Source organism: Gemella haemolysans ATCC 10379, from assembly GCF_000173915.1.
Taxonomy (GTDB): Bacteria; Bacillota; Bacilli; order Staphylococcales; family Gemellaceae; genus Gemella; species Gemella haemolysans.
In genome coordinates this window covers 115,344-173,014 of the sequence record NZ_ACDZ02000006.1, presented here as the reverse complement: position 1 = coordinate 173,014, position 57,671 = coordinate 115,344, and the positions used below count along the sequence as shown (strand labels likewise).

Here is a 57,671-nt window from a genome sequence, read left to right as displayed (position 1 = left end):
TTGACAGCTTCAACAGGTTTCTCAACATTTTTCACCTCAGGTAAAGAAGGAGTTGGAATAACCGGAGCTGGTTTGACAGCTTCAACAGGTTTCTCAACATTTTTCACCTCAGGTAAAGAAGGAGTTGGAATAACCGGAGCTGGTTTGACAGCTTCAACAGGTTTCTCAACATTTTTCACCTCAGGTAAAGAAGGAGTTGGAATAACCGGAGCTGGTTTGACAGCTTCAACAGGTTTCTCAATATTTTTCACCTCAGGTAAAGTAGGGGTTGGAATAACTGGAGCTGGTTTAACAGTTTCAGCAGGTATCTCTACTTTATTCTTTGGAATATAGTGGAAATGATCTCCATGACGAACTGTATATCCATTTTCATCTTCAGCTACTATATCTTTTGGATCAAATTTATAATCATCTCCGTGTTCTGATGAGTGTTCATGATGGTCATGATAATTGTCATTTACTATATTAGTTTTTGGAGTGTTTACTACTGTTGTATTAGTGTTATTAGTTGTAGTTCCTTGATTATTTAATAAATATTCCCATTGCGTTCCTCTTAATTGAGAATATGGAATTATGTGTTGGTGATTACCGTGTTGAACTATAAAGCCAAAACTGTTTCTTCCTATAATATCACTTTCACCCTTGAAAATATAGCCATCACTCGTTGGTGTTGCTACTCCTGCAGCTGATGATGCTAATGAAGGATTAACTCCTACTTCTTTTGCTTGTGATAATTGTGTACTTGATAATTCACTTTTCTTAATATAGTGGAAGTGATCTCCATGGCGAACTACGTAACCATCTTGAGTTTCACTTACGATATCTTTTGGATTAAATGTGTAGTTATCTCCACTTCCTTTAGATTCGTTAGATTCTCCATGGTAATGATGGTGATGTGCGTGTGCTGAAATTTCTTTTCCAGTACTTTCGTCAACAACATTATTTTGAGTAATACCTTCTTTCGGATAGTAGTAATATTTACCATTAACTTTTATTACATATCCCTCTGCAAGTTCATACTGAATATCTTCATTTTTTAGTTTATAGTCTTTATTTTTATAAACTAATGAATCAAGAATTTTAGCATTATAAGGTACTAATCCTTTTTCATAATGGCTATGGTCACCATGAAGTGTAACATAACCATCTTCAGTAATTTCACTTACAACTACTGAGCTAACTTTATCAGAGTAATTAATTTTTTTTGCTTGTGCTGTATTTTGCACTAGTGGTGCAGCTTCATATTTATGATGCGTTCCATATTCATATCCAGAAAATACTGCTAGCCCAATTACTAATGAGCCACAAGCACCAGTAATAATCATATTTTTTTTATTCATACATATTCTCCTTAATGATATAATCCGTAATAATTTCGATTTATTATAACATGTTTAACTTTCCTTGTAAATAGGTATCTTTACGATTTACTGCGTTTTAAAATTAATATTTTTATATTTTTTCTTATTTTAAAATATAACTTTGATTTAATAAACTTTCATAATTACGGGTTTTTAGAAATTTTATTTATCATCAATGTACTAAAATCTCATTTATAATACTTAATATAGACTTATAAATTGAACCTAAAAACACAAAATGGATACCAACTGCATAATACAGTATGATATCCATATGTTTTTTATATTTATTTAGTTATATATGATTTTTCTTATTTCTTATTATACTAGCTACAATTATTAAAATAAATCCTGTAGAAATAAATGAATTTACTGATATACCCGTTTTAGGAAGTATTTTTAATTGTTTTTCATCTTTAATACTATTTGTTTCAGGTAATTCATTATTTTCTTTTTCCTTGTTTTCTATTTTTTCTGGAATTACAATTTTTGTTCTTTCTTCTAAATCCTTGCTACCTATTTTTATACGTTCTACTATAGTGAATTTACTGAAATGGTTAATATTAAATTTCAATTCACCAGTACTATAGCTACTATTTACTTTCTCAAGAGTATTTTCATCAGTTATGTGATAAACTTCTAATTCGGCATTATCTTTTTTCACAACAGCAACGGTAACTGTGCGTTCAACGTTACTGTCGACTCTTTTATCATTTTTTTCAAAATGAATCTCAAAAGTCTCTATAATATTATAATCACTACCTAGTTTATACTTAATAGTCTGGTTTAACTCATTATCATTTAATGATTCTACATATAACTTTTCTGCAGAGACACTATCTTTTTTAAAAGAAACCTTAATTTCACGTCCAGATAAATTCCCTACTAATACATCATTTTTAATTTCAACTTTAGAAATTGTTTCAGAAGTATTAGTAGTTGATTTTTCTATTGGATTACCAGGTGGTTGCTCTGTTGGCTTTTCTGTTGGTTTCACCGATAGTTTTTCTATTGGTTTTTCAGATGATTCTTTCAACGGCTTCTCCACAGGTTTTTCTGTTGGTTTTGGTGCTGGTTTCACCGATGGTTTTTCTATTGGTTTTTCAGATGATTCTTTCAACGGCTTCTCCACAGGTTTTTCTGTTGGTTTTGGTGCTGGTTTTACCAATGGTTTTTCTTTTGGTTTTGTCAATGGTTTCTCCTCTGATTTTATAGGTGGTTTTCTTATCGGCTCTTCTATTACATTCTCTGGCGGAATTGGTTCAACATCTGGAATAACTCCTTTTTCAGCTATTACGACCTTATTGTCAGACTCCATTTGCGCATTAATTATTCCAACTTTCATTGTGCCAATACCAATAATGATGCTTATTATTCCAGTTGATAATTTTTTTATAGAATATTTTTTATTCTTCACTGCTTTCTCCTTATCTCAAATGATCTATGGGAGTGACTCAAAAATCGTAATTACGAAGAAATCAATTTTCTCGAGTCACCCCTGTAAGTTTATTAGATATCTAAAAAGCTTTCATAAAGCGAACTTAGACATCAATAAACCACTGTGTCTTTAAGTTTTCATAAGAACTTTGTTAAATTTCAAGACTTTTGAGTCAATTTCTAATATTATAATACACATCAAAACATTCATCAAGCAATTTTAAAAAAAGGCTTGATTAAAACACTTAATCAAGCCAAATTTTCTTCTATCTAGACAAGAACGAGAAGAAGCCACTTATTATTGCTACATTAAAGAAATCTATAAATAGTGCCCCTACTATAGGCATTACAAAAAATGCTATATGCGAGTGTTTATATTTATCGCAAACACTTTGCATATTTGCAATACCATTCGGCGTTGCTCCAAGTCCAAAACCTACATGTCCTGCTGATAATACTGCTGCATCATAATTTCTACCCATAAATCTAAATGTTACAAAGTAAATAAATACCCATGCTAAAAGCGCTTGTGCAAGTAATAATACTGCTAGCTGACCTGCTACACTACTTAATTCCCATAATTTTAAACTAATCATTGCCATTCCAAGGAATAAGTTCAACGAAACATCTTCTAAAATATGTACTTCTTCATAGTGTAAATCAAATTTAGTCGTATGGTCTGATATATTTCTTAGTATTGCCGCTACTATCATAGGACCTATGTAATTAGGAAAGTTTAAAAATTGATTTAAAAATGTAGATACATAGCTTCCGATAAACATCGCTAAAAGTATCATAAAGAATGCCTTAGCAAAACTTTCACCATCTAGTTTTTTTACATCATTATTAAATAAAAACTCATCATTTCTAACTTGTTGATTATCAACTTCTTCAGCTACTACTTCTAGTTTTCTACCTTTTATCAATCTGTTCGCAAGCGGTCCACCTAAACTTGAACCAGCAATAAGTCCAAAAGTAGCAGCTGCAATAGCTACACTCTTCGCTCCTGTATGTCCTAACTCTTCTACTATAGGTGCCATTGCCGCCGCTGTTCCGTGTCCTCCTGTCATTGCCGTTGAACCTGTTAATAATGCAATCAGTGGATCAACTCCTGTTGCATATCCTATACCAACAGCTAAAATATTTTGCAGTACCACTAATATTATTGAAACTATTAAAAACATAATAACTTTTCTTCCACCAATTTTTAATAATCTCCAACTTGCATTAAACCCAATACTTGTGAAAAATAACGTCATAAAGAAACTCTGAAGTGTATTGTCAAATTCAAATATTATCAAATTCATTTGTCGTAGAAACAAATTAATAATCGCAAATAAAAACCCCCCTATAACCGGTGAAGGTATGCAATACGTTTCAAAAAATTTAACTTTCTTTCGTAAAAATCTACCTATTATCAAAATAACCACAGCAAGTCCTACTGTTTGTATCATATCCATTTTAATATTTAACATACTATCATCCTTTCTTTATCGATGTTATATTTTCTTACAACAACTTTTTTGATTTATAAATTTACAATCTAAAAGTTCTTTTTGTTTGAATTACATATCCATATATTACACTTTTTAGCGATACATTTCAATTATGCGTGAGATTTTATAACAATCAAATAAAGATGAACCTATAAAAGTTCATCTTTATTTATTAAAATATTGGTTTTAAAAATTCTGACCAAGTTTCATAATTTTCTTCCGCCTTGGCCTCTTCTCCTGTCATCCATTTGATAACAAGAGTATCATCTTCCTTAACTTCTACAAGTTGTTTATTAACTTTACACTCATAAACAACACCTACATGAACCTGTCCAACTTCTGTCTTATCATCATTTATAAGTCCAATAAAATGTAGATTATTTAAAGCATATTCTTCTGAAACTCCAACTTCCTCATTTAATTCACGTGCGGCATTGATTTTTAACATTTCAAAATTGTTTTTCCTTCAACTTCATTCATATGACCACCAATACCAACAGAGGCTTTCCCGTGTAATCTCGCTTCTCCTCCACCTACTAAACGTTTGTAAACTAGTACCTCACCTGTTACTTCGTCTTTTAGTAGCACATAACCAATCAATTGCTTATAGTTTGGATCTTCTTCCATATCACCACGACGTTTAACTTCGTATGATTCAAATGTAGCTATGATTTTCTTGGTTTTTTCATCATTTTTTTTCTATAAATCCATAGAAATGATTTTCTTCATTACTAAACAATTCTTTTCTATTAACTACTAATATTTGTTCATCCCACTTACTCATTATTATTCCTCACTTTTTTATTTTGCTTGATAAGTACCTTCTGTTAATTCCTTAGCTATCTTAGCAATTTTTCTGAATCTGTGATTTAAACCAGATTTAGATAATTTTCCATCTTCAATCATTTCCGCTATTTCTTTTAACGGATATTCTGGATACTTAAGTCTTGCTTCGGCAACAACTCTAAGTTTCTCATCAATATTATCAAGTCCGATTCTTTCCTCTATTATGTTAATATCCTCAACCTGTTTTGCTGAAGCATTAACAGTTTTATTCATATTAGCCATATCACAATTTTTGCATTCTATTAACTGAGTTATTAATATCCCTAACAATTCTTTCATCTTCAAATTGGAATAAAGCTTGAAAAGCTCCAACTAAGTTAATAAATTCTGCTATTTTTTCAGATTCTTTAATATAAACTATAAAACCTTTTTTTCTTTCAAGACTTCTAGCATTCAATTTATAACTATTTAGAAGCTCATTTAATTCCTTATTATGTTCTTCATAAGAAGAGAATATTTCCATATGATAACTAGAAGTACGAGGGTTATTAATAGATCCCCCTGCTAAAAATGCGCCACGTAGATAAGCTCTTTTCTTCTCATCAGTATCAATTAATTCTTTTGCTATGTCTATTCTCATTGTATAGTTGTCATTTAATATATATAAATCAGTTAATATTTCTTTAACATTTTGATCTAAACGACAAATATATACATTATTCTTTTTCAATTTCAATTTCTTTCTAACAGAAATATTTACATGAACATCATAGAAAAACTTTATTAATGAAAACATTCTTCGCGCTATAGAAGCATTCTCTGTTTGAAAACTCAAACTTAACCTACCGTTTGATATATTTAATACACCATTCATCTTTATTAAGGCTGATAACTCCGATAAGAATTCTCTATCTTTTGTTATTTCTATTAAAGTTAATTCTTTCTTCATATCTGAAGCGTATGACATAAGTTCCCTCCTTATCCTAATTATTTTTTGTAACTTATATATTTTATCATGATACCTTGAATTTAACAACTTATTTGAGTTAAAAGAAATGAGTTAATATACAATGTACATTAACTCATTAATTCTAATATTCTATTTTTATTTTCTTCATTAACTTCAATACGCTCTTTTATGCCTTCTTTGTCAAAATAAAGAACTTCATCTGAAATCTGACATAAAAATTCATAATCATGTGTAATAATAAATATCACAACATCATTCTTAGCAATTTCTTCAATCAAGCGACTTAGTTCAATCATATTAATATAATCTAAACCGCTAGTTGGTTCATCAAAGATTAGTACTTTTTTATTTGATAAAAGCGCAGAAGCAATAGCGACTCTTTGCTTTTCTCCACCAGATAAAGTATTCGGATGTCTATCTAAAAATTTTCTAATGTTTAATCTATCTACAACTTCATCAAATAACGATAAATTATCGCTACCTAACTTAATTTCTTTTTCAACCTGATTAGTAAATAATTGATAGTTAACATCTTGCATTACTTGGAAGGCATTTTTCACTAAATCCTTATTATTTAGATACTTTTCATCTAATTTAACTTTATGTTTTGATTTATGTAGACCACATAGAGCATTAGCAAAAGTTGTTTTTCCGCAACCATTATCTCCGATAATAGTATAGATTTTTGAAGCTGCGAAACTTTCACTTTGAAGTTCAACTTTCCTATCATGAACTTTATATTCAAGTCTTTCAATATTTAAAAACTCTTCTTTAAAGTTTCTATTTTCTTTAACACCTAGCTCTACTTTAGATAAATCAATCTGTCTTGTGTGACAAGATCTGCTGTCAAAATCTGATAGCTGTTCTTTAGTAACTTCATGAATTAATTTACCGTCTTTGATAATATACATTCTGTCGATTAAATCTTTTAGATAATATATTCTATGTTCAGCAACAACTATAGTTTTACCTTTTTTCTTCAATGTTTCTATTATTGATGAAATAAGCTGTATCGACTTCAAATCGAGGTTACTAGTTATCTCATCTAGAACATATATATCAGCATCTAACATCATACTAGCCATAAAAGCTAGTTTTTGTTTTTCTCCACCACTTAGCTCTAAGACGTTTCTTTCCAACAGATATTCTGCAGAAAATTCTGATATGACTTCGTCAATTCTACTTTGTATCTCTGATTTAGAATAACCATAATTTTCCATACTAAAGGCAAGTTCACTTGTAGAATCAAGATTGAAAAACTGATTTTTAGGGTTTTGAAAAACACTCCCTACTACTTTTGAAAAATCTTTTAATTTGTCTCCAATATTAAGGTGAGCTACTTTTAATTCACCACTATATCCACCATCAAAAAATTCTGGTGCTAATCCATTTAAAACACGTAGAATAGAAGTTTTTCCACAACCACTAGCACCTGTAAAGAGGATACATTCACCTTTTTTTATATTAAGCGATAAATCTTCAATATTTAATTTTTGTGATTCAATATATTTATAATTAAAATTTTTAAATGTTATCAATTTATCACCTCATATACATAATATAACAAAAAGCACTTGCTACAATAATCATAGTTAAATAATCAATTTTATTAAACTTTAATTCGATATAACTACTTGGTTTCTCTTCGTTATCTATTCCTCTACATAAACAAGATACTGATAGCTCATTTGCTATATTGGTACTTATAATTACATAAGGAACAAATACATATTCAAAAAATTTAATTGGATGAAGTAAGTAGTAACCTCTACTTACTCCAATTCCTTTCATTCGTAATGAATTTTTTATTAACTTATAATCTGTAAGTAAAACTGGGAAAAATCTATATAGTACTGCTAGTACTATAATCATTTTCTTTGGTAACTTTATGCTTCTCAAAAAGCAAATCAGTTCCGAAACTTTTGAACTACTTACTAAAGCCATACCTGCACATAATGGGAAATACAGTGTCTTAAACATTAATGCAGTTAATAACAAGAAACTATCAATAACCTGTAATGTAACTGTATGAGCAAAAAATACTTCGTATGCAGTAAAGAAAAGATATATACCAAAAAATCTACTCATTCTCTTAAAGTTTGAACTAATTCCTAAGTATATTGAAAAGCATAGTGCTACTATAAGGTGAACAGGTACTGTCATCATTTTAAACATTAGTATATTAGCAATTACTAATATAAAAATCTTAGTTCTAATATCTAACCTTAACATTCTATAGTCCTGCTTTATTGAAATTCTTAAAGTATAATTTTCTTCCTAGATATGTTCCAATTATTGAGAATATTATAGTAAAGATAACTATAAAAATAAATGTCTTCATATCTGTACTACTCATTACTAGATTTATCTTTTCATCTGAATAATTTCTATTTTGAAGATGTTTTACATATGAATCTTTCATAAAGAACATTGGTAGAATAATACCAATATTTCCTAGATTAAAGAATAAGTATGATAAATATTCATTTCCATATCTGAATGCAATCTCCGCTAAAACTGCTGCAAAGATTAATACTATTCCTCCCACTATAGAGTGACCAGAAACAGACATGAAAATTCCTATAATTGCAATCATAATGAATATAGCCATATTTTTATTAATTTTGTTAAAAATTAAGCTATATACACTACCACACACTAATGCAGCTGTTATTGAAGTGTATGTTGCAAAATAAACTTTACCTCCAAATATTACTGATGTCAATAGTGTAGAAATTCCAATACCTACCGCCATTACAAGAATTAATAATATTGTATAAAGACCTAATGTAATTAAATCTTTAATTTGTAAATTCTTATTATCTTCTTTATTTATATATTTTAATTCTGTCATCGATTACCCCACTATATTTTCTTAAGTTCATCTAGAGCATCTTTATAATTTGGCTCTTCACCAATTTCTTCTAGTACTTCTTTATAGCGGATAACACCTTCTTTATCAAGTACAAATACAGCACGAGCTAATAACCCTAATTCTTCAACTAAAAGACCGTTATTATTTTCGAAATCACGATACTTATAGTCAGAAACAGTAATTGCATTATTAATTTCTTTATCGGCACAGAATCTTCCTAGTGCAAAAGGTAAATCTTTTGAAACTGTTATCACTACAGTATCTACTAAGTCGCGTACTTCCCTATTAAAATTAATTGTTTGTAAAGCACATACCCCTGTATCAATAGATGGGAATGTATTGATAATTACATTTTTCCCTTTATAATCTGATAACTCAAATTCTGATAGAGTCTTAGTTACAGCTCTGAAGTTAGGAAAAACATCTCCAACATTTAATTTATCTTCAATTGTTACTGGTGTACCTTTAAAGCTTATTGTTTTCTTCATAATTTATACCTCTTTATTTTATAATTTTTTATGATAAAAGTATCTACAACTAATGATAACATATTTCAATTAGAGTTGAAAGTTTTTTTAATAATTTACTGGTATTTTAAGCATATTTTATATAAATATATTATAATTTTATGATATAATAGTTACTAATAGTGTGTGAAAGGATTTTTTTTATGTCAAAAGAACTAAAAGAAAAAGTAGTTGAAACAAATACTACAGATTCGACTGAAGAAAAAGATAATTCAACATCTTTTTTTGGTCGTTTAAAAAAACAAGTAAAAACTTTTAATTTTAAAAATAATGAATCTACTACTTCTATTAATAATCAAAATCACCTTGATGAATCAGCTCTAGAAAAGGAACTTCGCGAGAAAGAAAAAGAAGTAAAATTAAAAGAAAAAGAATTAAAACAACGTGCACTTGAACTAGAAAAAGCAAAGAAAAAATTTGAAGAACAACAGCGTAAAATAGAAGAAGAACGCAAAAAAAATGAGATTGCACGCGCCGAAAGAGAGCGTCTTGAAAAAGAGCGTATTGCTCGTGAAAAAGAATTAGAACGCCAGCGTATCGAAAGAGAAAAAGCTGAACAACGTGAAAGAGAGCGTCTTGAAAAAGAACGCATTGCTCGCGAAAAAGAGCTAGAACGTCAACGTATCGAAAAAGAAAAAGCTGAACAACGTGAGAAAGAACGTATTGAAAAAGAACGTATTGCTCGTGAAAAAGAACTTGAACGTCAACGTATCGAAAAAGAAAAAGCTGAACAACGTGAGAAAGAACGTCTTGAAAAAGAACGTATTGCTCGTGAAAAAGAACTCGAACGTCAACGCATAGAAAAAGAAAAGGCTGAACAACGTGAAAAAGAACGTATTGAAAAAGAACGTATTGCTCGCGAAAAAGAACTTGAACGTCAACGCATAGAAAAAGAAAAAGCTGAACAACGTGAAAAAGAACGTATTGAAAAAGAACGTATTGCTCGCGAAAAAGAACTTGAACGCCAACGTATCGAAAAAGAACAGGCTGAAAGAAGAAAAAGAGAATATAGAAGAAAAGAAAAAGAATTCCAAATATTAGAAGATAAAAAGAAAATAGAGTTATTACAAAAAGAAAATGAAATGAGAGAACATGAAAACACTTTACTTTCATTACAAACAACACTAATTTCTTTAGAAGATAAAATCGAAGAGAAAAAATTAACTATTGCAACTCTTAAAAATAGAAATGCTGATAAAGAAAAAATAACTTTAGAGGAGAAAAGATTAAATAGTTTAGTAGCTCAAAAACAAATTACTCAAAAAGATATAGCCTCTGAGAAAAAAATTATTGAAAAAATCCAAAAAAACTTAGAAATTGGATATAAACTTGATGGTCTGAAAAAAGAAATACATAGTATAAAAAAAGAAGTAGTAAATGAAGATGAAACTGCATTTAAGGTTAAATACATCGATAATAATGTAAGAAATATCTTCGTAGTAGCTTTGATATACATTAAAGCTTTTATTTCGAAAAAAGTTTTTAGACAAAAAGTTGAAAATTACGATCAAATTAAAAAGGTATCAAAAAATATTAAAGTTAGAATTGCTACATCAGTTATATTAGCAGTAATACTATCACTTTGTTTCTTAGTTACACTTAAGTTCATTTCTTCAGCTAAAGAACATTATGTAAGCTTTGGAGAAACTAATACTACTGCTGTAGATACAACGGAAGAAATGAAAAAACAAAAAGAAGCCGAAGAAAAGGCTAAAATTTTAGAAGCACAAGAAAAAGCCGAGGCTGCTCGTATTGATTCTGATGCTCAAGATGAAGAAATAACTGCTAAACTTGCTGGAACTTTCACATCATATGCATTTGATGTGGATCGTCAAGTTACAGTTAACAAAAAAATTCATGCTTTCAAATCTGCAAGTTGGTCAGACCAAGGTGAAGTTATTGAACCTGGTACTAAATTAACTGTAAACAAAATTGTATCCCCTGCTGGATATTTAATGTATCAAATTTCATCAGGAAATCTACAAGGTCAATTTATCACAGCTAATGAAAAATTCGTATCAGTAGATTCTAAAAACGATGAACTTGAAAACTTTATTTCTCGTCCAGTAGCGATTAAATTCTTAGCTACACAAAATGTTTATTCTGATGAAGCAGCAAGCAAAGTTAAAGTTACCTTTGGTAATGGTGCACAACTTAATATTAACGGTATTGGAATTAATAACAACAGATTAATTTATCATGTATCTGATGGGTCGTTCGTACCTGTTAATCCAGTTCGTGTAATTGAAGTTAATAGAGAAACGCCTAAGACTAAAAACATAGATAATAATGATAATAAAAACGCCTCTAACTCTCAAAGCAACCAAAGAACAACAAGATAATTAATTTAATCCACCTGAGGAAATCCCCAGGTGGATTATTTTGTACATATAAATTGTTTAAATTCCCTAAAAAAGAGAATATAGTTTTCACTAAATTCTCTTTTTTTTATTATCTAATTTCTGCTCCGTTAGGAATTTCAGCATTAATTTCAACTACTCGTAAGATACCATCTTTTTCTGCTGATAAAATCATTCCTTCACTTAATTCACCACATAGTTTAACTGGTTTTAAGTTAGCTACCACAGCTACTTTTTTACCTACTAATTCTGCTGGATCATAGTATTTAGCGATACCAGAAACTATTTGTCTTTGGTGATTTCCTAGATCAAGTTTAAATTTCAATAATTTCGAACTTTTCTTAACTTTTTCACATTCTAATACTTCTGCTACTCTTAATGAAGTCTCAAAGAATTTATCAATTGTGATTTCTTCAGCAAGCTCAACATAAGTATCTTCATTTTCTTCTTTAGATTCTGTTTCTAAGTTCTCAAGTGCCTTAGGTGACATTTGTTCTTTAATATACTCAACTTCAACCTCTTTATCAAATCTTGGGAAAATTGGAGTTGGTTTTTCTACAACTTTTACAGTTCCATCAAACACTCCAAAAGTTTTAGCAGATTCAAACACTAATAAGTCTTCTCTAATTCCTAATTGTTTAGCAATTTCTGTTGGTGCTTTTGTTAAAGCTGGTGCTATTAAAATTGTAGCAATACGAAGACTTTCCGCTAAGTAGTTCATAACCTTATCTAATTCAGGTTGATTCTCTTCATCTTTTGCTAAAATCCAAGGTGTAGTTTGATCAATATATTTGTTAGTCCTAGAAATGAATTTCCAAACTGATTCTAAAGCTTTAGAAAACTGCATATTTTCCATATACTCTTCATATTCTGCAATAACTTCTTTTGATAAAGCTATTAGTTCTCTATCAAATTCTGTTGTTGGTTCAACAAATTTTGGAATTACTCCACCACAGTACTTATTGATCATAGAAATAGTTCTATTTAATAGGTTTCCTAAATCATTTGATAAATCTGAGTTAATTCTGTCAATGAAACTTTCAGGTGTGAATATTCCATCTTGTCCAAATGGAACTTCACGCAGTAAGTAATAACGCGCTGAATCTAATCCATAACGCTCTATTAACATATAAGGATCAACTACATTACCTTTAGACTTACTCATTTTACCATCTTTCATTAATAACCAACCATGAGCAAAGATTTTTTTAGGTAATGGTAAATCTAATGCCATAAGTAGTATCGGCCAGTAAATAACGTGGAAACGCACAATTTCTTTACCTACTACTTGAACATCTGCTGGCCAATATTTATTAAATAGTTCTTCACTTCCGCCAGTTGCATAACCTAGTGCTGTAATGTAGTTAACTAATGCATCAATCCAAACATACACAACATGTTTTGGATTCGATTTTACTTTTACTCCCCAATCAAAAGTTGTACGAGTAACAGCCAAGTCCTCTAATCCTGGTTTAATAAAGTTATTAAGCATTTCATTTTTTCTGCTTTCAGGTAAAATGAATTCTGGGTGTTCATCATAGTACTTAACTAATCTATCAGCATATTTACTCATTTTGAAGAAGTAACATTCTTCACTAACTAATTTTACTTCGTTTCCACTTGGTGCTATACCACCAATCATATTTCCTTCTTCATCTCTGAAAACTTCTTGAAGTTGAGTTTCTGTGAAATATTCTTCATCACTAATTGAATACCAACCTTTATATTCTCCAAGGTAAATATCACCTTTTTCAACTAATTTATCAAAAATTTCAGCAACTGCTGTTTCATGATAATCGTCTGTTGTACGAATAAATTTGCTATAGTTAATATCCATAGCTTCCCATAATTTTTTAATATCCTTAATCATTTCATCAACATAAGCTTGTTCTGAAATACCTTTTTCTTGAGCTTTTTGTTGAATTTTTTGACCATGTTCATCTGTACCTGTTAAAAAGTATGTATCATATCCACTTAATTTTTTATATCTTGTTAAAGCGTCACACGCTACTGTTGTATAAGCATGCCCTATGTGTAAGTTACCACTTGGGTAATAAATAGGAGTTGTAACATAAAATGTTTTTTTAGTCATCTTACAACCATCCTCACTTTCATTTCAATTTTTTAGTTAATATACATTACTATTGTACCATATAATTGAGGCTAATGCATGATTTTTTATCATTTTTTTCAAATTTCAAAATACTTTTATAATTAAAAAGATATAACTCTTTTATAATTCAAAATAAATATTAAACACTATTTAAATAATCATTATTTAATATCTACCTCAATAACAATAACCGAACAAATATCCAGATTAATATTGCATTATAGAGCTATATCTTTATTATTTTCTTAAAATTATCGTGATTTTATTTTTTAGCTAATTTAGCTATTTCAACTATTGTATCTGCGGCTTTTTCCATATGTTCTAAACAACTAAATTCATATTGCCCATGGAAGTTCTCTCCTCCGACAAAGATATTCGGAGTTGGAATACCCATATACGAAATTTTAGAACCATCTGTTCCTCCTCGAATCGGAATAATAATAGGTGTTACTCCTACATTTTTAATAGCTTGCTCCGCTACATCAACACAGCGTTTATCTTTTTTAATTACATCTCCCATATTATAATATTGATCGAATAGCTCATATTCCACAACATTACCATATTTTTCATTAATTTTCGTAGCGACCTCTTCAGCAAATTTCTTACGTGCTTCAAATTTTTCTTTATCATGATCGCGAATTATATAAACCATCTCTGCTTCTTCAATTCTAGCTTGCATATTATGCAATAAATAGAAACCTTCATATCCTTCAGTATGCTCAGGAACCTCTTTTTCTGGGAACAATGAAGCTAATTCTGCAGCAATCGTATTGGCATTTTTCATTTTACCTTTTGCTGTACCAGGATGAACACTTACTCCAGTAATTTTATATGTTATTTGTGCAGCATTAAAGCTTTCATATTCTAGTTCACCAAGAACTCCACCATCCATAGTGAAAGCATAGTCTGTTGCGAATCCTTTAGCATCGAAATGATCTGCTCCACGCCCTATTTCTTCATCAGGACCAAATGCAATACGAATATCACCATGTTCAATTTCAGGATGTTCACTTAAATACTTAATTGCTTCTACTATTTCAGTAATTCCAGCTTTATCATCAGCACCTAGTAAAGTCGTCCCATCTGTAGTGATTAAAGTTAAACCTTTATAATTGCTTAAATTAGGGAACTCAGCTTTACTCATTACAACATTCAATTCTTTATTTAAAACGATGTCTTCACCGTCATAATTCTCAATTACTTGTGGATTAATACCTTCAACATTAAAATCTGCAGTATCCACATGTGAAATAAATCCAATTTTATCGTATGGTTTATCAGTATTAGCTGGTAATGTAGCAGTTAAAAACCAGTTTTCCTCATTTAATTCTATGTCACTAAGATTTAATTCTTCTAATTGTTCTTTTAACATGCGTAAAAAATCTTTTTGCTCTGGAGTAGATGGAATCGTCGTACTAGCAGCATCAGATCTAGTCTTAAAGTTAACATATCCTAAAAAACGTTCTAACATAGTTTCATATTTCATTATCCTTCACCTCATTTGTATTTTCTTTTATTATAATATAATTTTTATAAAAATGTAAAGATTATAAAAATTATATTAAAAAACATCATTCCAAAATAACTTTTTTCAAAATGATAAACGATGCTTAATATATTTATCTATTTGTGATACAATTACTTATGTATTCTAATTTTACATTAGATATTAGTAAAATAAATTTTAAGGAGAACTTTTTCATGCAAGAAGTTATGAATTATAAAGATACTAGAATTGAGAATTTCCATACTATTTATCCAAACCATATGAACAGACATGACACATTGTTCGGTGGACAAACCCTATACTGGCTTGATGATGTACAAGGTTTAGTAATACGTAGATATACACACCTACCCTTCTTTACTGCAAGTATTGACACATATCAATTTTTAGATGTTGTCCACAGACACGAGGCATTAATTATCGATAGTTATATATCAAGGGTTGGAACAAGAAGTGTTGAAATTTTTGCTGAACTAAGTGCATTTAACCATGAAACTAGACACACTCGTTTAGTTGGTATTTGTTTCTCAACATTTGCAATAAATAAAGAGACAGTTCTTGAAAAACCTTTACCTAAAGTTACATACACAGATGAAATTTCAAAATTCGTAAGCTCTTCTTATGCAGACAGACACAGTGGTAAACTTTCTGCTCGAGAATTCTGTAAAGAGTATCTAAAATATTATAAAAAATAAAAAAGAAGTGAGATTTTTCTCACTTCCTTTTTATTAATCGATTGAGTAAAGTAATTCTAATACTTTTTCCTCAAATTTAACTAATTTTTCTTTAGCAACTTCTTTATCTGCATCTTTAACGTAGATATAAAGTTTTACTTTAGGTTCTGTTCCGCTTGGACGTAATGTATACCAAGATTCGTCTGAATAACTGAATTTAACAGCATCAGTTTTTTCAATTTCAATAGCCTTTTCTTCACCTGTAGCTACTGTTTTCTCTTTTTGAACTAAGTAGTCAGTAATCGCTACTACTTCACTTCCTGCAATTTCACGAGCAAAGATTTCACGATATTTTTCCATCATACGTTTAATTCTTTGAGCACCTGCTGCACCTTCTAAAACGATTGAGATAGTTTTATCTAAATAGTACCCGTATTTTTCATAGAAACCATCAAGTACATCTACTAATGTTTTACCTTGTGTTTTGTAGAATGCTGCTGCTTCTACTAATAACATAGCGATAGTTACACCATCTTTATCACGTAGGAATGTACCAACGTTATATCCAATACTTTCTTCATATCCCATTACATAGTTTTTCTCACCTGTAATATCCCATTCATTCGGTAATGCACAGATGTTTTTGAATCCAGTAAGAACATCAATTACTTCTACTCCGTATTCTTTACATAATGGTTCTACCATTTTAGATGTTACGATAGATTTAACTAATACTGGGTTTTCTGGTAATTTGTTTTGTTTTGCAAGATTTTCAATAACATATTGAACTAATACTGCACCAGCTTGGTTACCGTTAAGAGAAACTACTTCTCCATTATGAATTACTTCTACAGCAAGACGGTCACAGTCAGGGTCAGTTGCAATGATTACATCAGCATTAACTTCTTTAGCTAATTTTTCACCGTATTCAAATGCTGCAGTATCCTCTGGGTTTGGATATTCAATTGTTGGGAATGTTCCATCAGGATCTTTTTGTTCTTCAACAACATGAACATTTTTGAATCCACGACGTGCAAGAACTGTTGTTACAGCCTTATATCCTGCACCGTTAAGCGGTGTATATACTACAGAAATATCTTTATCAATGTTTTCATCGTTAATAGCACAATTTAAAGATTCTTTATAGAATTCTTCATCAATTTCTTCTCCAATATATACCAATAATCCTTTTTCTTTGGCTTCTTCCTCTGTTAAAGTAACATAGTTATCGAAGATATCCATTGAGTTAATATACTCTAAAACTTTATCACTTATATCAGATTTAATTTGAGATCCTTCTTGCCAATAAACTTTATATCCATTGTATTCTTTAGGATTGTGACTTGCTGTAATGTTAATACCACTAGCTGTTCCTAAATAACGAACTGCAAATGATAATTCTGGAGTTGGACGTAAGTCCTCAAATAAATATGCCTTAACTCCATTACTAGCCATTACTAAAGCTGCTAACTTGGCAAATTCTTTTGAGAAAAGACGTGGATCGTGAGCAATAGCAATACCTTTTTCTTGTAATCCATTGTCGATAATAGTTTGTGCTAGTGCTTTTGTTGCACGAGCGATAATGAATCTATTCATTCTATTAGAACCCATTCCTACTTTACCACGTAATCCTGCAGTTCCAAATTCTAATTCTTTATAAAATCTATCTTCTTTTTCAACTTCATCATTAGCTACATTTTTTAATTGAAGTTTTTCTTCTTCTGTTAAAGCTGAGCTATTTAACCATTTTTCATATAATTCTTGATAGTTACTCATATTATAATACCTCTAAATTCCTAATTTTATACTAAACCTAAAGCAATTTCCATCATTTTCGTAAATGCCGTTTGTCTTTCTTCTGGAGTCGTTTCTTCACCAGTTACTAATGAATCACTAACTGTTAGAATTGTTAAAGCATTAACTCCAGCTGCTGTTGCATTTGCATAAAGTGCCGTACTTTCCATTTCTACAGCTAATACTCCCATTTTAATCCAGTTTTCCATAGCTTTTTCATCAGCATTATAGAAAATTTCACTACATAAAATATTTCCAACGTGTACTGCTTGACCCATTTCTTGAGCTCTGTTGTAAGCTTTTAATAATAAATCAAATGATGCAGTTAAACTGTAGTTTCCTGGAATATTATATTGGTGCATGTAGTTTGAGTTTGTTGAAGATCCCATTCCTAAAATTACATCATATAATTTTACTTCTGGTTGTAGTGCTCCACATGTTCCAATTCTAATTAAATTCTTAACCCCAAAAGTGTGGATTAATTCATAAGAATAAATACCGATACTAGCTGGTCCCATACCTGTTCCCATTACAGAAATCTTTTTACCTTTATATGTTCCAGTATATCCTAGCATACCACGCACTTCATTAAAACAAACTGCATCTTCTAAAAATGTTTCTGCAATAAATTTCGCTCTTAAAGGATCCCCTGGTAAAAGAATCGTTTCAGCGATTTCTACTCCATTTGGTTTAATATGTGGTGTTTGTTTATGTGACATCAGTTAGTCCCCCTGTAAATATATTAATAACTTTATTATACCTTTTTTTCTCACCTTAAACAAGAGATATTAAAAAAATAATTATCTATATTTTCTACTAAATATTCTGAAAATAATAAGTTTATTTTATAGTTACAAGTTGCATTTTAAGCAATATTATTTATCCACACTATATTTTAACATCTAAAATAATAGAATTATATTAATTATTTTTAGAAAATAATTAATACTTTATTTTATCGTTTTCATAACTTTTTATAATATTCCTTTATGTTATCCACCATTTTTTATTGAAAAATAATTATATAAAAGTTGAATATCAATAGTATTTTAAGCTATTTTGTTATATAATTAGTGTTATAAAAAAAATAAATTAGAAAGAGGTTTTTTTATGTTACAATTAGCTGTCTTTTTACCAGTAATTGCGATGTTTTTCGTACCTTTCTTTAGGAAAAACTTCAAAACCATCCATACTGGAAAATTCGTTATAGTTGTACCATTAATACTGTTTGGGTATTTTATTTCAAATCTTAAGTATATCTATTCAGGTGGAACAATCTATAAGAAACTAGCATTTGTTTCTAACGTAGGACTTGATATCAACCTAAATCTCGACGGTTTATCACTTCTATTCTCATTACTAATTACAGGAATCGGTACTCTAGTAATATTATATTCATGTTACTATATGAGCATTACAGATGAAAAATTACATAAATTTTACATATTTTTACTAATATTCATGTCTGCCATGTTAGGCGTGGTTTTATCTGATAACATGCTTAGTATGTATATGTTTTGGGAGATGACATCTGTTTCTTCTTTCCTATTAATTAGTTATTGGCACGAAAATGATGCATCTAGAAAAGGTGCTCTAAAATCATTGATTATTACTGTCTTTGGTGGAGTCCTAATGCTAGCAGGAATTTTCATTTTAAATAATATTACTGGAAGTTTTAATGTTAGTGAAATTATAGAATTCACTAAAAATCATGGATACAACGATAAATATGTAGTAGCAATGATTCTTATAATATTCGGTGCATTTACAAAATCAGCACAGTTTCCATTCCATATTTGGCTACCTGATGCAATGGCTGCACCTACACCAATCAGTAGTTACCTACACTCAGCTACAATGGTTAAAGCCGGAATCTATCTATTACTAAGAATTGGCATTGTATTCTCATTTACTTCTTCATTTGGTAATATTCTTATCATTTTTGGGACTATTACTATGCTAATAGGTTCTATTTCTGCAATATTCCTAAAAGATTTAAAAGGAATTCTTGCATATTCAACTATTAGTCAACTTGGTATGATGACTCTTATGATAGGTATAGCTAACCTTGGCCTATACAACGATAATCACTACGTTTATACATTCGCATTCTATGCTGTATGTTTCCATATTATTAACCATGCAGCATTTAAAGCAAGTTTATTTATGATTACTGGTATTATCGATCATTCATTCCATTCACGTGATATCGAAAAACTTCGTGGTATTAAAAGATATATGCCACTTAGCTTTATATTAAGTATTATCGCCGGGTTCTCTATGGCAGGAATCCCACCTTTAAGTGGATTTTACTCAAAAGAATACTTCTTAACGGTAGTTTATGGATTAACGCAATCAAGCATGCTATATATGATCATCGTAATAGCTGTAGTTATTGGAGCTTTAGGAACTGCTATTTATTCGTTAATAGTAGCATTCAAACCATTCCTAGGTAAATTCGATAATTCTATACTGGGCAATAAGAAATTACATCTTCCAAGTAATGGTATCTTTATATCACCAATAATACTTGTAGTCTTCGTAATTATTAACACATTCATAAAAGATTACATAGTTATTCCAGCTCAACAATCTGCGCTAGCTGTAAAAATAACTAATAACGAAGTAATCACTCATGTCCATCATGATAGTTTCTTCTCAATAGAACTTCTTACTTCTATTATTGTTATCATTGCAAGTTTTGTAATTTATAAATTATTTGCAAGTAGAAATGAAATCTATAGTATAAACCCTACTATTATTTCTATTCACGGAGCATATAATAACCTAGGTAACTTACTACACAAAGTAAGTGGTACACTCCATGATACATTTGTTACAAACCAACTTAGAAGAAATATGAGTTATATCTTTGTAGTATTATCTGCAACTATTATTGGTGGTTACTTTGCAATCGGTAGACCTATGTTAATTAATAACTTTTCTACAATTCATTACATGAATATTTTCATAGGACTATGTATAGTCGTATGCTGTGTTGCTCTAACTACAGTGTATAATAGGCTAGTACTTATTATTCTTTCTTCTGGAATTGGATTTATGATGACTGCGCTATATGTTACATTTAGAGCACCAGACTTAGCAATGACACAATTTGTAATTGAATCAATTTCTACTATTATTTTCTTAATAGCCTTCATTCTATTAACTGATAAAACAAAACAAGTAGAAAAACAAAGTTTTAAATTTACTAATGCAATAATCGCGACACTAACTGGTATTAGTTTTACAATCGTAGGACTTGTATCTTACGCGTATAAAAACCCATCAGAAATTAGTCAATTCTATTTTGATAATGTTGTCGCATCTGGTGGTGGAAACATAGTAAATGTTATTATCGTAGATTTTAGGGGATTTGATACCTTGTTCGAAATAACAGTTATGACTATGGTTGCATTAATCATCTATGCTATGTTTAAAATAATTAAACGAGGAGGACCAAAAGATGAAAACTAATGATGTAATTTTAAAATCATTATCTGCTATTATTTCAGGATGTATATTTTTACTTTCTCTTAGTTTGTACTTTGGTGGTCACTTCCTTCCTGGTGGTGGTTTCGTCGGAGGACTCCTTTGTACAATGGCATTGGCTCTAGCAATGTTTACATATGGAATAGATAGAGTCAATAAACTACTTCCTATTAACTATGTATATGTAACTGCTATTGGATTACTTTTTTCCATTGGTACGGCGTTTAGTGGTGTTATAGTCGGAAAGAATTTCTTCAAACATCATTTCACTCACATTCACGTTCCGATAATGGGAGAAATGGAATTACACACAGCTGCAATATTCGACTTAGGTGTATATTTTGTAGTTGTTGGAGTTCTTATGTCAGTAATTTTAGCTTTCGGAAAGGATGGTAAATAATGGAATTTTATATGATTATCTTATGTGGTATTCTTGTTGGTTTTGGTGTTTACCTAATGCTTTCTAAGAGTATGATGCGAATAATAATTGGAGTTGGTCTTTTTGGACACGCTGCTAACCTTATTATACTTATCGCAGGAGGTTTATATGATGGAGATATACCTATTATTTCAGAATTAGGAAAGAATTATATAGACCCTATTCCAGCAGCACTTATTCTTACTGCCATCGTTATCGGATTCGCAGTAACTTGTCTTTTAATTTCAATCTACATTGCTAACTACAAATTAAAAGGAAGCGATAATGTAATTGATCTTGAAGATGTAGAAAATATGAAGGAGGAAAGAAATAATGCATAGTAATTTACCTGTTATACCAATATTTATCCCCCTTCTATTCGCAGCAATAACTGTATTATTTAGAAAAAGAATAGCAATGCAACGTTTATTAACAACATTGGCTACACTACTAGTCTTAGCATTTTCTATATTTAATATCTATATGGTAAATAAACACCAAATACTAATATTAGAGATGGGGAATTGGGCTAGTCCATTTGGTATTACTTTAACATTAGACGGACTTAATAGTGTTCTAGTTACAACATCTTCGGTTGTATTTCTTGCAACATTGTTATATTCATTTAAAACAATTGATAAAGTTAGAGAACTTAGTTTCTTCTATCCTGGATTTTTATTAATCATGGTTGGGATAAACGGAGCTTTCACTACAGGTGATATATTTAACCTTTTTGTTTTCTATGAAATCTTACTTATGTCATCTTACTTACTACTGTTAGTAGGTATTAATAAAGAACAACTTAAATCTTCTATTAGTTATGTACTAATGAACGTATTTGCTGGTAGCTTATTTGTTATTAGTATTGGATATCTTTACACTATTGTTGGTAGCTTAAATATGGCATACATATCTCAAACAATCTCATCGATGTCTGACCGTCGTGGATTATACCTTGTTGGATCTGTAATGATATTTGTATTCTGTATGAAAGGTGCTCTATTCCCACTATTCACATGGATGAATAGATCGTACGCAGCACCACCAATTGCAATTTCTATTATCTTCGGAGCATTGCTAACAAAAGTTGGTCTTTACTCAATTATTAGAACATATGGATTATTCTATTACGAATCAAACTTCATCAAGTCTTATATATTAATACTTGGAGCAGTCTCAATTATAGCCGGTTGTATCGGAGCAATCTATCAAAAAGATTTAAAACAAATAGTAATTTTTAATATCGTAATTTCTCTTGGAGTTATGGTATGTGGAACTGCAACACTGAATACTTTCGGTGTTAAAGGTGCTTTATTATATGCAGTAAACGATATATTACTAAAAGCTGCATTATTCATAGTTGTTGGATTAATAATTTACGTTAGCGGAGTCAAATATCTCCAAAAATGTGGTTTAATCAATAAATACCCTCTTCTTGGTTGGACATATTTCATTATAGTTCTTTCATTAGCAGGGGTTCCACCATTCAGTGGATTCTATGGTAAAGCACTAATAATTAAAGGTTTAGTTACAAATAATAATACATTTATTGCTATATTAGTGGCATTATCTGGATTGGTTGTATTTTACTCTTTAATTAGAATATTCTTAAATGTATTCTACGATAATATCAATAAGAGTTTAACTTTAAAACCTCTTCCAAAAGGTGTTCAAATCCCTCTTATAGCTATCGTAGCAATAGCACTTATTATTGGAGTAAGCACTAATCTATTAGATGGTTTCTTCGATAAAGGGATACAAATGGTACTAAATCCTCAACACTATATTGACTTAGTACTTAAGAAAGGAGCATAATTATGGCACTACAATTTTTAATTAATATATTAGTTGGTGTAGTATGGATGTTCTTTTCAGGTAACTATAATTCTGAATATTTTGCAGTAGGATTTTTCTGGGGTATGGTACTACTATTCATCTTTAGAAAAACATTTGCAAAAAACATTCTAGGAGATCAACTTTATTACATTTATGTTTATAAATGGATAAAATTAATCTTAATGTTCTTGTTTGAATTATTAAAAGCAGATATAAATGTTTTAAAATTAATGTTCAAAAAAGATCTTGATGTTAACCCTGTTATTTTTGAATATCCTTTAGAAGTAACAAAAAATTGGCAAATTACATTACTTGCCAATATGATAACTTTAACACCAGGTACACTTACAGTCAATGTTGGCCATGATAATAAAACACTTCATATTCATTGCCTTGATACTGATGATATTCCTGGTGAGATTGAAGGTATAAAAAATAGTTTTGAAAAAGCAATACTGGAGGTTGATTTAAATGGATAAAGTATTAGACTATTCAATTTTACTAGGTATATTCGCTAGTATTGCCATGATATTTTTCTTATTAATTTATATCGTAAAAAAACCGAGCATATTTGATAAATTAATAGCTAGTGACCTACTTGCCATGCCACTAATGTGCTTAATAGTTTTAGTTAGTATGTACTATAAAACTTTTTCTTATATTTCACTTATACTTATCATAGCTATTATATGTTTAGTAGGTACAGTTGTTACTGCTAGATTCTTAGCTAAAAAGGAGGTCTTTAGTGATGATACTAAATAGTATTTTAGACATTATTATTATACTTCTAATTTTAATCGCAGTAATAGCAATGCTATCAACAGTAATAGGATTTATTAGATTACCTGATGAAATAACTAAAATACACGCAGCAGGAGTTACCGGATCTTTCTCTGTAGAATTAATCCTTATAGCAGGATTTGTATACTTCTATCGTTATCTAAATGTATTTGAATATAAATTCTTATTAGCAATAGCATTCTTATTCTTAGCAGCACCTGTTTCGGCGCACATGATTTCTATAAGTGCAATAATATACAATAAACGTGTATATTCTAAAAATAATAAAGATGAGGCTAAAAAAGTACTTGACGATATTGGAAAATTAAATAAATAAACTAGTCTGAGGAATGATTATCGAAAATCGTTCCTCTTTTTTTATACTAAAACTAATACATCATTGAATATTATCTATTAAAGATAAAATAAATGGACAATTAAGCAATATAATGCTTTCATATACTTCTAATATCTCCTAAACCTTGACTTATTTCGTTTTATATAGTAATATTCATATAGATTATAAAACAAGGAGTCATTTTTTTATGAGAAAATATTTTGGAACTGACGGTATTCGTGGTATCGCAGGAGAATCACTAACAGCCGATTTGAGTTTTAAAGTAGGTAAAGCTCTAGGTAAATTACTTACTGAAGAAAAAGAACATCCAAAAGTAGTAATTGGTAGAGATACTAGAATTTCATGTGACATGATTGAACACGCACTAACTGCAGGTCTTACTAGTACAGGTGTCAATGTAATGACAGTTGGGACTATACCTACTCCTGCAATTGCTTATTTAACAAAAACTATTGAAACAGATAGTGGAATTATGATTTCTGCTTCACACAATCCTTATCAAGATAATGGAATTAAAATTTTTGGCCCTGATGGATTCAAACTTACAGATGAGCAAGAATTAGAAATCGAGTCATTAATTGATAATTCTGAAAAAATTAAAAACGCTAGTTTTGAAAAAATTGGAAAAGTTTATGGTGGTAATGAATTAACTCAAAAATATATTCAACACATTAAACAATCTATCACTGGAGACTTATCTGATATTAAGATAGCATTAGATTGTGCCAATGGAGCAACAACTGGTGTTGCACCGTTCATTTTTGGAGATTTAGAAGCAGATATAGAAACTATTGGTTGCCAACCAAACGGTGTCAATATTAACGATAACGTGGGTTCTACAAAAATTGAGACAATTTCTGAATTCGTAAAAGAAAATAACGTTGATGTAGGATTTGCCTTTGATGGAGATGGCGACAGAGTTTTAGCAGTTGATGCTAACGGTAATATTGTAGATGGCGATAAAATCATGTTTATTCTTGCAAAACACCTTAAAGAACAAGGTGAACTAAAAGATAATATGGTTGTTTCTACAGTAATGAGTAATATCGGTTTCTATAAAGCTATAGAAGAAAATGGATTACAATCTGTTAAAACTGCAGTGGGAGATCGCTATGTAGTTGAAGAAATGAGAAAAAATGATTACTCACTTGGAGGTGAGCAATCAGGACATATAGTTCTTATGAACTACGCTACAACTGGTGATGGAATTCTTACAGCTGTTAAACTTGCTAACATTATTAAAACATCTGGAAAATCTTTAGAAGAATTAGCTTCAGAAGTTAGTATCTATCCACAAAAATTAGTAAATATTAAAGTGATTGATAAGAAAACTGCTATGGAAGACTCAGAAATTTTATCTGAATGTGAAAAAGTAGAAAAAGAATTAGAGGGTAATGGGCGTATTTTGTTACGTGCATCTGGAACAGAAAACCTAATTCGAGTAATGGTGGAAGCAAGTAGCGATGAGCTAACTGATAAATACTGCGAACAAGTAGCTAAAATTGTTCGTGAAAAATTTGAAGTAAAATAAAAATGTAAAGAAGTTAGAATTTAAAAACTAACTTCTTTTTATTTTCTGTATTCTTAAGGTATACAATTGTATAAATAATTACATCATAAAGATAAATTTATAGCCAAGTATTGATGTTTTTATATTAAACTTATTTTATAAACATTTTTTCATATTTCTGTTTACTTTTTCTATAATTATATACTTAATATTACATTAATTTTTTTTTTTGAGTAATTAGCATCTTTAAAATATATACATCTACACAAGATATTTACATCTTTACAGTAAATGGAAATTTGATTATTTTTTACTGTAATAATAGTATTATTTGTAGTTAAACTACAAACTCATTAGTACATTATTATCAAATTTTTAATCTTTTTATATAAATCGAGTTTCATTAATATTTTACCAAAAATTTTTTTCAATATTTCAAAAAAAATTTTATTTTCCTCTTGTTTTTTGTATATACTTCTGTTATACTTATAAGTGAAGTAATTAATATATTACTTCATATGTTCTTTTATTATAAGTCTCCCTAGCTTATAATAAAGACTTTTCATATTTACTCCCTTATTTCTACCTTACAATATTTTTTGTAAGGTAGGTTTTTTTATTTTCTGAAAAACTTTCACTTTTAAACTAAATAATTATTATTTTTCTGTATATATTTAGCTGTATACATGTTTTTTTTCTGAATACAACAAAATTTACTTGACTTATTTTCTTTCCTAAGGTAAACTTTAATGTATACAATAAAATATGAAGAGAAGGGACAAGTATGATAAAGATAGAAAATTTAACTGTAACTTATAACCAAGCACCTGCCCTTTCTAATATTAATTTAGAAATTACAGGACCTGGTATTACAGGTATCATAGGGCCTAACGGTGCTGGTAAATCTACCTTAATAAAAGCCGTTCTACATATAATACCTTCAATAGGTAAGACAACAATTGATGATAAAGTTTCGAAAGAAAATCTTGACAATGTCGCTTATGTTGAACAAAAAATCAATATAGATTATAACTTTCCAATAAAAGTTAGAGAATGCGTTTCTCTTGGCTTATATTCTAAGATTGGAATACTAAAAAAATTAAAAAAATCTGATTGGCAAAAAGTTGACGAGGCTTTAAAAATTGTCGGCTTAGAACAATTTTCTAATCGACAAATTAGTGAACTCTCTGGTGGACAATTTCAACGTGTACTAATTGCTCGTTGTCTTGTTCAAGAAGCAAAATATATCTTTCTAGACGAACCATTTGTGGGTATCGATTCAGTTAGTGAAGAAATAATAATGAATACATTAAGAGACCTTCGAGAAAAAGGTCATACAATATTAATTGTTCATCACGACTTAAGAAAAGTTCATTCTTATTTTGATAATGTATTGTTACTAAATAAAGAAGTCATTGCATACGGTGAAACTGAAAAAACTTTCACTAGAGAAAATTTAACAAAAGCATATGGTACTGACTTATTCTTTATGGGAGGTGGTACAAATGATTAAAGATTTTATCGACGGATTATATAGTTTTCATTTTTTACAAAATGCTTTAATCACTGCTATTGTTATTGGAATCGTAGCTGGAGCTGTTGGATGTTTTATTGTTCTAAGAGGAATGTCATTAATGGGAGACGCAATCTCTCATGCAGTTCTTCCTGGTGTGGCACTATCTTTTATATTGGGTATAGATTTCTTTATTGGTGCAATTGTATTTGGTCTATTAGCATCAATAATCATAACATTCATTAAAGGTAATTCTATAATTAAAAGTGACACAGCTATAGGAATAACATTTAGTTCATTCTTAGCTCTAGGGGTTATCTTAATTAGTGTAGCGAAAAGTTCTACTGACCTTTTCCATATCTTGTTTGGTAATATTCTAGCAGTACAAGATATAGATATGTATATTACTATAGGAGTTGGAGTTTTTGTTCTTTTAGTTATTAAACTATTTTTCAAGGAATTACTCTTGACTTCATTTGATGAACTATTAGCAAAAGCAATGGGGATGAAAGTTAATTTCTATCATTACTTACTAATGATACTATTAACTCTAGTGTCTGTTACTGCAATGCAAAGTGTTGGTACTATTTTAATTGTAGCAATGTTGATTACCCCAGCAGCAACTGCATATCTCTATGCAAACAGCCTAAAAACTATGATATTTTTATCATCTACAATCGGAGCAAGTTGTTCTGTATTAGGATTGTTTATAGGTTATTCATTCAATATAGCTGCAGGATCTAGTATAGTTTTAACACTAGCCGTAGTTTTCGCAATAAGTTTCTTTATTGCTCCAAAACAACGCTTTGTTAAACATAAAAAATAATTAACTTAGATAATAATATTCACGAATAAAATAGAATACCATATATTAAATATAATAATCCCTTTAAATAAACTTATTAATATATAAGATACTTCCAAAACAAGTTTATTTAGAGGTGTTATTATGAAAGTTTTAATTGATAATGATTATTATTAGTTATGTAAATCTATTTTATTTTTGAATAAAATTATAAAATAAATAAAGGAGGCCTATAATATGAAAAAATTAGGTTTTAAAAAATTAAGTTTTCTAGCGCTTATTTTCACACTAGCTGTTGGACTATTTGCTTGTTCTAGCGCTAAGCAAGGTTCTAGTTCTAACGAAGCTACTAAACTAAAAGTAGTAGCAACTAACTCTATTATCGCCGATATTACAAAAAATATCGCCGGTGATAAAATTGATTTACACAGTATCGTTCCAGTTGGTCAAGATCCACACGAATATGAACCGCTTCCTGATGATGTTAAGAAAACATCTGAGGCAAACCTTATCTTATACAACGGTATAAACCTGGAAACTGGTGGTAATGCTTGGTTTACAAAATTAGTTCAAAACGCTAAAAAAGAAGAAAATAAAGATTACTATGCTGTTAGTGAAGGTGTTGATGTAATTTACCTTGAAGGTCAACATGAAAAAGGTAAAGAAGATCCACATGCTTGGTTAAACCTTGAAAATGGTATGATATACGCTAAAAATATTGCTAAACAATTAGAAGCTAAAGATCCTAAAAATAAAGATTTCTATGAAGCAAATCTAAAAACATATTTAGAAAAACTATCTAAATTAGATAAAGAATCTAAAGATAAATTTAACAATATTCCAGCAGAGAAAAAAATGATAGTAACTAGTGAAGGAGCTTTTAAATATTTCTCTAAAGCATATAACGTACCTTCAGCTTACATTTGGGAAATCAATACTGAAGAAGAAGGAACTCCAGATCAAATCAAAACTCTAGTTGAAAAATTACGTAAAACTAAAGTACCTTCACTATTCGTAGAAAGTAGTGTTGATGAACGTCCAATGCAAACTGTATCAAAAGATACTAATATTCCAATTTATGAAAAAATCTTCACTGATTCAATCGCTGAACCAGGACAAAATGGAGATAGCTACTACAGCATGATGAAATGGAACTTAGATAAAATTTCTGAAGGTTTAGCTAAATAATTACTCCTAAAACAACTCCCTGTATAAATATACAAGGAGTTGTTATTTTTATTCCATCATAATTTTTTTAACATTTAAACCTTTTATCTTATTACTATAGTATAAAATAAAGATTTCATATATTAATACAAATACTATAAAACTACCAATTACTGAAATTAAATCAAAGTTATATGTTGTTTCGCTATCTAATTTTTTAGATAAAACTTTTAGTAATACTCTTATTAAAAAATACTGATAAACTGTTCCTACAGCAAAACCTATATATGCTACCACTCTATAACCTGATAATACTATTTTTGAACATTCACTTTTTGAAAAGCCCATAATATTTAAAATAGATATATTTTTTATATTACTACTAGCAATCACTTCTAATGAAATTAATAATATTGATAGCGATAATATCACACCTATTATCATCATCATAATTCTTATTGTTCCATCAACAAAATCTCTCATACCAAATGCCATTTGAATCATTGAAGAAAATGATAATGCAGCAAAAATAACAAAGAATAATAGGGTTTTATTACTAAATAATACTGTTGCTCTTAATTCTTTAAAAAAGTTTTTATATTGTCTAAATCTTCTTTTTCTAATTTTTTTATTTGTTGAATTTATTTGTTTAAGCAAGTTAATCGTTGGTACATTTAAATTAAACAGTACATACACGATTGATATTACTAAAAACAATAGTGATGGTAATATAACCATTATTAATAAAAGTTTAGGATGAAAATTCATTGTAAGTTCAGATAATATATTATCTGTATTTCTACTCTCATAAAATTTCGGCATAAATAAATGTGAACTACTATACCCTAATAATGAACCTAAAAATACCAAAAATCCAAAAATAGAAAACTTAGATGCTATAAAGTTATTACTGTAACCTTGAGCTTTTAATATTCCAATTTTATGTTTAGAATCATCAATAAATTGTTTTATATAAAATATTAACATTACGGCTGCACTTATTGATAAGACAGTTCCTGTTATAATTATTACAAATTTGGAAACAATAAGCTGAGCATCATAGAACTTTTTCTGCATTATATTAAATCCCGTAATATCTAGGCCTTTCAAATCTAAATATAAGTTAGAAAAAAGTGTAGTTATAAATATCGCACAAAAACTTACTATCACTACTGCAATTGCTTTTCTTAAATCTTTTAACTGTACTAGCATATTATTACCACCCTATTTCTTTTACAGATTTAGGTGTACGGTTTTCTTCAATAGAAGTTACTCTACCACTACCTACATGAATTATCTTATTTGAAAGTTCAGCAATATTCTCATTATGAGTTACCATTATCATTGTAAAGTTTGATTTATCTTTTAGTTTTAATAAGTACTCTAATATTTTTCTTCCAGTCACCTCATCTAAAGCTCCTGTTGGTTCATCTAAAAATAGTACAGTTGGCTTCTTAGCTAATGCTCTCGCAATTGAAACACGCTGTTGCTCTCCTCCAGATAACTCATTTGGATATTTACTTAATTTATCTTCTAAACCTAATTCCTTTATAATATCAACATATTCTTTATTATTTGCTAAATTAGCTCCTACTTTAACATTTTGTTCTACTGTTAAATTATTTAATAAATAATATTGTTGGAAAACAAATCCTATTTTATCTTTACGAAACTTTGTTAATTGTTTTTCTGAGTAATCACTTATAGACTCATTATCATATACAACTTCTCCTGAATCTGACTTTTCTAAACCAGATAAAATATTTAATAATGTAGATTTCCCTGAACCTGAAGCCCCAAGTATAACAACAAATTCATTTTTATCAATTTTTAAATCTATTCCCCTTAAAACTTCTTGATCATTATATTTTTTCTTAATATTTTTTGCTGTAATCATTTAATCAATCTCCTTTAAATATTGTACTATTAAACTTTTAGCTATTTCTGCCATGTACTCAATAATTTCAGTCGATGTAAAATTATATATTCCCGTAACTGTTAATGTTGCAATACCGTGACTATATATAAATAAGTGCTCATAAAATTTTTTTGCATTTTCTATTGAAATTTTATACTCTTCATCTATAGACTCAATTACTGATCTATATTCATAGTCTCTCATTGGAAGAAAATCTTTAAAACTTCCTACTTCTATACCTTTTTTCATAAATAACCACTGAAATAATTTAGGTTCATTTTTTGAAAATAATATATACTCTACTCCTAATCGTTTAAACGGACTATCATCTTTTAAAGCTAAATTGACTTTTTCTGAAAAAATATTTTCTGCAACAAACTTTGCTTCATCTTCTAAATTTTTCATATTAGAGAACAAACTAAATATTACTTTAGTAGATGACTCCAATTTTTTAGCTAACTCTCTTGCAGTTAATGCTTCTATTCCATTTTCTCTTATAAAATCTATAGTTACAGTCAAGACCTCTTCTTTAGTAAATTTAAATTTTGGTGCCATATTCAAACCTCCATTAATAGGTAACACTTGTTTCTTATTGTAAATTATTTTGTATGAAATGTCAACAGAAAAATTATTGAATTATTACAAGAAATCTTATACAATAAAAGTAGAATAAAAATTAGGAGTTATTTATGAATATAATTAAAAATTTACCTACACCAATTGCAGGTTTAGCATTAGGTTCTGCTGCATTAGGAAATTTATTACAACCATATTCATCTTCCCTACAGTTATTATTTAATCTATTATCTTTGATAATAATTGTACTTTTAACTATTAAGTTTGTGTTGGGATTTGACAAATTAAAAAAAGAAATGGAAAATCCGGTTGTAGCGACAGTAATGGCAACATACCCTATGAGTATTATGCTACTTGCTTCATTTTCAAAAAAATATATTGGACTATTGAGTATGCCAGTATGGATAATTGGAATCTTTCTAGATTTTTGTGTTGTTTGCTATGCAATTTATAATTTTATAATAAAAGAAAGACATATAAGTAAAATCTATCCAACTTGGTTTATTACCTTTGTTGGGCCAGCTGTTGTGACAGTAACAGCAATAAATTACAACTTAGAAATGCTAGGATTAATTTACTTCTACTTTTCTTATATTAACTATTTATTATTATTACCTTTTGTTCTTTATAGAGTCTATAAATATAAACATTATAAAGATGGAGATTACCCTACTATTACTGTATTCTCAGCACCTGGTGGACTCTTACTAGCTAGTTATATGATTGGAGTAACTCAAAAAAGTAACATAATACTAGCAATACTAATACCACTTACAATATTATTGTTTATATTTGTCTTATTTCAATTACCATATCTGCTAAAAAGAAAATTCTACCCTAGCTTTTCTGCTTTTACATTCCCATTAGTGATTTGCGCGATATCATTTCAGAAAACTGGGGTTTATTATCAACTAGCTGAATTTTCTATTCTAAATATTTTAATTCATCTAAGTGAATTGCTGGCAATAATTATTGTAATTTATGTTTGGTATGGATTTATTAAGAATTTATCTTATTCAAATTAAGTTAAAAAAGACACAGTTAAGATCAAACTTAACCGTGTCTTTTAACTTATTATAAAATTTTACCTACTACTCTACTACCTCTTCAAAGTTCTCGATAACATCTTTTAACTCTAATTCTAAGATATAACTAATACCTTTTTCTTGCATTGTTACTCCGTATAAAGTATCCATAGCTTCCATAGTTCCTCGTCTATGCGTAATAACTAAGAACTGATTATTCTCTGAATAAACTTTTAAGAATTTAGCAAATCTATTAACATTTTCTTCATCTAGTGCCGCTTCTACCTCATCTAGCACTACAAATGGTGGATTTTTAACTTGCAATATTGCAAACAATAAACTTATCGCAGTTAAAGATTTCTCTCCACCTGATAATAATGAAAGATTTTGAAGTTTTTTACCAGGAGGTGAAGCTTCTATTACTATTCCAGTATTTAATATATCGTTTGGTGATTCTAATGTCATATCCGCATAACCACCTTTGAAAAGTTCTTTAAATATTTTATTAAAATTCTCTGCTACTTGAACAAATGTCGTTAAGAAGCGTTCTTTTACTTCTTTATCAATCTCTGCAATAGTCTCTTCTAGTTTTTCTTTCGCTTCTACAAGATCGGTAATTTGCTCATTATAGAAGTCATAACGTTCTTTGATTTCTTCGAACTCAGCAATAGCATTCAAGTTGATATTACCTAAGTCCACTATCTCTTTACGAAGTCTTACTACATCATCCTTATACGAAGGTACTTCTTCAATATTTTCAGCAGTTAATCTGTTTGATACACTCTCATATGTTACATTATAGTTAGTAACAAGGTTCTCTAGATATTCATCAATCTTAACTTCTATCTTCGTCTGTTCTACAGTTAATTTTTCAAATTCTGAAGTTTTTTGACGTAGACTTTCGTTATTTCTTTGTTGAGCTACGGTAATTTCTTTTTCGCGTTTGAATAACCCTGTTTTTTCCATATCAAGATCTGATAATAACGTCTTAAGCGTTGTTAATCGTTCGCCGCATTCAGCAATTACTTTAGAGTTATTTTCTAATATCTTTTGCTCATCTTCTTCACTTAATGATTCAGCATCTTTAGACATTTCTAATCTTGTTAATTGCTCATTTATATCTGTTATATCAGCTAATAGTGATTCTATTAACTCTAAACCATATTTAGTTGTCTCTTCTAATTTTGATTTTTCAATCTTAAGTTCAGCAATTTTCTCTAAGAATAATTCCTCTGCACTTTGAGCATTTTGTTTTTTACTGCTTTCTTCTTTGATTTTCTCATCAAGTTTTTGAAGTTCTTTTCTAATTTTCTCAAGGCTTTGAGTTAATTCGACAATATTACTTGAATTGTCTTCGTTATCTTTGAATTCCAGTAGTTTCTTCTCATTTAATTCTATATTCACTTTAATATCAGAAATTTCAGAGTTTTTATGATTTATACTTAATTCTAATTGCTTAAGTTTTAAAATCGCCTCTTCTTTTACCGATTTATAATTTAAAATTTCGTCCATCACTTCTTGTTGTTGACGCTCTAATAGACTCTTCTCATTTACTAATTTCTCGATCTTATCATTTATTTTAACAAGGTTTTGTGAAAGTTCATCTAATTCTGCCTTATGTTTAATAGATGAATTATTATTTTTATTAATAGCACCACCAGTGATAGATCCACCACTATTAATGATTTGCCCATCTAATGTAATAATTCTATTTCTAAAATTAATCTTACGTGCTATTCTATTGGCATTATCCATATTATCAACGATAAGAACAAGTCCTAATAGGTGAGATATTATATTTTTATACTTACTATCAACAGATATTAGATTCTCAGCAATATTTATAAATCCTTCTTCATTTACAACTGTTCTATAAACATCACTCGCTATAGCTTTTGCTTTAATATTATTTAATGGTAAAAATGTAACTCTACCTTTATTAGTTTTCTTTAAGTGATTAATACACTCTTTCGCTACATTCTCATTTTCTACGATAATATTTTGTTGTGCTTGTCCTAAAGCTATATCAATTGCAACAGCATATTCGTTATCAAATTCTACAATATTCGCTACACTATTGTGAACACCAGCTAGAGCATTCTTATTAGCAAGAATTTCTTTTACTCCAATATTGTAAAAACTTAAATTATTAATCTGATCTTCTAAGAACTTCTTACGATTTTCCAGGTTACTTTTGAAGTTATATCCTGTACGAATTTGTTCTTCGATATTTTTCCCGTTTGAATTAATTAAAATATTTTTTTCAACTAATATATCAAGTTCTTTTTGAAGGTTAGCTAGCTGTTCATTTAATACTTTTTGTTCTTCAGTAGCAGCTACAAGCTCTTCTGTTTTTATACCTAAAACTTGTTTTTGTCTTTCTATATTATCTAGAATTTCTTTACTGTTTTCATCAGCACTCTCTAGATTTTTCTTAGCAAACTCTATACTATTTTCTAGTTTAGTTTCTTCGTTTATTAAGCTATAGTAGTTATCTTTTAATTCTTCTATTTTTCTTTCGATTAATTCTAATTTACTCTCTTCACCTGATTCTAACGAAGAGATTTCTTTATTAATCTTTTGAATTTTACTTTTAATTTCAGCGTTTAGATTTTCTCTTTCTGCTAACTTATTCTCAAGGTTTTGTTTTCTTTCCGAAAGATATTTAATATCATCATTAATTTTTTCACTTCTCAGAGTTCTATTATTTTTTCTTTCCTGAATTACACTTAATTGTGATTGAAGAGATTCCTTTTTCTGAACTAGCTCTAACTCTTCATCATGATATTTCATATAAGTTCTATCTAGAGAAACTAAACTATTTTTAATAGCCTCTAGATCTTTAATAAGTTCTTCTTGTCTACTCTCAAGCCCAAGTTTTTCAGATTCTTTCTCATGTTTAACTTGTAGTAAATCTGCAAGTCTTTTTTGATATTCAGCAATATTATAAACATTTAATAAAATATCTTTTTCTTCTAGTTCTTTAGAATAATCAAGATACTTTTGTGTTTTATTCTTTTGATCTTCTAAGATTTCATAACGACCTGAGATTTCTAAGAAAATATCATTTAACCTCATTAAATTGTCATTTGTTTTTTCTAATTTTAGATTAGTTTCTTTTTTCTTATTTTTATACTTTAATACACCTGATGCCTCTTCTATAATTGCTCGGCGATCGACAGGCTTAGATGAAATAATATCTTCTACCTTACCTTGAGTAATAATACTATAACTCTCTTTATTAATACCAAGGTCTAGATACATATCAGTAATATCTTTTAATTTTGCACGTTTATTATCAATGTAATACTCACTATCACCATTTCTATACAAACGTCTTTTAATTTCACAACTATCTTCTCCGTTAGAAAATGTTACCGCTACTTCAGCAAAGTTTTTTCTTTTCGCATCTTCAGTCCCCGAAAAGATAACATCTTTCATGCTACTACCACGTAAATTTTTAGCTGATTGCTCCCCTAAAACCCAACGAATAGCATCAATTATATTACTTTTTCCCGAACCATTCGGTCCAACAACACCGATTAAATTATTTTTAAATTCAAATGTTGTCTTCTTCTGAAAAGATTTAAAACCTGTAACTTCAACCTTTGCTAATTTCATATCTTTTTCCTTTCATTAATTTTAAATATCTTTATATTCAAGTTTTTCTAATGCTTGTTTTGCTGAAAGCTGTTCAGACTCTTTTTTTGTAGTAGCTGTTCCACTTCCATATTGTTTCCTACCAATTAAAACAGCACTTGTAAAAGTTTTAGAATGTGATGGTCCACTTGAATCTAGTACTACATACTCAATTTCACCCAATTTAATTTTTGAAATATACTCTTGCAAGATAGTTTTATAGTCTACAAAACTGTGATATTCGAGATCTTGAACTTCTGTAAATAATGTATTATTTAAGAAAGTTTTTACAACTTCAAGATTTGACTCTAAATACATCGCACCTGTGAAAGATTCAAAAATATCAGCAAGTAAAGCTGCTCGACTTCTTCCGCCCATCTTTTCTTCACCTTTCCCTAGGTAGATACATTTATCTAAGCTGAGTTGCAATGCATATTTAACCAATGTTTTTTCACAAACAATAGATGCACGTAGCTTAGTAAGTTCCCCTTCAGGAAGCTCAGAAAATTTCTTAAATAAAAATTCACTTGTTGTAAGTTCAACAACAGCATCCCCTAAAAATTCCAAACGCTCATAATTCAGATGCTTCGCAATTCTCTTCTCATTAGTATAAGAAGAATGAGAAAATGAATTTTTAAAATTTTCACTGAATTTTAAATTAAAACCATACTCTTCATTTAAATTGTTAAGTAATCTTTCTATATGTGTTCGCTCCATAATAGTTCTCCTTTCTTTTATTATAGGAGAAACTCAATAATTTCACATAAATTGATCAAGTTCCTCCCTTTAAAATCATCATCTTATCTCAAAAACTATATTAATCTAACAGAAACTCAGAGAACACATCATTCCCATAGAATAATCCTTTTCTAGTTAAACGAAGTTTATTACCTTCGATCTCTAAGTACCCTTCTCTTAAGTTTTTATCAATTACACCTTTGAAGATTTCTTCTGCTCTTTTACCATACTTTTCTTCAAAAATATCTAAATCTACACCTTCTAAAAGACGTAGTCCTAAGAACATTTCCTCTTCAATTCTTTCCTTAGGTGTTACAGTATTTTCTTCACGTCTTGCATGTCCTTTTTCTAACATACTGTCGATATAGAATTTTAAAGCTCCTTGATTAGCATAACGCACTCCATCAATATAACCATGCGCCCCCGCTCCAAGTCCATAGTACTCTATATTCTTCCAATAACTACTATTATGAACACTCTCATGCCCAGGTCTAGCAAAATTACTGATTTCATACTGTTCATAACCATTTTCTGTTAAGAAGTTTATAACCTCATTGTACATTTTCTCTTCTGTCTCATTCGAAGGCAATGTAACTTTCTTATCTCTCACCTGATTATAAAGTTTTGTTTTTTGCTCTAATATCAATGAATAACATGAAATATGACTAATATTGTATTCTGCAACCTTCTTCATACTGTCATATAAGTCATCCATAGTTTGCTTCGGTAATGAAAACATTAAATCTACATTAATGTCCTCAATCCCATGTTTTTTACAATTAGCAATCGCCATATCTACATCATCCGCAACATGACCTCGTCCAAGAATTTTTAACAACTCGTTATTAAAAGTCTGAACCCCCATGCTAATTCTATCAACTCCGTAGCCCTTTACCAAAGCAACCCGAGAATCAACAAGATCCTCAGGGTTAGCTTCAAAAGTAAATTCACGCAGTTGTTGTGGAATTTTATTTCTTAATGCAGTTAGTAAACGATGAAGTTGTTCGTCACTTAATGCACTTGGTGTTCCACCACCAATATAAATAGTTTCAACATTTTGAATATTTTCCATACTCTCAATTTCTTTGATTAAGCAATCTATATACTTGTCGACAGGTTGTCTTTGTATATAAAACTTATTGAAATCACAGTATGAACAAATATACTTACAAAATGGAATATGAATATATACTCCGCGTGGATAACTTTTCATTATTCTTCATCCATTTTCAGAACAGCCATGAAGGCATCTTGAGGAACCTCTACGCTACCTACAGCTTTCATTCTCTCTTTACCTTTTTTCTGTTTCTCTAATAGCTTACGTTTCCTACTGATATCCCCTCCGTAACATTTAGCAAGAACGTTTTTACGCATCGCTTTAATAGTTTCACGAGAGATAATTTTATTTCCAATTGCAGCTTGGATAGGAATCTCGAATTGTTGTTTTGGAATAAGTTTTTTAAGTTTTTCTACAATAACTTTACCACGTTGGTAAGCAAATTCTCTGTGAACGATGAAGCTTAAAGCATCGACTTGTTCACCATTTAATAGAATATCCATCTTAACAAGGTTACTATCTTTATATCCTGTTAATTCATAGTCGAATGATGCATATCCTTTTGTATTAGATTTAAGTTGATCGAAGAAATCAAAAACGATTTCTGATAAAGGAATATCATAAGTAATATTAACCCTTGTATCATCGATATATTCCATATTTAAGAAGATACCACGTTTCTTCTGACAAAGATCCATAACAGCACCTACATAGTCATTTGGTACCATAATACTCGCCTTAACAAATGGCTCAGTAATCTTATTGATTTTCTGTGGATCTGGCATTTCTGATGGGTTGGAAACATCTACCATAGTTCCGTCAGTTTTTTCAACTTTGTAAATAACCGATGGTGCAGTAGCGATGATATCAATGTTAAATTCACGCTCAATACGCTCTTGAATGATTTCCATGTGTAACATTCCTAAGAATCCACATCTAAATCCAAATCCAAGTGCTTGAGAAGTTTCCGCTTCATATTGTAACGCAGAGTCATTAAGTTCTAATTTTTCTAATGCTTCACGTAAGTCATTATATTTTGATGAATCGATTGGATATAATCCACAGAATACCATTGGATTTAATTTTCTATATCCCGGTAATGCTTCTTTAGCTGGATTATTCGCTAATGTGATTGTATCCCCTACACGAGTTTCACTTACATTTTTAATAGATGCACAGATGAATCCTACATCACCTGCAGTAAGTTCATCAACGATTTTTTCTTTAGGTGTATGAATACCAACCTCAGTTACCTCAAACACACCACCAGTAGCCATCATCTTAATCTTATCTCCAGCTTTTACAGTACCGTTCTTAATACGTACTGAAACGATAACTCCTCTATACGCATCGTATAAAGAGTCAAAGATCAATGCTTGCAGCGGCTCACCAGCATCTCCAGACGGCGCTGGAATATATTCTACGATTTGTTCTAAGATTTCATCAATACCAATACCCGCCTTAGCAGAAGCTAGTACGATATCGTCTGTTGGTAATCCAATTACATCTTCAATCTCAGTCTTAACCTTCTCAGGATCTGCAGCAGGTAAGTCGATTTTGTTAATAATTGGAATAATTTCTAAATTATTATCTAGTGCTAAGTATACGTTAGCTAAAGTTTGTGCTTCAATACCTTGAGCAGCATCGACTACTAAAATAGCCCCTTCACACGCTGCTAGAGAACGTGATACTTCATATGTAAAGTCTACGTGTCCCGGTGTATCGATTAAGTGGAAAATGTACTCTTCTCCATTTTTAGCAGTATATTGTAATTGAACTGCATTAAGTTTAATTGTAATACCTCTTTCACGCTCAATATCCATTGAGTCAAGAAGTTGTGCTTTCATTTCACGTTGTTCTAACGCTTTTGTTTTCTCTAGAATCCTGTCCGCAAGAGTTGATTTCCCGTGGTCAATATGTGCAATTATAGAAAAATTCCTTATTTTCTTTTGCCTTTCGTTTCTTTTATCCATTTTATTCTTCCTTTACAAATCTTGTTTTTCTACGTAGTCTTTAGCTGTATAGTACGAAAAACCATCCCTTATTAGCTTTTCAATCAGCTTTTGTTTAAGTGCATATCCTTCATATCTACGACTATAACTTTGATAAGCTCTTCTAAAATGCTCATCCAATATTTCATCTTCATTTTCATCCTCATAGTCTTCGAAAAATATGTCAAACACCTTTCTTATTATATCAGATGTAAAGCCATTTGTATAAAGTTTTTGTGTTATTTTTTGAACTTTTTTATTTTTCGTTTCTCTTCGTACCTTATATTCACGTTCAATAATTTTATAAAGCATTTCTATCATTGCTTCTTCAGTACAAATCTTCGTAATATTTTCTTCAATAACGTCTTTATCTAAGCCTTTTTCTAATAGTTTTCTTTGTATCCAGTAAGGACCTTTTAAATTAAGATTAAAATAATCTGTTACAGCAGCTTCTACATAGTGATTATCATTCAAATAACCAATTTCTATTAACTTCTCAATTACTTCATCAATAACATTATTAGCAATCTCTTTCTTCTGAAGATATTCTCTTATATCCTGCTTAGTTCTAAGACCAAATTGTAAATAATGTACTGCTTTGCTATAGGCACTTTCTACACTTTCATGAGCTATGATTTCTTTTAGTTGCTCTTTTGATAAATCTATTTTTTTTATAAGTCCATACTTAATTATCGTATCTTCAGAAACATAAAAATGTTTACCATTTTCCAAATCTATTTTATACTTAACTTTTAGCTTTGTTATATTTGTAATTTGCAAATTTACACCTACTTTCTACATTTCTTGCTAAAAAACTCTTACTCTTAATTTTATCAAAAATCACATAAAAAAGGAAATGTTAGAAAGAAAAAATTCCCAAGCATTAAAGCTTGAGAATTTTTATTTTCAACTAAGATACTACGTTATTTTTTAATTAACCCTTCTTTTTGTAGGTATTCTTTTGCTACATCATAAGCAGGTTTACCTTCAATATCTACTTTGTAGTTCATTTCAGTCATCTCTTTTTCTGTTATTTTTCCAGCAAGTTTGTTTAAGATTTTTTCAAGTTCAGGATGTTTTTTCAATGTCTCTTCTCTTAATAACGGCGCCCCTTGATATGGTGGGAATAAACGTCTATCATCATTTAATAATTTAAGCTTATTAGTTATTATTTTACTATCCGTTGAGAATACATCGATAATATTTACATCACCATTCGAAATAGCTTGATATTTTAACGCTATTTCCATAGTTTTAACATTAAGATTCAAGTGATAAAGATTTTTAAGTCCTATACCACCATCTTCTCTATCATTGAATTCTAATGAGAATCCAACTTTTGAAGAATTTTCTACTAATTTTATATCTGAAATATTATTTAATTTATTTTTATTTGCAAAATCTTCTGTTACAGCTAAAGCATAAGTATCCTGGAATTTTGTAGGTTTTAGGTACACAAGATTATCTTGTTCAAAAATTTTATTTTTAGCAACTTCATAAACCTCGTCAGGATCATTAGAAGCAACAGTCTGAGGTGTTTTTAATAATGTTGTAGTAACTGTACCTGTAAATTCTGGATAAATATCAATACTTTTACCTTTTAACGCCTCATATAAGAAGCTTGTTTTACCAAAATTAGGTTTAACCTCAACATCAATATTTGTCTCATCTTCTATTAAAAGTTTATACATATTTATTAATATCTCAGGTTCTGCTCCTATTTTACCAGCTATTATTAGTTTATCATTAGACATTTTTCCAATTGGGAAGAAGCTGATTGTTAAAGCTACTACAGCCGCAAGTAATGATACCAAAATAGTTTTTGGTTTTTTATCTTGTAAGAACTTAATTAATAATCCAAAAATGATAGCTAAGACTGCTGAGGAAATTGCCCCGATTAGAATTAATGCTGAATTATTTCTATCTATTCCTAGTAAAATAAATGAACCTAATCCTCCTGCTCCTATTAAAGCAGCAAGCGTTGCTGTACCAATTATCATAATACTCGCCGTTCTCACACCACTCATAAGTATTGGCATAGCGAGTGCAAGTTTAAATTTTTTCAACTTCTCTAGTTTTGTCATACCAAAGGCTGTTGCTGCTTCTTCTAACGATGGATCAATCTCCGATAATCCAGTAATCGTACTTTGTAATATTGGGAATATTGCATAAATCACCAATGCTACGACTGCTGGCAATGTACCAATCCCCATAAATGGAATGAATAACCCAAGTAATGCAAGAGAAGGAATAGTTTGGAAAATACCCGTAATTTGTAAAAACCATTCACTTGTCTTCCTATTACCTGAGATAATTATTCCTAATGGAACTGCTATAAAAACTGCAATAATAAGTGATAATAATGAAATTTGAAGATGTTCATATAAACCAGTTATCCAATCACTTTTTCTTTCTAAAAATGTACTTACTAAATTCATTATTTATTCCCCCTTGCAAAAAATTCGCGAACAAAGTCATCCGCAGGGTTTTCTTTTAATACTTCTGGTGTAGCAATTTGAACTATTTTACCTTCTTTTAAAACACAAATTCTATCAGCAAGTTTCATCGCTTCATCCATATCGTGAGTTACAAAAACTGTTGTCATTTTATATTCATTGTGCAAAGTTTTAATTAAATCCTGTAATTGAACTTTACTAAGCGGATCTAGTGCTGAAAATGGTTCATCCATCAGTAAAATTTTAGGATTAGCGATAATTGCACGTAGTATTCCTACACGCTGTTTCTCTCCTCCAGAAAGTTCTTTAGGAAGACGATTCATATAATGCTTAGGATCTAATCCTACTTTTGTTAATAAATCCTCTGTTTTTTCTTTGATTTCTTTTTTATCAAAGTTTTTCATTTCTGGAATTAATGCTATATTTTCTGCAACTGTAAGATTCGGAAATAGTGCGATTTGTTGAAGTACATATCCAGTTTTTAATCTTAATTCCCTTATATCATAGTCTTTTAGTCTCTTGTCTTCAAAATAAATATCACCGTCTGTTTGTTCTATCAACCTATTTATTAATTTTAAAGTTGTTGTCTTTCCACTTCCACTTGGTCCTACAAGAACAAAAAATTCTCCTTCTTGTATTTCAAAATTTAATCCGTCAAGTATTAAACCATTTGTGGAACAACATAATGAAACATTGTTATATTTAATCATTTTTAAAATTCTCCTTTCGAAACAAGTTTTTCAATATTCAACTTCATATTATCGTTAAATATCGTATAATATTCGATAAATAATTCTTATTGTTCACTTGAAAGTTTACCTAGTGCTTTTTCTTCAGCCTCTCTAAGAGGATCCAAAATTTTTGATGCATAAAAGTAACCTTCTTCTGTTAATTTAACTATTTTTTCTCGCCTATCTTTTTCTTTCTCCTCAAAATAAATATATCCTTTTTTCTTAAAAGTCTTTATAGCTGCGCTAACTACTTGTTTAGTAGAATATGTTTTCTCACGAATAATATTTTGAGTTATCCCATCCCTTGTATAATAAAGACAGGTTAGTATTAATAATGATTTGCCTTGCAAACCATTTTTTCTAGCATAGTACTCATATAATGAGTTGTTTTCATCTTTTTTTCTAGAAAACATACTTGAGTTTTTCAATAGACTATTCACTTATAATCACTCCCTATCTTATAGCCATAATTAGTATCCATATAATTATAAACAGACTCTAAATCACAAGATTTAATTGTTTTTTTCGTTTACATTTATTTCATTTCCTCTAATATAGTTTTATACTTCATTTATTTTTATTCATATAAACAAAGAAGTTAATCTAAATCAGTAAAATCTTTTGACTATTATCTTATTAAAAAACTTATTAGTAATTTTTAAAATTCTAATATGGTAATTTTACTCTTACAGTCTACGATTGTCAATAATTTAGTTTTCACAAAAATAGACAATCAGTAAATATTTTACCAATTGTCTTAAATTTTTATTAAATTTCCATCTAAAATCACAGAGGACTATTTATTCACTATTCTTTATTTTATCTTATTTTAGCGACGAATAACATTAATACGTTCCAATAAATATGGTAATAATATAATAACAATAATAATAGAATTTATTACTTTATTTATTGTTTCTCCAAAGAAACCTATCAATAATCCTTTATTTACTATAGAAATAATCAGATAAATACAACACACAATTAGCGCTCCTAGATCTTACATCCAGAATATTCTCGAGTTGCTATTCTTAATACCAATCTGCTCTATCTCTTCATCTGATAACTTTACTAAAAGTACGTTCTCTCTCTTTATCATTTCTCTAGATATTCCAAATACCATCAAGTAAAAAATACAGAATATTAACGGAAATACTTCTAATAAAATTTCTGAATTCATAATATTCACCTCCACTCAGTTTTACTATACTATATTACCTGAACAAAAAATTACCCATATATAACTCGTATAAATAAATTTTATGAATTAATCTTTCTCATAAACTATATCAACCAGTATATAAGTATCCAAAAAATGGAGAAAGGGACTGATAAAATAATCAGTCCCATATATTATGAAAAAAAATATTATTAAGTTTTGTTATGTTTATATTATATCCGATATACCTTATATGAACTTTAGACTATAAATAAAATTAAACTTAAATTGAAAAAATGAACACAATAAGTAATTATATTGTTCTTTGTTCTGGAAAATTGATTAATAACCAATTAAAATCCAAGGTATAAAAATTTTCATACCTTGGACTTTCTTTAGACTATCGCTTTGAAATATTCTCAAAACTATTTTTCGTCAATTTATCTAAAAATTATTCTTTATCTTCTCTACGTTTTTTGGCAACCGCTAGCAGACTTCCTAACATAGCTAATCCTAATCCTGCTAAACCTGTATTTGTTTCAGATTCACCAGTATTTGCTAATCGTTTTGTAGATTTATTAACTGTTGGATTTTCTTTGTTGTCTGATAATTTTTGTGATTGTAGTTCACCTTTTTCAGATGCTCTAATCTTCGCTGGGGTTGTTACCACTGGTACCTCTACTGTTGGTTTGCCTGGTTCTGTTATTCTAGCTACTCCTGGTACTTTTACATCTGGTAAGTCACTATTTGGTACTGTTCCTTTACCATCTTCTCCAATTGTTACAGTGATTGTGTTTCCATTCTTACCTGGAATTTCTACCTTAGTTCCCGGTGGATATGTTGATCCATCTGGTTTCTTAGGTGTTACTGTTACATCTCCAGTCTTAGGATCTTGTTCTAACTCAACTGTTGGAGTAAGTTTCGCTGGTGTTGTTACCACTGGTACCTCTACTGTTGGTTTACCTGGTTCTGTTATCTTAGCTACCCCTGGTACTTTCCCATCTGGTAAGTCATTGTTTGGTACTGTTCCTTTTCCATCCTCTCCAATTGTTACAGTGATCGTGTTTCCATCCTTACCTTACCTGGAATTTCTACCTTAGTTCCCGGTGGATATGTTGATCCATCTGGTTTCTTAGGTGTTACTGTTACATCTCCAGTCTTAGGTATCTTGTTCTAACTCAACTGTTGGAGTAAGTTTCGCTGGGGTTGTTACCACTGGTACTTCTACTGTTGGTTTACCTGGTTCTGTTATTCTAGCTACTCCTGGTACTTTTACATCTGGTAAGTCATTATTTGGTACTGTTCCTTTACCGTCTTCTCCAATTGTTACAGTGATTATATTTCCATTCTTACCTGGAATTTCTACCTTAGTTCCTGGTGGATACGTTGATCCATCTGGTTTCTTAGGTGTTACTGTTACGTCTCCTGTATTTGGATTTTGTTCCAACTCTACTGTTGGTGTAAGTTTCGCTGGCGTTGTTACCACTGGTACCTCTACTGTTGGTTTTCCTGGTTCTGTTATCTTAGCTACTCCTGGTACTTTTCCTTCTGGTAAGTCATTATTTGGTACTGTTCCTTTACCATCCTCTCCAATTGTTACAGTGATCGTGTTTCCATCCTTACCTGGAATTTCTACCTTAGTTCCTGGTGGATACGTTGACCCATCTGGTTTCTTAGGTGTTACTGTTACATCTCCAGTCTTAGGATCTTGTTCTAACTCAACTGTTGGAGTAAGTTTCGCTGGTGTTGTTACCACTGGTACTTCTACTGTTGGTTTACCTGGTTCTGTTATTCTAGCTACTCCTGGTACTTTCCTATCTGGTAAGTCACTATTTGGTACTGTTCCTTTACCATCCTCTCCAATTGTTACAGTGATCGTGTTTCCATTCTTACCTGGAATTTCTACCTTAGTTCCCGGTGGATACGTTGATCCATCTGGTTTCTTAGGTGTTACTGTTACGTCTCCTGTATTTGGATTTTGTTCCAACTCTACTGTTGGAGTAAGTTTCGCTGGCGTTGTTACTGTTACATTTACTGTGAACATCTTCTTTAGATCCATCTGGATATGTCACTGTTACTTTTCCTGTAACTTTATCACCTGGTTTTGCTCCTTCTGGAATTGTTACTGTTACTTTTCCATCTTTATCTACTGTGATTATTCCTGGTTTATCACTTTCAAATGTTGTTCCTATCGGGAATTTTCTTACCATTTCCTTCTGTTAATGGAATTTCCACTTTAGATCCTGGTTTTCCTTTTCCTTCATCATACTTCGGTATGTAGATATCTTTGTCTTGTTCTCCTACTGTAACTGTTACTGGGACTTCTTCTTTAGATCCGTCTGGATATGTTACTGTAATCTTACCTGTAATCTTATCTCCTGGTTTCTTATCCCCTGGGATTGTTACTGTTACTTTTCCTTTGTTATCTACTGTGATTACTCCTGGTTGGTCACTTTCATACGTTGTACCTGTTGGAATCTCTTTTCCATTTTCTTCTTTCAATGGAATTTCTACCTTAGTTCCTGGTTTTCCTTTACCATCTTCATATTTTGGTGTGTAGATATCTTTATCTTTGTCTGTAACTGTTACTGTTACTGGTACTTCTTCTTCTGATCCATCTGGGTATCTTACTAGAACTTTTCCTGTTACTTTATCACCTGGGTTCTTATCTGCTGGAATTGTTACTGTTACTTTTCCTTTGTCATCTACTGTGACTACTCCTGGTGTTAAGCTTGTGTATGTTGTTCCTGCTGGAATCTCTTTTCCATTTTCTTCTTTCAATGGAATTTCTACCTTAGTTCCTGGTTTTCCATTACCATCTTCATATTTTGGTGTGTAGATATCTTTATCTTTGTCTGTAACTGTTACAGTTACTGGTACTTCTTCTTCTGATCCATCTGGGTATCTTACTAGAACTTTTCCTGTTACTTTATCACCTGGGTTCTTATCTGCTGGAATTGTTACTGTTACTTTTCCTTTGCCATCTACTGTGACTACTCCTGGTGTTAAGCTTGTGTATGTTGTTCCTGCTGGAATTGTTTTTCCGTTTGCTTCACTTACTGGGATGCCTACTGATTCTCCTGGTTTTCCACTTCCATCATTGTACTTCGGTGTGTAATCATCTTTATTTGGACGTCCAACTACTACTGGAACATCTACTGTTTCTGTTGAGCCATCTGGATAAGTTACGATTACTACTGCGTTTCCTACATTACCTGATGTATTTGTTGACGGTTTACTTTGTACCGTTAATGTTCCTGGACCAAAGTTTTGTACTTTTACCTTCACTTCATCATCCGTAATTTTATGGTTATAAGGAACTGTTAATGTTTCTCCTGTTGGATTGTATTTAACTTTTTGTTCTTGTACAACAATTTCAATTACTTTTGTTGTTGGCGTATTGTTTTTATCATAAGCAGTGATAGTTACTCGTTTTGTTCCTGCTGTTCCAGTCGGTGTTCCTGTAATTTTACCATTTGTGAACGTTAATCCTGCTGGTAAATCTGTTACTACTATCGGATTATTGTCACGCATTCCTACTCCACCAGTATTATCCACGGCTGTTACTGGAATTTCCGGGATTGGTTCTCTGTTTGTTACCGTTGCTCCGCTTGCTTTGATTGTTGGTCCTGTTACGTCTGTTACTGTAACTGGTACATTTACATTGTCAAATGTTCCATCTGGGTATGTTACTTTCACTACCGCATTTCCGGCACTTCCTGCTCTAGTTGTTGACGGCTTACTTACAATCGATAATGTTCCAGGTGCAAAGTTACTTACTTTTGCTTTTAATTCTGCATCTGTAATTGTATGGTTTTGGTTTACAGTTAATCCTGATCCTGTTGGATTATGAACGTCTGCTTGGCTTCGTACTGTAATTGTGATTGTTTTTGTTGTTGGCGTATTGTTTCTATCATATGCCTTAATCGTTACTGTACTATTTCCTGCTGGTCCTGTTGGTGTTCCCGTAATTCGTCCGTTTGAATATGTTAATCCTGCTGGTAATCCTGTTACTTCAATCGGATTATTTTGACGCATTCCAACCCCGCCTGTATTATCTACAGCTGTTACTGGAATTGGAGTGATTTGTTCACGGCTTGTTACTGTAGCATTATTTGCTGTAATTGTTGGTCCTATTACGTCTGTTACTGTAACTGGTACATTTACATTGTCAAACGTTCCATCTGGGTATGTTACTTTTACTACCGCATTTCCGGCATTTCCAGCTGTTGCTGTTGATGGTTTACTTACAATTGATAATGTTCCTGGTGCAAAGTTACTTACTTTTGCTTTTAATTCTGCATCTGTAATTGTATGGTTTTGGTTTACAGTTAATCCTGTTCCTGTTGGATTATGAGCGTCTGCTTGGCTTCGTACTGTAATCGTGATTGTTTTTGTAGCAGTATTTCCATTTTTGTCATGAGCTTTAATCGTTACTGTACTATTTCCAGGCGCTCCGGTTGGTGTTCCTGTAATTCGATTATTCGCATATGTTAATCCTGCTGGCAATCCTGTTACTTCAATCGGATTATTATCTCGTAATCCTACTCCTCCTGGGTTATCCACCGCTGTTACTGAAATTGGAGTGATTTGTTCACGGCTCGTTACTGTAGCATCACCTGCTGTGATTGTTGGTGGTATATTGTCACGTTTAGTTACAGTAAAAGTAAAGCTCACTGGTGTCGCTCTGTGATTAGCATTATCCGTAGCATTAAAAGTAATTGTATTAGTCTTACCAACGTCTTCTGCCGTTGTTGTAATCGTAATTCGTCTTATTTTTTCAGTATCAGTGTCTGTTGGTGAAGTTACAGATGCTTTCCCTGAAAAGACCCTAGTACCATATTTTGTTAGAAAATCATTAGCATCAAGATTAACAATTTTATTATCTCTCGCTGTTACTATAAAGGTTACAGTTTGTCCTTCAACTACTGTTTGATTAGCTGGTGTAATTGCTAATGTTGGAGCTTGTGTATCTGGTGCTTCTAATACTGTAACTGGTACATTTACATTTTCAGACGAACCATCTGGGTATGTTACTTTCACTACCGCATTCCCAACGTTTCCTGGATTAGCTGTTGATGGTTTGCTTACAACTGTTAATGTTCCAGGTGCATAGTTACTTACTTTTGCTTTTACAGCATCATCTGAAATAACTTGACCTTGATTTACAGTTAATCCTGCTCCTGTTGGATTGTGAGTGTCTGCTTGGCTTCGTACTGTAATTGTGATTGTTTTTGTAGCCATATTTCCATTTTTGTCATAGGCTTTAATCGTTACTGTACTATTTCCTGGAGCTCCTGTCGGCGTTCCAGTAATTCGATTATTCGCATATGTTAATCCTGATGGCAATCCCGACACTTCAATTGGATTATTATCACGCATTCCAACTCCGCCTCTATTATCTTCAGCTGTTACTGAAATAGGCGTGATTTGCTCACGGCTTGTTACTGTAGCATTATTTGCCGTAATCGTAGGTGGTGTTGTATCTCTTGGAGTTAAACTTGTCCCTAACGTCCCCATAATATATGACTGATTAGTACCTGATGCTTTTGTTACTGATGCTGCATATGCACGTCCATAAGCATTCGCCTCAGCTTCAGTAATATCATTTTTCAGCTTGATTTTCGCATGCATATGTACTGCATAATCAGTACTTTCTCTTCTCACATCTAGCCCTAAATGGTAAGACGCTCTTGGATAATTACCATTTTTATCTTTAGGAAGTTGGTTTAGAGTAGGATCATATTGGTTATTTTTAAATACATCCCATCTTTGATTATCACGATTCACCCCTGAGTTTGGATCATAAAACGTATCCCTATCTGCATTAAAAATTCTATATTGCTGACTCCATGGGTTTGTGATTGTCGCAGTATTTCCATATTGTTCAAATCCTTGGAATCCATCTGAAAGCCTTCTACCTCCGGTATTACGGTAACGTGTAAATGTTAAATCTTTTACTGTATTGGATGGATCCATGATGTTAAACGGAGCTTGGAAATAATAGTGTTGTTGATAACTACTACCTGTCATCTTTCTTCCGTCATTATTGAAGAACACATCATAAACAATCCATTTACCTTCACTATCTTGCACATAATAGGCTTTAATATCTGTTTTATTTTTTGTAAACTCTGGCTCATTATTTCGAGTTCTTCGACCACCGTTGTCATTAGGATCAACAGAAGCAAAATATTTAATATTTGCTAAGGCTCCTGAACTAACTTGACCATCTGCTCTAAAGTGTGTACCTTCACCTATACTTTGACGATTTCGTGAATCACGAGATCCAGTATTAGCAATTGTATTTTCTCCTTCTTTTACTACCTTTTCAGGAGTATTAGCCTTCGGCATTGAAGATAATACAAAGATTTTCTCACTAAGTTTTTTAGCTAGTGCATCAATTTCGGCTTGTGTTAGCTCAGCACTAGTACTGTTAAGTATATTTTTAGCATTCTCTAAATCTATTTTAATAGCTGCTAGAGTAGAAGCAGAGGCTTTTTCTTTATTTATTTTTTCTAGCAACTCCTCTACTTTTTCAATATTAGTTTTTAATGTATTTTTATCTAATGCCTTTTTCTCTACTTTTTTATCTGCATTAGCATCTGTTTTTTCTGCTGGAGTAGCATCAGTTGATACTTCCTCTTTTTTAATAGGTTTTTTGACTTCTTTTTCTGTTGAGATTTTATTATTTAGAACATCTGTTTTTTCATCATTTGAACTGTTTGCTTTCTCACCAGCTATATTTTTTTCTGTTTTCTCCCCAGATACTTCTCCAGCATTAGCTATCCCAGCAGCACCAAAGAAGATACTGGCACCTATAACGACAGAAGCTGCTCCAACTTTGAATTTTTTAATTGAATAACTTTCTATTTTTACCCCTTCTTTTTTATTCTTTAATTTTTGGTTGTTTTTTCCTATCACGTAATTTTCTCCTCCTTAATTTTTCGTGAAAATAGAACTTTTCTAATATAGTTTAACACACTAATAAAAAGTAAACAAATAATATTTTCTAATAAAATATATATTTTCCTGTATGAAATTAAATAAATATTATTACATCAACTTTCCGAAAACTTACATATACATAAATTAAATAAATATAATTTTATATTAGAATATTTTAAATGGAAATGTTTTAGATTTTAATTGAAATATATTTTAATATTTATAATAAATAACTTGTTATTTTCTATTTCCACATAATTTCTATCAAAGAACATCTTAACGGTAACTTCTTTTAAAATATTTATAATTAAATACTTAGATAATAAATTAATCAAAAATTAGATATACATCTTTTAAGAAATACACAAAAATAAATTTATTATTAAAGATTTAAACTAGTATAATATTTAATAAAATAATATAAGTTATAAAAACTTTTAAAGTAAAAGCATAATACCTAATGGAGATATTATTTATCCTTAATGAAGTATATAATTGTGTCTTTCAGATTATAATTTTATATTTTCTTTCTTATAAAATATTTACACAACTACGGCTATTAATAATCTAAAATAAAAATCCGGCTATCTATTCTCAAATAAAATTTTTTCTTAAAAAACATCCTTTTTAATTATAAAAAATAACTTTCTTCGAATTTTAATTATAAATTCCAAGAAAGTTATTTTTACATAAACTAAACTTTATATATTTAAATTTTCCCTAACTTCTCTGCTCTTTCTAAAGATGCATCGATATTTTCACATAGATTTTCTTTACCAATTTTCTCGATAAACCCAGCTTTTTCCATAACATGATAAGGCTGCTCATTTACGTGCGATAATATTAGTGTTAATCCACGTTTTTTACAAGTTTCCAATATTTCCTCTAATACCTCTAATCCCGAAATGTCCATAACAGGAACATTACGCATTCTTATTATCAGAACATTCTTTCCTTCTCCGTGTTCAAAGTTAGTAAATACATTGGCTGCTCCGAAGAATAATGCTCCAAAAATTTCATAGACAATTGTATTTTTAGGAACATATTTTAGATCAACTTCTTCTGACAGTTTATCTTCATCAGATAAACCTTTGTAAGTCCATTGCCTAACTTCTGCAATATCAGACATACGTTTTAAGAATAAGAACGCAGCTAGTACCATACCGAATTCTATCGCAATTACTAAATCGAAGAATAATGTTAATAAGAAAGTGATAATTAAAACGGCTATATCACTTTTCGGTGCAGTTTTCATCATACGTACGCAAGTGCGCCATCCACTCATATTATATCCTACGATTATTAATATAGCAGCCAAGCAACTCATCGGTATATATGATGCATATGGCATTAAAAATAACAGTATTAATAACAGAGTAAATGCATGTACCATTCCAGCTACTGGTGTTCTACCACCATTTTTTACGTTAGCTGCCGTTCTCGCAATTGCACCTGTTGCAGGTATTCCTCCAAAAAGTGCCGACATAAAGTTCCCTACACCTTGGGCTACTAACTCTGCATTTGATTTATGCTTACTTCCTGTCATACCATCAGATACTACAGCAGATAATAGTGATTCTATAGCGGCCAATATCGCGATTGTAAATGCTGGTAAAATCATTTCTCTAATTAATGAAAATGAAATTGTAGGCATTGTAAAGCTAGGAAGCCCTGCTTTAATCGTATATAGATCACCAATAGTTTTAACCGGCAATTTGAAAATAGCTACTAAAAATGTTGTAACCAGTATTGCGATTAAAGAACCCGGTATTTTCTTAGATACCTTTGGCCAAAATATTTGAATTAGTATAGCAAGTAATCCTATCGCTAAAGTGACAAAACTAATACTTTTTATATTATGCCCGTAAGCTACTAATTTTCCAACAAATTCTGCCGGAACTGCTCCCATACTTAATCCTAGGAAATCTTTCACCTGACCAACTACTATTCCCATAGCAATCCCTAACGTGAAACCAATAGTAATTGTTTTAGGAATAAATTTGATTAAGTCCCCAAAATGAAATAACCCCATTAGAATTAACATAACTCCTGCCATAAGGGTTGCCACAGTTAATCCTGCAATTCCATGTTCAGCTATTATTCCATATATAATAACAACAAAAGCAGCTGTAGGTCCACCAATTTGAACCCTACTTCCACCTAAAAATGAAATAAAAAAACCTGCTATAATCGCAGTATAAAGACCTTGTTCCGGATTAACCCCAGATGCAATCGCCAAAGCAATCGATAAAGGCAATGCTATAACAGCTACTATCAAACCAGCAATTATATCTTTTAAGCATTGTTCCCTTGTATAATTTTTCATTACACTAAATAACTTCGGCTTAAGATATTTAAATGAATTCATCTTCTCCTCCTACTTCCTGAGAATCTTTAGTATTACTAGTTTAGCACATAACGAATAAAAACTCTAGTTAAATTAGAAAACCTAATAAAATATTTTTAAAATTCCCTATCAAATTTTTCTAAAACCAAAGTTATATCTATTATATAATAAATTTTATATTGTTATAAATTTAAAATAAGGCTTGAAAAATTTACTTTTCAAGCCTTAGACAATCATCTATATAATTTTTTAATTAAATTTCCCTTTGATGTCTTTTATAACATCTGCCAAAAGTTCGTCATTGGCGGTATCATACCAAGTTCCATCCATTTTATTTCTGAACCATGTTAATTGACGTTTTGCATAACGGCGTGAATTCTGAGAAATAGCTGCAATAGTATCTTCTTTAGAAACATTACCATTAAGATACGGAATCATCTCCTTATACCCTATTGCTCCTAGAGCTTGCAGTTCTAGACCATATTCTTCTATAATTTCTTTAACTTCTTGCTCAAGCCCTTCTTCAAACATCAATTCAACACGCTTATTAATGCGATTGTATAGAACTTCTCTATCGGTATTAAGAACTATTAAAAATGGATTATAACAATCCAGAACGGTATCTCCATTGTTGTTTGCCGTTACACTTTTCTTTTCATTCATCACATAATTATATGCATTAATTACACGGCGATGATTTTCTAAGTCAATCGTATTATAGGTATCTGGATAGTTCACTTTTAGATATTCTCTTGCCATATCGACATCAATATCATAAGTTTTTTCCTCTAAATCAGTAAACTCATAGTTATTTAGAACAGCATTCATATAAAAACCAGTTCCACCGATTAATAAAGGCATCTTACCTCGAGCATGTATTTCTTCAATTTTCTTACGTGCAAGTTTTTGAAAATCATAGACAGAACATGTATCAGTAGGTTCTAGTTCGTCTATTAGGTGATGAACTACCCCATCCATTTCTTCTTTTTTCACCTTTGCAGAACCTATATCAAACTTTTTATAAATTTGAACACTATCTATAGAGATTATTTCACAGTTGAACTCTTTTGCCAGGTCAATACTAAGTGCCGTTTTCCCAACTGCAGTTGGTCCTACTATCGCTATTAAAGGTATTTTTTTCATCTTACCTCCTACACTATACGCTTAAACATTTTTTCTAAATCTTTTTTCTCCATTTTTGTAATTATCGGACGTCCATGTGGACATGTAAATGGATTCTTACATTCATAAAGATCACTAATAACCTTATTCATCTCGACATCTGTAAGAACTTGATTTGCTTTTATAGACATTTTACAACTTGCCATAGCAATTGCATCATTTCTTAATTCGTTGAAAGTTATATTGTTTTTTCTAAGAACCTTCTCAACAATAATTTTTATCATTTGCTCTTCATCTTCTTCTATCCAACCAGGAAATTCACGAACAACATAAGAATTATCTCCAAACTCCTCAAAAACAATACCAAGTTCTTCAAATTTTTCCAAATTATTTCGAACCTCAGCCGCTTCTTCTACAGAAAAATCAAACATAAGCGGTATTAACATCTGTTTTTTATAATTCTTTCTTTCAATAAATTCACGTTGTAATTTCTCATAATTATATCTTTCTGCAGCGGCATGCTGGTCTATAAGGAATAACTTATTATCAGCCTCTGACAAGATATAAGTTTTAAAGATTTGTGCCAATACTTTTAAATCAGGTAGCGTACGAACCTTTGTATCATCATCTTGAACAATTTTCGCATCTTTGATTTCATTAAAGTGACTATCATCTTTTACTACATTAGAAACAACTTTTTCTGTACGATCATCATAACTCGCGTTATCTTCTTTTTTAGAGAAGTTCATAAAGTTCTCTATTTCCTTTTTAGTAGGTTTATCACCAAACTTATTTCTATTATCACGAGGATGTGAACTATAACTTAAATCCGGTAAATCACTCTTAATTCTCTGAGTTTTACTTCTTTGATTAGACGTGTTTTCTTTACTTTGTACTGATGTTTTTTCTTCACGAGAATTATTTAGCAAGTCTCCTCCAAAAAGAAGTTCATCTTCTTGAATAACATGACTTGCTACTTCTTCTTGAGTATCAGGGAAACTAAGTTCAACTTCTAAATCAACTTCAGGTTCTTTTTTCTCTTCTGAAAAAATATTCTTGTCTTCTACATCTCCAAACTTATTATCTAGTTCATCTAAGAAATTTATTTTTTCGATTTTCGCTTTTTCTTTTTTAGTAAGAACATTATTCATTCCTTGTGGAATATATGTATAATTACTTAGTCTTTCTGCGATAACTTCTTTTATTAGACGTATTAACTCCGCTTCTTTCGATAATCTCACTTCTTGTTTAGTTGGATGAACGTTAACATCTAATAAAATTGGATCCATCTCTATATTAATAACACATAATGGATACCTATTTATCATTAATAATGTTCCGTAAGCATCGATTATAGCATTTTGAATTCCGTAGTTTTTAATATAACGCCCATTGATAAAAATATTTATATAGTTCTTACTAGCTCTCGTCTCTTCTGGTACAGAGATATAACCAAATACTTTGTAATCATCATTATTACCACTAAATTCAATCATATTTCTAGCAACGCCCATATTATAAATCTTAGATAAAATCTTATGAACATCACCATCACCGTATGTTTTAAAGGTAATCTTACCATCTACATGCAGTTCAAAAGCTACATTAGGATAAGATAGGGCAAACTTATGAATAATATTAGTAATATTAGCTTGTTCTGTATGCGGATTACGCAGATATTTCAGCCTTGCTGGTGTATTGTAAAATAAATTTTCTACACTTAAATCAGTTCCTTTAATAGGTGCATAATATTCCTCAGAAACTACTTTTCCACCTTCAAGAACTAGTATCTTCCCTTGCGCTTCTCCCGCACAACTTTTTATCGTTACTTTACTCACAGATGAAATACTCGCTAGCGCCTCACCTCTAAAACCTAGCGTTTCTATGTGAAATAAATCATAGTCAGCACTTATCTTACTAGTCGCATGACGTAAAAATGCACGTGCTAAATCATCATTAGAAATTCCACTACCATTATCAATAATTCTAATTTGTTGTATACCAAATTCTTTAATTATAACTTTAATATTAGTACTTCCTGCATCGATAGAGTTTTCTACAAGCTCTTTAACAACAGAAGAAGGTCTTTCGACAACTTCTCCTGCCGCTATTTTATTTGATAATTCTGCAGATAATATATTTATTTTTCCCATTTAACTTATTTCACATCCTCACTCATTTT

Annotated in this window: 46 protein-coding genes and 2 pseudogenes (2 of these 48 cut by a window edge); 14 read left to right on the top strand and 34 right to left on the bottom strand. The window is 30.5% G+C overall.

Translation table 11 applies throughout. The features are described from left to right. The 9 genes and pseudogenes from GEMHA0001_RS08675 to tpx all read right to left on the bottom strand — a co-directional run. Window positions 1-1,340 carry the beginning of a pneumococcal-type histidine triad protein gene (locus tag GEMHA0001_RS08675; RefSeq protein WP_004263895.1) on the bottom strand. It extends 3,370 nt beyond the left edge of the window, so the window shows 1,340 of its 4,710 coding nt (coding positions 1-1,340); the start codon lies at window positions 1,338-1,340; its stop codon lies off the left edge, out of view. Between the two features lie 316 nt (window positions 1,341-1,656). Next, a complete protein-coding gene (locus GEMHA0001_RS09290; protein ID WP_004263788.1) occupies window positions 1,657-2,778 on the bottom strand; it encodes a YSIRK-type signal peptide-containing protein in 1,122 nt (373 codons plus the stop codon). A 286-nt stretch (window positions 2,779-3,064) separates the two neighbouring features. After that, window positions 3,065-4,273 (bottom strand): sodium/glutamate symporter, encoded by a 1,209-nt coding sequence (gene gltS, locus GEMHA0001_RS02445; protein ID WP_004263889.1) that lies wholly within the window; start codon window positions 4,271-4,273, stop codon window positions 3,065-3,067. Between the two features lie 193 nt (window positions 4,274-4,466). After that, a pseudogene (locus GEMHA0001_RS02440) lies at window positions 4,467-5,078 on the bottom strand (NUDIX domain-containing protein). Window positions 5,079-5,095: 17 nt separating this feature from the next. Continuing rightward, window positions 5,096-6,047, bottom strand: a pseudogene (gene whiA / locus GEMHA0001_RS02435) (DNA-binding protein WhiA). A gap of 110 nt (window positions 6,048-6,157) precedes the next feature. Further along, window positions 6,158-7,588: an ATP-binding cassette domain-containing protein gene (locus tag GEMHA0001_RS02430; protein WP_004263975.1), complete on the bottom strand. Its 1,431-nt coding sequence runs from the start codon at window positions 7,586-7,588 to the stop codon at window positions 6,158-6,160. 4 nt (window positions 7,589-7,592) lie between these two features. Beyond that, entirely contained in the window at window positions 7,593-8,282 is a 690-nt protein-coding gene (locus GEMHA0001_RS02425; protein WP_004263722.1) for an energy-coupling factor transporter transmembrane component T, read from the bottom strand. A 1-nt stretch (window position 8,283) separates the two neighbouring features. After that, window positions 8,284-8,904, bottom strand: a complete 621-nt coding sequence (locus GEMHA0001_RS02420; RefSeq protein ID WP_004263963.1) for an MptD family putative ECF transporter S component — start codon at window positions 8,902-8,904, stop codon at window positions 8,284-8,286. Between the two features lie 11 nt (window positions 8,905-8,915). Next, a complete protein-coding gene (gene tpx, locus GEMHA0001_RS02415) occupies window positions 8,916-9,413 on the bottom strand; it encodes a thiol peroxidase (protein WP_004264152.1) in 498 nt (165 codons plus the stop codon). Between the two features lie 182 nt (window positions 9,414-9,595). Here tpx and GEMHA0001_RS02410 point away from each other — a divergent pair, with 182 nt between their 5' ends. Beyond that, a complete protein-coding gene (locus GEMHA0001_RS02410) occupies window positions 9,596-11,794 on the top strand; it encodes a DUF5776 domain-containing protein (protein WP_004263720.1) in 2,199 nt (732 codons plus the stop codon). A 109-nt stretch (window positions 11,795-11,903) separates the two neighbouring features. Here GEMHA0001_RS02410 and metG read toward each other — a convergent pair whose 3' ends face one another. Continuing rightward, a complete protein-coding gene (gene metG, locus GEMHA0001_RS02405) occupies window positions 11,904-13,904 on the bottom strand; it encodes a methionine--tRNA ligase (protein ID WP_004264130.1) in 2,001 nt (666 codons plus the stop codon). Window positions 13,905-14,187: 283 nt separating this feature from the next. Beyond that, window positions 14,188-15,414: a peptidase T gene (pepT, locus tag GEMHA0001_RS02400; protein ID WP_004263871.1), complete on the bottom strand. Its 1,227-nt coding sequence runs from the start codon at window positions 15,412-15,414 to the stop codon at window positions 14,188-14,190. Between the two features lie 215 nt (window positions 15,415-15,629). Between pepT and GEMHA0001_RS02395 the strand changes: the two genes are divergently transcribed. Further along, window positions 15,630-16,130 (top strand): acyl-CoA thioesterase, encoded by a 501-nt coding sequence (locus GEMHA0001_RS02395; protein ID WP_004264107.1) that lies wholly within the window; start codon window positions 15,630-15,632, stop codon window positions 16,128-16,130. Between the two features lie 33 nt (window positions 16,131-16,163). On the opposite strand, the gene GEMHA0001_RS02390 is transcribed toward GEMHA0001_RS02395, so the two are convergent. Together GEMHA0001_RS02390 and deoD are read right to left on the bottom strand one after the other, a co-directional pair. Continuing rightward, on the bottom strand, window positions 16,164-17,885 hold the full coding sequence (locus GEMHA0001_RS02390; protein WP_004263793.1) for a phospho-sugar mutase: 1,722 nt from the start codon (window positions 17,883-17,885) through the stop codon (window positions 16,164-16,166). Between the two features lie 26 nt (window positions 17,886-17,911). After that, on the bottom strand, window positions 17,912-18,622 hold the full coding sequence (gene deoD, locus GEMHA0001_RS02385; protein WP_004263898.1) for a purine-nucleoside phosphorylase: 711 nt from the start codon (window positions 18,620-18,622) through the stop codon (window positions 17,912-17,914). A gap of 391 nt (window positions 18,623-19,013) precedes the next feature. Between deoD and mbhE the strand changes: the two genes are divergently transcribed. The 11 genes from mbhE to GEMHA0001_RS02330 all read left to right on the top strand — a co-directional run bounded on the left by mbhE (window position 19,014) and on the right by GEMHA0001_RS02330 (window position 29,803). Then, the gene (gene mbhE, locus GEMHA0001_RS02380) at window positions 19,014-21,380 is read left to right on the top strand and encodes a hydrogen gas-evolving membrane-bound hydrogenase subunit E (RefSeq protein ID WP_004264183.1); all 2,367 of its coding nucleotides are present in this window, start codon (window positions 19,014-19,016) and stop codon (window positions 21,378-21,380) included. Next, window positions 21,370-21,795 (top strand): Na(+)/H(+) antiporter subunit B, encoded by a 426-nt coding sequence (locus GEMHA0001_RS02375; RefSeq protein WP_004263940.1) that lies wholly within the window; start codon window positions 21,370-21,372, stop codon window positions 21,793-21,795. Before mbhE ends, GEMHA0001_RS02375 begins: the two co-directional genes overlap by 11 nt. Next, on the top strand, window positions 21,795-22,154 hold the full coding sequence (locus GEMHA0001_RS02370) for a Na(+)/H(+) antiporter subunit C (protein WP_003147003.1): 360 nt from the start codon (window positions 21,795-21,797) through the stop codon (window positions 22,152-22,154). The genes GEMHA0001_RS02375 and GEMHA0001_RS02370 overlap by 1 nt, the downstream gene beginning before the upstream one ends. Beyond that, complete coding sequence (locus GEMHA0001_RS02365) at window positions 22,147-23,628, top strand: proton-conducting transporter transmembrane domain-containing protein (protein WP_004264144.1); 1,482 nt, start codon at window positions 22,147-22,149, stop codon at window positions 23,626-23,628. Before GEMHA0001_RS02370 ends, GEMHA0001_RS02365 begins: the two co-directional genes overlap by 8 nt. Before the next feature lie 2 nt (window positions 23,629-23,630). Then, window positions 23,631-24,128 carry a Na+/H+ antiporter subunit E gene (locus GEMHA0001_RS02360; protein ID WP_004263743.1) on the top strand — a complete coding sequence of 166 codons (498 nt, stop codon included), beginning with the start codon at window positions 23,631-23,633 and terminating at the stop codon, window positions 24,126-24,128. Further along, complete coding sequence (locus GEMHA0001_RS02355) at window positions 24,121-24,411, top strand: monovalent cation/H+ antiporter complex subunit F (RefSeq protein ID WP_004264179.1); 291 nt, start codon at window positions 24,121-24,123, stop codon at window positions 24,409-24,411. The genes GEMHA0001_RS02360 and GEMHA0001_RS02355 overlap by 8 nt, the downstream gene beginning before the upstream one ends. Next, on the top strand, window positions 24,398-24,766 hold the full coding sequence (locus tag GEMHA0001_RS02350) for a cation:proton antiporter (protein WP_004263915.1): 369 nt from the start codon (window positions 24,398-24,400) through the stop codon (window positions 24,764-24,766). Before GEMHA0001_RS02355 ends, GEMHA0001_RS02350 begins: the two co-directional genes overlap by 14 nt. A 208-nt stretch (window positions 24,767-24,974) precedes the next feature. Then, entirely contained in the window at window positions 24,975-26,318 is a 1,344-nt protein-coding gene (gene glmM, locus GEMHA0001_RS02345) for a phosphoglucosamine mutase (RefSeq protein ID WP_004264154.1), read from the top strand. 763 nt (window positions 26,319-27,081) lie between these two features. Further along, window positions 27,082-27,810 (top strand): metal ABC transporter ATP-binding protein, encoded by a 729-nt coding sequence (locus GEMHA0001_RS02340; RefSeq protein ID WP_004263985.1) that lies wholly within the window; start codon window positions 27,082-27,084, stop codon window positions 27,808-27,810. Further along, window positions 27,803-28,636 carry a metal ABC transporter permease gene (locus tag GEMHA0001_RS02335; protein ID WP_004263777.1) on the top strand — a complete coding sequence of 278 codons (834 nt, stop codon included), beginning with the start codon at window positions 27,803-27,805 and terminating at the stop codon, window positions 28,634-28,636. Before GEMHA0001_RS02340 ends, GEMHA0001_RS02335 begins: the two co-directional genes overlap by 8 nt. 216 nt (window positions 28,637-28,852) lie before the next feature. Next, window positions 28,853-29,803, top strand: a complete 951-nt coding sequence (locus tag GEMHA0001_RS02330; RefSeq protein WP_004264132.1) for a metal ABC transporter substrate-binding protein — start codon at window positions 28,853-28,855, stop codon at window positions 29,801-29,803. A 48-nt stretch (window positions 29,804-29,851) separates the two neighbouring features. Here the strand turns inward: GEMHA0001_RS02330 and GEMHA0001_RS02325 are convergent, their stop codons facing one another. From GEMHA0001_RS02325 to GEMHA0001_RS02315, 3 genes are read right to left on the bottom strand one after another with little or no spacing between them, the layout of a single operon-like run. Then, the gene (locus GEMHA0001_RS02325; RefSeq protein ID WP_004263886.1) at window positions 29,852-30,994 is read right to left on the bottom strand and encodes an FtsX-like permease family protein; all 1,143 of its coding nucleotides are present in this window, start codon (window positions 30,992-30,994) and stop codon (window positions 29,852-29,854) included. Window positions 30,995-30,998: 4 nt separating this feature from the next. Further along, window positions 30,999-31,679 (bottom strand): ABC transporter ATP-binding protein, encoded by a 681-nt coding sequence (locus GEMHA0001_RS02320; RefSeq protein WP_004263797.1) that lies wholly within the window; start codon window positions 31,677-31,679, stop codon window positions 30,999-31,001. Beyond that, the gene (locus tag GEMHA0001_RS02315; RefSeq protein ID WP_004263979.1) at window positions 31,680-32,255 is read right to left on the bottom strand and encodes a TetR/AcrR family transcriptional regulator; all 576 of its coding nucleotides are present in this window, start codon (window positions 32,253-32,255) and stop codon (window positions 31,680-31,682) included. A gap of 134 nt (window positions 32,256-32,389) precedes the next feature. Here GEMHA0001_RS02315 and GEMHA0001_RS02310 point away from each other — a divergent pair, with 134 nt between their 5' ends. Further along, the gene (locus tag GEMHA0001_RS02310; RefSeq protein WP_004263840.1) at window positions 32,390-33,301 is read left to right on the top strand and encodes a TDT family transporter; all 912 of its coding nucleotides are present in this window, start codon (window positions 32,390-32,392) and stop codon (window positions 33,299-33,301) included. Between the two features lie 66 nt (window positions 33,302-33,367). Here GEMHA0001_RS02310 and smc read toward each other — a convergent pair whose 3' ends face one another. The 18 genes from smc to mutS all read right to left on the bottom strand — a co-directional run. After that, window positions 33,368-36,922, bottom strand: a complete 3,555-nt coding sequence (gene smc, locus GEMHA0001_RS02305) for a chromosome segregation protein SMC (protein ID WP_004264118.1) — start codon at window positions 36,920-36,922, stop codon at window positions 33,368-33,370. A gap of 21 nt (window positions 36,923-36,943) precedes the next feature. Then, window positions 36,944-37,657 (bottom strand): ribonuclease III, encoded by a 714-nt coding sequence (gene rnc / locus GEMHA0001_RS02300; protein ID WP_004263716.1) that lies wholly within the window; start codon window positions 37,655-37,657, stop codon window positions 36,944-36,946. Between the two features lie 100 nt (window positions 37,658-37,757). After that, a complete protein-coding gene (gene hemW, locus GEMHA0001_RS02295) occupies window positions 37,758-38,891 on the bottom strand; it encodes a radical SAM family heme chaperone HemW (protein ID WP_004263862.1) in 1,134 nt (377 codons plus the stop codon). Further along, window positions 38,891-40,708, bottom strand: coding sequence for a translation elongation factor 4 (lepA, locus tag GEMHA0001_RS02290; RefSeq protein WP_004263825.1), 1,818 nt, complete (start codon window positions 40,706-40,708; stop codon window positions 38,891-38,893). The genes hemW and lepA overlap by 1 nt, the downstream gene beginning before the upstream one ends. 12 nt (window positions 40,709-40,720) lie before the next feature. Further along, window positions 40,721-41,506 (bottom strand): RecX family transcriptional regulator, encoded by a 786-nt coding sequence (locus tag GEMHA0001_RS02285; RefSeq protein WP_004264072.1) that lies wholly within the window; start codon window positions 41,504-41,506, stop codon window positions 40,721-40,723. Window positions 41,507-41,649: 143 nt separating this feature from the next. Beyond that, window positions 41,650-43,164, bottom strand: coding sequence for an ABC transporter permease/substrate-binding protein (locus GEMHA0001_RS02280; RefSeq protein WP_004263910.1), 1,515 nt, complete (start codon window positions 43,162-43,164; stop codon window positions 41,650-41,652). Beyond that, window positions 43,164-43,892, bottom strand: coding sequence for an ABC transporter ATP-binding protein (locus GEMHA0001_RS02275; protein WP_004263820.1), 729 nt, complete (start codon window positions 43,890-43,892; stop codon window positions 43,164-43,166). Before GEMHA0001_RS02275 ends, GEMHA0001_RS02280 begins: the two co-directional genes overlap by 1 nt. An 86-nt stretch (window positions 43,893-43,978) precedes the next feature. After that, window positions 43,979-44,326 carry a MarR family winged helix-turn-helix transcriptional regulator gene (locus GEMHA0001_RS02270; RefSeq protein ID WP_126512549.1) on the bottom strand — a complete coding sequence of 116 codons (348 nt, stop codon included), beginning with the start codon at window positions 44,324-44,326 and terminating at the stop codon, window positions 43,979-43,981. Window positions 44,327-44,913: 587 nt separating this feature from the next. Continuing rightward, complete coding sequence (locus GEMHA0001_RS02265) at window positions 44,914-45,093, bottom strand: hypothetical protein (RefSeq protein WP_004263921.1); 180 nt, start codon at window positions 45,091-45,093, stop codon at window positions 44,914-44,916. Window positions 45,094-45,523: 430 nt separating this feature from the next. Further along, window positions 45,524-46,120, bottom strand: a complete 597-nt coding sequence (locus GEMHA0001_RS09140; protein WP_282677698.1) for an LPXTG cell wall anchor domain-containing protein — start codon at window positions 46,118-46,120, stop codon at window positions 45,524-45,526. 2 nt (window positions 46,121-46,122) lie between these two features. Further along, window positions 46,123-46,239 (bottom strand): hypothetical protein, encoded by a 117-nt coding sequence (locus tag GEMHA0001_RS09370; RefSeq protein ID WP_162010644.1) that lies wholly within the window; start codon window positions 46,237-46,239, stop codon window positions 46,123-46,125. Further along, window positions 46,232-47,116 carry a hypothetical protein gene (locus GEMHA0001_RS02255; protein WP_155800208.1) on the bottom strand — a complete coding sequence of 295 codons (885 nt, stop codon included), beginning with the start codon at window positions 47,114-47,116 and terminating at the stop codon, window positions 46,232-46,234. Before GEMHA0001_RS02255 ends, GEMHA0001_RS09370 begins: the two co-directional genes overlap by 8 nt. Beyond that, entirely contained in the window at window positions 47,016-47,282 is a 267-nt protein-coding gene (locus GEMHA0001_RS02250; protein ID WP_004263745.1) for a YPDG domain-containing protein, read from the bottom strand. The genes GEMHA0001_RS02255 and GEMHA0001_RS02250 overlap by 101 nt, the downstream gene beginning before the upstream one ends. After that, window positions 47,248-51,996, bottom strand: coding sequence for a YPDG domain-containing protein (locus tag GEMHA0001_RS02245; RefSeq protein ID WP_004264176.1), 4,749 nt, complete (start codon window positions 51,994-51,996; stop codon window positions 47,248-47,250). The genes GEMHA0001_RS02250 and GEMHA0001_RS02245 overlap by 35 nt, the downstream gene beginning before the upstream one ends. Window positions 51,997-52,729: 733 nt before the next feature. Then, a complete protein-coding gene (locus tag GEMHA0001_RS02240) occupies window positions 52,730-54,388 on the bottom strand; it encodes a SulP family inorganic anion transporter (RefSeq protein ID WP_004263917.1) in 1,659 nt (552 codons plus the stop codon). Between the two features lie 228 nt (window positions 54,389-54,616). Next, window positions 54,617-55,510 (bottom strand): tRNA (adenosine(37)-N6)-dimethylallyltransferase MiaA, encoded by an 894-nt coding sequence (gene miaA, locus GEMHA0001_RS02235; protein ID WP_004263902.1) that lies wholly within the window; start codon window positions 55,508-55,510, stop codon window positions 54,617-54,619. A gap of 8 nt (window positions 55,511-55,518) precedes the next feature. Further along, a complete protein-coding gene (mutL, locus tag GEMHA0001_RS02230; protein WP_004264042.1) occupies window positions 55,519-57,642 on the bottom strand; it encodes a DNA mismatch repair endonuclease MutL in 2,124 nt (707 codons plus the stop codon). 5 nt (window positions 57,643-57,647) lie between these two features. Next, window positions 57,648-57,671, bottom strand: partial view of a DNA mismatch repair protein MutS gene (gene mutS, locus GEMHA0001_RS02225; RefSeq protein WP_004263867.1) — the end only. 2,739 nt of this gene lie beyond the right edge of the window; only the last 24 of its 2,763 coding nucleotides appear in the window; its start codon lies off the right edge, out of view — the gene reads right to left on this strand; its stop codon occupies window positions 57,648-57,650.

Excerpts from the sequence above, each read along its gene's own strand:
- GEMHA0001_RS02240 (WP_004263917.1), bottom strand. The coding sequence starts at position 54,388 with ATGAATTCATTTAAATATCTTAAGCCGAAGTTATTTAGTGTAATGAAA.
- metG (WP_004264130.1), bottom strand. The coding sequence starts at position 13,904 with ATGACTAAAAAAACATTTTATGTTACAACTCCTATTTATTACCCAAGT.
- mutL (WP_004264042.1), bottom strand. The coding sequence starts at position 57,642 with ATGGGAAAAATAAATATATTATCTGCAGAATTATCAAATAAAATAGCG.
- GEMHA0001_RS02265 (WP_004263921.1), bottom strand. The coding sequence starts at position 45,093 with ATGAATTCAGAAATTTTATTAGAAGTATTTCCGTTAATATTCTGTATT.
- GEMHA0001_RS02360 (WP_004263743.1), top strand. The coding sequence starts at position 23,631 with ATGGCACTACAATTTTTAATTAATATATTAGTTGGTGTAGTATGGATG.
- GEMHA0001_RS02350 (WP_004263915.1), top strand. The coding sequence starts at position 24,398 with ATGATACTAAATAGTATTTTAGACATTATTATTATACTTCTAATTTTA.
- GEMHA0001_RS02365 (WP_004264144.1), top strand. The coding sequence starts at position 22,147 with ATGCATAGTAATTTACCTGTTATACCAATATTTATCCCCCTTCTATTC.
- GEMHA0001_RS02255 (WP_155800208.1), bottom strand. The coding sequence starts at position 47,116 with ATGTTCACAGTAAATGTAACAGTAACAACGCCAGCGAAACTTACTCCA.
- gltS (WP_004263889.1), bottom strand. The coding sequence starts at position 4,273 with ATGTTAAATATTAAAATGGATATGATACAAACAGTAGGACTTGCTGTG.
- miaA (WP_004263902.1), bottom strand. The coding sequence starts at position 55,510 with ATGAAAAAAATACCTTTAATAGCGATAGTAGGACCAACTGCAGTTGGG.
- GEMHA0001_RS02275 (WP_004263820.1), bottom strand. The coding sequence starts at position 43,892 with ATGATTAAATATAACAATGTTTCATTATGTTGTTCCACAAATGGTTTA.
- GEMHA0001_RS02330 (WP_004264132.1), top strand. The coding sequence starts at position 28,853 with ATGAAAAAATTAGGTTTTAAAAAATTAAGTTTTCTAGCGCTTATTTTC.
- GEMHA0001_RS02370 (WP_003147003.1), top strand. The coding sequence starts at position 21,795 with ATGGAATTTTATATGATTATCTTATGTGGTATTCTTGTTGGTTTTGGT.
- GEMHA0001_RS02320 (WP_004263797.1), bottom strand. The coding sequence starts at position 31,679 with ATGATTACAGCAAAAAATATTAAGAAAAAATATAATGATCAAGAAGTT.
- GEMHA0001_RS02420 (WP_004263963.1), bottom strand. The coding sequence starts at position 8,904 with ATGACAGAATTAAAATATATAAATAAAGAAGATAATAAGAATTTACAA.
- GEMHA0001_RS02410 (WP_004263720.1), top strand. The coding sequence starts at position 9,596 with ATGTCAAAAGAACTAAAAGAAAAAGTAGTTGAAACAAATACTACAGAT.
- GEMHA0001_RS02390 (WP_004263793.1), bottom strand. The coding sequence starts at position 17,885 with ATGAGTAACTATCAAGAATTATATGAAAAATGGTTAAATAGCTCAGCT.
- GEMHA0001_RS02310 (WP_004263840.1), top strand. The coding sequence starts at position 32,390 with ATGAATATAATTAAAAATTTACCTACACCAATTGCAGGTTTAGCATTA.
- GEMHA0001_RS02340 (WP_004263985.1), top strand. The coding sequence starts at position 27,082 with ATGATAAAGATAGAAAATTTAACTGTAACTTATAACCAAGCACCTGCC.
- GEMHA0001_RS02355 (WP_004264179.1), top strand. The coding sequence starts at position 24,121 with ATGGATAAAGTATTAGACTATTCAATTTTACTAGGTATATTCGCTAGT.
- GEMHA0001_RS02280 (WP_004263910.1), bottom strand. The coding sequence starts at position 43,164 with ATGAATTTAGTAAGTACATTTTTAGAAAGAAAAAGTGATTGGATAACT.
- glmM (WP_004264154.1), top strand. The coding sequence starts at position 24,975 with ATGAGAAAATATTTTGGAACTGACGGTATTCGTGGTATCGCAGGAGAA.
- GEMHA0001_RS02250 (WP_004263745.1), bottom strand. The coding sequence starts at position 47,282 with ATGGTAAGAAAATTCCCGATAGGAACAACATTTGAAAGTGATAAACCA.
- GEMHA0001_RS02315 (WP_004263979.1), bottom strand. The coding sequence starts at position 32,255 with ATGGCACCAAAATTTAAATTTACTAAAGAAGAGGTCTTGACTGTAACT.
- rnc (WP_004263716.1), bottom strand. The coding sequence starts at position 37,657 with ATGGAGCGAACACATATAGAAAGATTACTTAACAATTTAAATGAAGAG.
- mbhE (WP_004264183.1), top strand. The coding sequence starts at position 19,014 with ATGTTACAATTAGCTGTCTTTTTACCAGTAATTGCGATGTTTTTCGTA.
- GEMHA0001_RS02325 (WP_004263886.1), bottom strand. The coding sequence starts at position 30,994 with ATGCTAGTACAGTTAAAAGATTTAAGAAAAGCAATTGCAGTAGTGATA.
- GEMHA0001_RS02375 (WP_004263940.1), top strand. The coding sequence starts at position 21,370 with ATGAAAACTAATGATGTAATTTTAAAATCATTATCTGCTATTATTTCA.
- hemW (WP_004263862.1), bottom strand. The coding sequence starts at position 38,891 with ATGAAAAGTTATCCACGCGGAGTATATATTCATATTCCATTTTGTAAG.
- tpx (WP_004264152.1), bottom strand. The coding sequence starts at position 9,413 with ATGAAGAAAACAATAAGCTTTAAAGGTACACCAGTAACAATTGAAGAT.
- GEMHA0001_RS02270 (WP_126512549.1), bottom strand. The coding sequence starts at position 44,326 with ATGTTTTCTAGAAAAAAAGATGAAAACAACTCATTATATGAGTACTAT.
- GEMHA0001_RS02395 (WP_004264107.1), top strand. The coding sequence starts at position 15,630 with ATGCAAGAAGTTATGAATTATAAAGATACTAGAATTGAGAATTTCCAT.
- lepA (WP_004263825.1), bottom strand. The coding sequence starts at position 40,708 with ATGGATAAAAGAAACGAAAGGCAAAAGAAAATAAGGAATTTTTCTATA.
- GEMHA0001_RS02425 (WP_004263722.1), bottom strand. The coding sequence starts at position 8,282 with ATGTTAAGGTTAGATATTAGAACTAAGATTTTTATATTAGTAATTGCT.
- GEMHA0001_RS02335 (WP_004263777.1), top strand. The coding sequence starts at position 27,803 with ATGATTAAAGATTTTATCGACGGATTATATAGTTTTCATTTTTTACAA.
- smc (WP_004264118.1), bottom strand. The coding sequence starts at position 36,922 with ATGAAATTAGCAAAGGTTGAAGTTACAGGTTTTAAATCTTTTCAGAAG.
- pepT (WP_004263871.1), bottom strand. The coding sequence starts at position 15,414 with ATGAAATATGAAACTATGTTAGAACGTTTTTTAGGATATGTTAACTTT.
- deoD (WP_004263898.1), bottom strand. The coding sequence starts at position 18,622 with ATGTCACATAAACAAACACCACATATTAAACCAAATGGAGTAGAAATC.